This window comes from Gordonia prachuapensis, from assembly GCF_036350515.1.
Taxonomy (GTDB): Bacteria; Actinomycetota; Actinomycetes; order Mycobacteriales; family Mycobacteriaceae; genus Gordonia; species Gordonia prachuapensis.
The window spans coordinates 113,046-170,716 of record NZ_JAZDUE010000001.1 but is presented as its reverse complement, the minus strand read 5'-3'; the positions used below and the strand labels follow the sequence as shown (position 1 = coordinate 170,716).

Annotated in this window: 31 protein-coding genes (2 of these 31 cut by a window edge); 15 read left to right on the top strand and 16 right to left on the bottom strand. The window is 68.8% G+C overall.

Features of this window, described 5'->3' with window-relative positions; translation table 11 throughout:
* Both V1Y59_RS00690 and V1Y59_RS00685 read left to right on the top strand, forming a co-directional pair.
* Positions 1-271 carry the 3' end of an ABC transporter ATP-binding protein gene (locus V1Y59_RS00690; protein WP_330502925.1) on the top strand. It extends 803 nt beyond the left edge of the window, so 271 of the gene's 1,074 nt are visible here — the last part of the coding sequence; the start codon falls outside the window, past its left edge; the stop codon is at positions 269-271.
* Positions 271-1,050, top strand: coding sequence for an ABC transporter permease (locus V1Y59_RS00685; RefSeq protein ID WP_330502924.1), 780 nt, complete (start codon positions 271-273; stop codon positions 1,048-1,050). Before V1Y59_RS00690 ends, V1Y59_RS00685 begins: the two co-directional genes overlap by 1 nt.
* 484 nt (positions 1,051-1,534) lie before the next feature.
* On the opposite strand, the gene V1Y59_RS00680 is transcribed toward V1Y59_RS00685, so the two are convergent.
* Positions 1,535-2,341 (bottom strand): anti-sigma factor, encoded by an 807-nt coding sequence (locus V1Y59_RS00680; RefSeq protein WP_330502923.1) that lies wholly within the window; start codon positions 2,339-2,341, stop codon positions 1,535-1,537.
* A complete protein-coding gene (locus tag V1Y59_RS00675; protein ID WP_330432722.1) occupies positions 2,334-2,912 on the bottom strand; it encodes a sigma-70 family RNA polymerase sigma factor in 579 nt (192 codons plus the stop codon). The genes V1Y59_RS00680 and V1Y59_RS00675 overlap by 8 nt, the downstream gene beginning before the upstream one ends.
* Before the next feature lie 158 nt (positions 2,913-3,070).
* Here V1Y59_RS00675 and V1Y59_RS00670 point away from each other — a divergent pair, with 158 nt between their 5' ends.
* A complete protein-coding gene (locus V1Y59_RS00670) occupies positions 3,071-4,033 on the top strand; it encodes an alpha/beta hydrolase (protein WP_330503222.1) in 963 nt (320 codons plus the stop codon).
* Positions 4,034-4,064: 31 nt separating this feature from the next.
* On the opposite strand, the gene V1Y59_RS00665 is transcribed toward V1Y59_RS00670, so the two are convergent.
* Together V1Y59_RS00665 and V1Y59_RS00660 are read right to left on the bottom strand one after the other, a co-directional pair.
* Positions 4,065-4,448 carry a LuxR C-terminal-related transcriptional regulator gene (locus V1Y59_RS00665; protein WP_330502922.1) on the bottom strand — a complete coding sequence of 128 codons (384 nt, stop codon included), beginning with the start codon at positions 4,446-4,448 and terminating at the stop codon, positions 4,065-4,067.
* A gap of 266 nt (positions 4,449-4,714) precedes the next feature.
* Entirely contained in the window at positions 4,715-5,416 is a 702-nt protein-coding gene (locus V1Y59_RS00660) for a response regulator transcription factor (RefSeq protein WP_330503221.1), read from the bottom strand.
* 251 nt (positions 5,417-5,667) lie between these two features.
* Here V1Y59_RS00660 and V1Y59_RS00655 point away from each other — a divergent pair, with 251 nt between their 5' ends.
* Together V1Y59_RS00655 and V1Y59_RS00650 are read left to right on the top strand one after the other, a co-directional pair.
* On the top strand, positions 5,668-6,429 hold the full coding sequence (locus V1Y59_RS00655; protein WP_330502921.1) for an acetoacetate decarboxylase family protein: 762 nt from the start codon (positions 5,668-5,670) through the stop codon (positions 6,427-6,429).
* 70 nt (positions 6,430-6,499) lie between these two features.
* On the top strand, positions 6,500-7,513 hold the full coding sequence (locus V1Y59_RS00650; RefSeq protein ID WP_330502920.1) for a pirin family protein: 1,014 nt from the start codon (positions 6,500-6,502) through the stop codon (positions 7,511-7,513).
* A 108-nt stretch (positions 7,514-7,621) separates the two neighbouring features.
* On the opposite strand, the gene V1Y59_RS00645 is transcribed toward V1Y59_RS00650, so the two are convergent.
* On the bottom strand, positions 7,622-8,296 hold the full coding sequence (locus tag V1Y59_RS00645) for a CE1759 family FMN reductase (RefSeq protein WP_330502919.1): 675 nt from the start codon (positions 8,294-8,296) through the stop codon (positions 7,622-7,624).
* Positions 8,293-9,414 carry an LLM class flavin-dependent oxidoreductase gene (locus tag V1Y59_RS00640; RefSeq protein WP_330502918.1) on the bottom strand — a complete coding sequence of 374 codons (1,122 nt, stop codon included), beginning with the start codon at positions 9,412-9,414 and terminating at the stop codon, positions 8,293-8,295. The genes V1Y59_RS00645 and V1Y59_RS00640 overlap by 4 nt, the downstream gene beginning before the upstream one ends.
* 163 nt (positions 9,415-9,577) lie before the next feature.
* Here V1Y59_RS00640 and V1Y59_RS00635 point away from each other — a divergent pair, with 163 nt between their 5' ends.
* Entirely contained in the window at positions 9,578-10,090 is a 513-nt protein-coding gene (locus V1Y59_RS00635) for an MTB12 C-terminal domain-containing protein (RefSeq protein ID WP_330502917.1), read from the top strand.
* A 175-nt stretch (positions 10,091-10,265) separates the two neighbouring features.
* Positions 10,266-10,856, top strand: a complete 591-nt coding sequence (locus V1Y59_RS00630) for a DUF4190 domain-containing protein (protein ID WP_330502916.1) — start codon at positions 10,266-10,268, stop codon at positions 10,854-10,856.
* A gap of 15 nt (positions 10,857-10,871) precedes the next feature.
* Here V1Y59_RS00630 and V1Y59_RS00625 read toward each other — a convergent pair whose 3' ends face one another.
* The 4 genes from V1Y59_RS00625 to V1Y59_RS00610 form a co-directional block, all read right to left on the bottom strand.
* Complete coding sequence (locus V1Y59_RS00625) at positions 10,872-11,183, bottom strand: hypothetical protein (protein ID WP_330502915.1); 312 nt, start codon at positions 11,181-11,183, stop codon at positions 10,872-10,874.
* Positions 11,184-11,448: 265 nt separating this feature from the next.
* Entirely contained in the window at positions 11,449-11,679 is a 231-nt protein-coding gene (locus V1Y59_RS00620; RefSeq protein ID WP_330432731.1) for an MbtH family protein, read from the bottom strand.
* A complete protein-coding gene (locus tag V1Y59_RS00615) occupies positions 11,676-36,629 on the bottom strand; it encodes a non-ribosomal peptide synthase/polyketide synthase (protein WP_330502914.1) in 24,954 nt (8,317 codons plus the stop codon). The genes V1Y59_RS00620 and V1Y59_RS00615 overlap by 4 nt, the downstream gene beginning before the upstream one ends.
* On the bottom strand, positions 36,626-44,662 hold the full coding sequence (locus tag V1Y59_RS00610; RefSeq protein ID WP_330502913.1) for an amino acid adenylation domain-containing protein: 8,037 nt from the start codon (positions 44,660-44,662) through the stop codon (positions 36,626-36,628). The genes V1Y59_RS00615 and V1Y59_RS00610 overlap by 4 nt, the downstream gene beginning before the upstream one ends.
* Positions 44,663-45,106: 444 nt before the next feature.
* Between V1Y59_RS00610 and V1Y59_RS00605 the strand changes: the two genes are divergently transcribed.
* From V1Y59_RS00605 to V1Y59_RS00590, 4 genes are all read left to right on the top strand, one after another.
* The gene (locus V1Y59_RS00605) at positions 45,107-46,636 is read left to right on the top strand and encodes an ATP-binding cassette domain-containing protein (protein WP_330502912.1); all 1,530 of its coding nucleotides are present in this window, start codon (positions 45,107-45,109) and stop codon (positions 46,634-46,636) included.
* Positions 46,633-47,442 carry an ABC transporter permease gene (locus V1Y59_RS00600; RefSeq protein WP_330502911.1) on the top strand — a complete coding sequence of 270 codons (810 nt, stop codon included), beginning with the start codon at positions 46,633-46,635 and terminating at the stop codon, positions 47,440-47,442. Before V1Y59_RS00605 ends, V1Y59_RS00600 begins: the two co-directional genes overlap by 4 nt.
* Positions 47,439-48,314, top strand: a complete 876-nt coding sequence (locus V1Y59_RS00595) for an ABC transporter permease (RefSeq protein WP_330502910.1) — start codon at positions 47,439-47,441, stop codon at positions 48,312-48,314. Before V1Y59_RS00600 ends, V1Y59_RS00595 begins: the two co-directional genes overlap by 4 nt.
* Positions 48,315-48,375: 61 nt before the next feature.
* Positions 48,376-48,894: a phosphoribosyltransferase gene (locus V1Y59_RS00590; protein WP_330502909.1), complete on the top strand. Its 519-nt coding sequence runs from the start codon at positions 48,376-48,378 to the stop codon at positions 48,892-48,894.
* 19 nt (positions 48,895-48,913) lie between these two features.
* On the opposite strand, the gene V1Y59_RS00585 is transcribed toward V1Y59_RS00590, so the two are convergent.
* Positions 48,914-49,255, bottom strand: coding sequence for a hypothetical protein (locus V1Y59_RS00585; RefSeq protein ID WP_330502908.1), 342 nt, complete (start codon positions 49,253-49,255; stop codon positions 48,914-48,916).
* Between the two features lie 138 nt (positions 49,256-49,393).
* Complete coding sequence (locus V1Y59_RS00580; protein WP_330502907.1) at positions 49,394-49,627, bottom strand: MbtH family protein; 234 nt, start codon at positions 49,625-49,627, stop codon at positions 49,394-49,396.
* A gap of 151 nt (positions 49,628-49,778) precedes the next feature.
* On the opposite strand from V1Y59_RS00580, the gene V1Y59_RS00575 reads away from it, so the two are divergent.
* On the top strand, positions 49,779-50,150 hold the full coding sequence (locus V1Y59_RS00575) for a GNAT family N-acetyltransferase (RefSeq protein ID WP_330502906.1): 372 nt from the start codon (positions 49,779-49,781) through the stop codon (positions 50,148-50,150).
* A 9-nt stretch (positions 50,151-50,159) separates the two neighbouring features.
* On the opposite strand, the gene V1Y59_RS00570 is transcribed toward V1Y59_RS00575, so the two are convergent.
* The 4 genes from V1Y59_RS00570 to V1Y59_RS00555 form a co-directional block, all read right to left on the bottom strand.
* Entirely contained in the window at positions 50,160-52,613 is a 2,454-nt protein-coding gene (locus V1Y59_RS00570) for a hypothetical protein (RefSeq protein ID WP_330502905.1), read from the bottom strand.
* A gap of 122 nt (positions 52,614-52,735) precedes the next feature.
* On the bottom strand, positions 52,736-54,262 hold the full coding sequence (locus V1Y59_RS00565; RefSeq protein ID WP_330502904.1) for an alpha-amylase family protein: 1,527 nt from the start codon (positions 54,260-54,262) through the stop codon (positions 52,736-52,738).
* Complete coding sequence (locus tag V1Y59_RS00560) at positions 54,259-55,602, bottom strand: cation:proton antiporter (protein WP_330502902.1); 1,344 nt, start codon at positions 55,600-55,602, stop codon at positions 54,259-54,261. The genes V1Y59_RS00565 and V1Y59_RS00560 overlap by 4 nt, the downstream gene beginning before the upstream one ends.
* Positions 55,603-55,709: 107 nt before the next feature.
* The gene (locus V1Y59_RS00555) at positions 55,710-56,300 is read right to left on the bottom strand and encodes a TetR/AcrR family transcriptional regulator (RefSeq protein WP_330502901.1); all 591 of its coding nucleotides are present in this window, start codon (positions 56,298-56,300) and stop codon (positions 55,710-55,712) included.
* 132 nt (positions 56,301-56,432) lie between these two features.
* Here V1Y59_RS00555 and V1Y59_RS00550 point away from each other — a divergent pair, with 132 nt between their 5' ends.
* The 3 genes in view from V1Y59_RS00550 to V1Y59_RS00540 are tightly spaced (each overlapping or abutting the next) and all read left to right on the top strand, a layout consistent with a single transcriptional unit that may run on beyond the window.
* Positions 56,433-57,029, top strand: a complete 597-nt coding sequence (locus tag V1Y59_RS00550; protein ID WP_330502900.1) for a hypothetical protein — start codon at positions 56,433-56,435, stop codon at positions 57,027-57,029.
* Positions 57,026-57,157, top strand: a complete 132-nt coding sequence (locus V1Y59_RS00545) for a hypothetical protein (protein ID WP_330502899.1) — start codon at positions 57,026-57,028, stop codon at positions 57,155-57,157. Before V1Y59_RS00550 ends, V1Y59_RS00545 begins: the two co-directional genes overlap by 4 nt.
* A protein-coding gene (locus V1Y59_RS00540) for a dihydrofolate reductase family protein (RefSeq protein ID WP_330502898.1) crosses the window boundary here: on the top strand, positions 57,157-57,671 show its 5' portion. Its footprint extends 52 nt past the window's final position; 515 of the gene's 567 nt are visible here — the first part of the coding sequence; its start codon is at positions 57,157-57,159; its stop codon lies off the right edge, out of view. The genes V1Y59_RS00545 and V1Y59_RS00540 overlap by 1 nt, the downstream gene beginning before the upstream one ends.

Sequence of the window (57,671 nt, the reverse complement as noted above, 5' to 3'; positions counted from 1 at the left end):
GGTCGGACTCGGTGCGCCGCACCGTGTCGACTCCCGGACCTGGTCGGTGGCGGTCGCCGACGGCTCCCGCAGCGCCGTCGCGGCGGTGCGGGTGTGCGACGGACTCGGCATCGACGTGGTCGACGCGACGGTGAGCACCCCCACGCTCGACGACGTGTTCCTCGAGATCACCGGGCGGACGGAGTCGAGCGCCGCGCCCCGCGAGGACGAGAACACGGCCGACGAGAATCCCACCGCCGATCGCGGGACCGAACGATTGGAGCGCGTCTGATGTTCGCCGACACCGCCGTCATCATCGAACGAAACCTGTTGACCGTCCGCCGGATACCGACGCTGCTCATCAGCGCGACCATCCAACCGCTGATGTTCGTCTTCCTGTTCGCCTACGTGTTCGGGGCGACGTTCGGCGGCGGCTCCTACCGTGAGTTCCTGATGGCCGGCATCTTCGCGCAGACCGTCGTCTTCAACGCCGCGTTCACCACCGTCGGACTCGCGAACGACATGTCCGACGGCATCATCGACCGCCTACGATCGTTGCCGATGTCACGTCTGGCGGTGATCGCCGGCCGGGTGAGCTCCGACATGCTTCTCGGCGTCCTCGGGCTCGCCGTGATGGTGGCGTGCGGACTCGCGATCGGCTGGCGGGTCCGCGGCAGCGCGTTCGACGCGGCGATCGCCTTCGGCATCATCGTCCTGTTCGCCCTCGCCATGGCGTGGGTGGGCGCGGTGACCGGGCTGGCCGCACCGAACGTCAATGTGGCACAGAGCATCGGCTTTCTGTGGATGTTCCCCGTGACATTCCTGTCGAGTGCGTTCATCTCGGCGCAGAGCCTTCCCGGATTCCTACGGCCGATCGCCGAATGGAATCCGGTGACCGCAGTCGCCACGGCCTGCCGACAGAAGTTCGGCAACCCGTCACCCCCGGACTTCCCGGCCCCGTCCGGGTGGGTCGCCGAGCATGCCGTCGGCTATTCGATCGGCACCAGTCTGGCCATCCTCGCCGTGTGTATCCCGTTGTCGCTGATCCTGTATCGGCGGTCGACGAACTGACCTGGGGTCTCGATACGCCACTCACTACGTTCGCGGCTACTCGACCAGCGGGAGGTGACGCCCCACCGCCGGTTGAGTAACAACGTGCTCGCCCCACCGCTGGTTGAGTAGCGACGTGCGAGCCTGCGAGCCCGACGCGTATCGAAACCCGCCGCACCACCACCGGGGTCTCGATACGCCACTCACTCCGTTCGCGGCTACTCGACCATCGGAAGGGGCAACGTTCGCGGCTACTCGACCAACGGAAGGGCGACACTCCCCCGCCGGTTGAGTAGCGACGCGCGAGCCTGCGAGCCCGACGCGTATCGAAACCCCCCGGCCCCACCACCGAGGTCTCGATACGCCACTCACTCCGTTCGCGGCTACTCGACCAACGGAAGGGGCTACGTTCGCGGCTACTCGACCAACGGAAGACCGCCGGTTGAGTAGCGACGTGCGAGCCTGCGAGCCCGACGCGTATCGAAACCCGCCGTAGCCGAACAGATTACAGTGCCACCTGCGCCAGGATCGGTGTCGTCGGTTGCGGTGAGCCACCTGCCGGCTCGACGGTGACGGCGAGAACCGTTGCCGAACCCAGGTTCTCGACGAGGGTCGGCGAGTCGCCACCGCCCGGCGGGATCAGCCCGGCCGATACCGGCTGCTCCTGGTCGGCGACCAGCCAGAGCTGGAACTCGCGGTCCGCCGGGATCGGGTTGTCGAGATCCCTCAGCAGGGCCACCGCCTGGTCGGTCTCCCGCGAGGTCACCACCGAGATGGTGCCCCGATCGTCCTGCAGGTCCTGTGCCGAGAGTTGCGCGTCGGGCGCGGAAAGCACGTCGAGCACCTGCTGTTGGGCCGCGGTCACCGTCGGCGCAGCAGGTTCGGGTGCCGTACCGCGACCGATCAGCACGCCCGCGCCGAGAGCGACCACCACGGCAACCGCGGCGGCGGCGACGATGGCGGCTCGGCGGCGCCGACGTGCCCGGTCGATCGGGATCACCGCGGGCACATCGCCGTCGACGCCTCGCTCGGGCAGGCCGCCACCGTCTGCCTCGGCTCCGTCGCGACCGCCGGGAGCGGTGAAGACATGGTCGAGCACGCGGTCGCGGAGATCGGTCGGGGCGTCGACCGCGTACGAGCTCGCGAGGTCGGTCATCGCCGCGCGGGTCTCGGCGATACGGGCGTCATAGATACGACGTTCGACGTCGGTCAGGTCACGGAGTTCTTGCTCCACGCGTTCGTGTTCCGCGGGCGGCAGCACCGCCACGGCGTACAGTTCGATGTGGTCGTCGAGCCAGTCGGTGTCAGGCATACTCGCGACCCCTCAGACAGTTGCGGAGTTTGCGCAGGCCGTCGCGGATGCGCGTCTTGATGGTCGGCAGCGGCGTCGACATGTGTTCGGCCACCTCGGGATACGTCAGCCCACCGAAGTACGACATCTCGATGCTGTCGCGCTGCAGATCGCTGAGCCGGTTGAGGCACGTCCGGAGTTCCACGCTCTCCTCGCGCTCCACCACGATGTCGAGCGGCACGGAACCCGGTGGCGCCTGGTTGCCGGACTCGTACTCCGTCGCCTTGCGACTGTGCAATTCCTCCGAGCGCACCCGGTCCACCGCGCGACGGTGCGCGATGGTCATCATCCAGCTGATGACGGTTCCACGCCCGGGGTGATACTGGTCGGCCTTCTGCCAGAACTGCAGATACGCCTCCTGTACGACTTCCTCGGCATAATTGCGGTCACGCACGATGCGCAGGGCGAGTCCGTAGATCCGCGCGCTGGTGAGGTCGTACAGACGGGTGAATGCGACCCGATCACCGATCGCCGAATCCGCGAGCAGGGTACGCAGGAGTTCGGGATCGTTGGCCGCCCCCGGGGATGTCATCCCTCCACGGTAGCCAACACCGCCGGGCACGGGCCGCGAGATCGCTTCGGCGGTGCGGTCTCAGGTACGGCCGTTACACTTGGACAGCCGCGCACGGAGTGGGAACGGATTGGGGCATCGTGGGGAGACATCAGCGTCTGATCGCCGGGGTGTTGGCGATGGTCGCCGCCATTGTCGGCACGTGGGTCGCCGGCGCCGGGACGGCGTCATCGGCACCGGCGTCGCGGATCGTGAGTTCCTATGACGACGACCCTCAGCAGGTCACGCTGGTCGTGTACTCCGCGTCGATGAACGAGAACATCCCCGTCACCGTGCTCACACCACGTGACCGTTCCCGGCCGAGTCCCACGCTGTATCTGCTCAACGGAGCCGGTGGCGGCGAGGACTCCGCCACGTGGGAAGCACGCACGGACTACAAGGAGTTCTTCGCCGACGAGGACGTGTACGTGGTGACACCCGTCGGCGGTGCGTTCTCGTATTACACCGACTGGCAGCGCGACGACCCGGTCCTCGGCCGCAACCAGTGGCAGACCTTCCTGACCGAGGAACTGCCACCGCTCATCGACGAACGCTTCAACACGACGGGACGCAACGCCGTGGCCGGGATCTCGATGGCCGGCACCACGGTCTTCAATCTCGCCATCGCGGCGCCGGGCCTCTACCGATCGGTCGCGGGATTCAGCGGCTGCGCCCGCACCAGTGACCCGCTCGGCCAGCAGTACATCCGATTCGTCGTCGCCGACCGTGGCGGGGGCGACCTCGAGAACATGTGGGGCCCGATGAACGGTCCCGGCTGGCGCGCGAACGATCCATATCTGAATGCGGAGAAGCTCCGCGGCACCAAGATCTACATGACGTCGGGCACCGGACTTCCCGGGACACACGAGCGTCTCGAGGACCCGTTCGTCGACGGCGATCCGTTCTTCCTCGCCAATCAGGCCGTGCTCGGTGGGATCATCGAGGTCGCCATGGACCAGTGCTCACGGCAGATGGCGGGCCGGCTGGCCGAACTCCGCATCCCCGCCGACGTCACGTTCCGCAATACGGGCACCCACTCCTGGGGCTACTGGCAGGACGATCTGCACACCACGTGGCCGAAGATCGAAAGCGATCTGCGCTGACCCGACAGGTCCGGGCGACGGGTGGGTCAGGTCACCAGCGATCGAGACTGGTGTAGCCGTCCTGGAGCGCCCGGGCCAACAGGTGGGCCTTGGTCGGGGCCTCGCGTCCGACGCCGGAGTACTTGGCCCGGATACGGGCGAGATGGGTGCTGACGGTCGACGCCGAGATGAACAGGGCGGCGGCCGCTTCCTCTTTCGACTCGGCGGCCAGCCAGGCCAACAGCACCTCGACCTCGCGCGACGACAGTTCCGGACGACGAAGCTCTGGCATCGCACCTTCCGCGTTGCGATAGTCCGACAGTCGTGCCACCCGACGACCCGTTGAGCCAGGGGGCTCACCGGTGACGTCGGCGCCGACCCCCCGTCGAATCGGCGCCGACGACGGCTGCTGTGGAATGTGTGAACGCGCGGTCATCTGTCATCCTTCGGTCGGCACCACTGTCCCCCGCTGCTACGGGCGCTCCAGTCCCCCGACAAGACCGCACCACAGGAACTGCACGCTAGGGCACCGGCGTTCGATCGGTGTAGACCCAGAATTGGGGACACCGCCTGCCCGGCGGGCACCACCCATCGGACATGTACACGCTCTGAGCTGGAGTTTCCGCGACATCCCCCCCGCCATCCGGAGGCGAGACATGAGGTGAGATCCGTCTCAGTCGGGAGGGAGCGCCCGCCCTGGACTCAGGGTCGGGTGTCGCCCGATCGCCCGGATTCACGTCCGATTCCGCCGCGCCGCGACGACCGATCCGGCGCCGACGCCGGTCCGCGTCCCGGGAAGGGCAGCCATCCGTCCTCGACTGCTCGCTTGAAGAGATCGAGTTTGGTGCGGGTGGGCCGGCCGGCTGCCGCGTACTTCTGGCGGATTCGTTTGAGGTACTCGTTGACGGTCTCGGCGGAAACGCCGAGCGCGGCCCCCACCCCTGCGGACGTCTCACCGGACGCGTAGAGCGTGAGAACGCGTTGCAACTGGGGACTCAGGTCGACCGTCGCGAGTTCTGGGTCCCCGTCGATCGCCGCGGCCCATTCGGTGGTCAGCACCTCACACCCGGAGCCGGCGGCCCGGATGGCGTCGACGATCTCCTGCTCCGAGGCGGATTTCAGCACCACCCCGAGCGTCCCCGCCCGGGCGGCGGACCGGAGGAGCGCCGGGTGCTCGCCAGAGGTGTAGACGACGGTGCCGATACCCGATTCGGTGAGGCGGGTGACGTTCTCGCCGGGGGTGGTGCCGTCGTCGAGGCGCAGATCGAGGATCACGATGTCCATCGGGATGCCCTGCTGCAGCAGACCGCTGACCGTGGTTGCCGAGCACACCAGCTCGAGGTCGGGATGTCGGTCGAGAATCCGCTCGACACCCCAGACCGGCGACGGATGGTCGTCGACCATGCCCACACGGACCACGGACCGGACGTCAGGTGTCACCCCTACCTCCGTCCGTTCGACCGCCGCCGGCGTCGGCCGGCATGCCCCGGCATGTCGTTGTACAGCGCACCCCCCAGACTAGTCCGTCCGTGACGCGGGTCATGCAGTCGACCGACTCATCCGTTGCCGTCGGATTCCGCGGAAGTGCTGGCCACACCCTCACCGACCTGGCACGATGAAACAAGAACATGTTCTAGTTTTGAGGAGAGCCGCCGATGACCCACGCCGCGTCCACCCACGAGATCCTGGGCAGCACCGTCACGATGCCGGTCGAGATCCGTCACGCGCGGTGCATCGTCGCCGGATTCACCGCGGACAGCTCTGCGGTCGAGCGAGCGATCCGGTCGGCGGGGCCGACAGAGGGACGGCTGCGCCCACTGCGCATCCGTCCGGGCCGCACGATGTGCATGGTGGTCTTCGTGGACTACGTCGACGGCGACCTCGGGCCGTACAACGAGTTCGGTGTCTGTTTCCTCGTGGAGGATCCGAGTCGGCCGCCGAGCTCGCCGTTGGCAGCGCTGGGTTCGCTGGCCCGGGGCGACGCCCGAGCGCTGATCCACCATCTACCGGTGGACGGCGATTTCACCCTCGCGGCCGGCCGCGGCATCTGGGGCTTCCCCAAGACCCTGGCCACCTTCGACGTCGACCACGACGCGGCGACCAAACACGGTCGGGTCAGCGCCGACGGACAACTCATCGCGGACCTGACCGTCCGACCCGGAATCACGGTGCCCGACAACGCGAAGGACACGGTCCTCAACGCCTACTCCCAGCTCGACGGTGTCCTGCGGGTGACCCCGTGGAGACTCACCTCCACCTCGGGCACCCGCTCCCGGGTGGGCGGGGCGCGCCTGACCCTCGGCGACCATCCGATCGCCGACGAGCTGCGATCGCTGAAACTCGGGCGGCACGCGCTGATGTCGACGTCCGTCGACAAGGTGACCATGACCTTCGAGGACGCCACGGCCGTGTCCTGACCCGATCCCGTTCCGGGGGCGCATCACTAGACTGGCCGGACAGCCCGAACGACGTGCGGATGGTGCGGCGATGAGCAATCTGGAGACCCGACCCGACGAGATCGACTGCCGCCCGAGCGTCGAACGAACCGCGCCCCGCACCGACGGTGCCGTGGCCGTCGAGGTGCTCACGGCGCGTGACGTCCCCCTGGGCGGGCCACGTGCGATGACCGTGCACCGCACCCTCCCCCAGCGCCGCCGCTCGCTCATCGGCGCGTGGTGCTTCGCCGATCACTACGGGCCCGACGACGTCTCGGCGACCGGCGGGATGGACGTACCACCCCACCCGCACACCGGTCTCCAGACGGTCAGCTGGCTGTTCTCCGGGGAGATCGAGCACCGCGACACGATGGGCAACCACGCGATGGTCCGGCCGGGCGAACTCAACCTGATGACCGCCGGACACGGAATCGCCCACACCGAGGTGTCGACGCCGGACACGACGATCCTGCACGGCGTGCAGTTGTGGGTGGCACTGCCGGAGTCGGCGGCCGACACGAAACGCGACTTCGCCCACCACATCCCGCCGGTCGTCGAGCGCGCGGGCGTCGAGGTCCGCGTCTTCCTGGGTGAACTGCTCGGCGAACGATCACCGGTGCACACCTTCACCCCGCTGCTCGGTGCCGAGTTGCGGTTGCGGCCGGGCGCACAGATCGACCTCCCGATCCGGCCCGAACACGAGCACGGTTTGCTCGTCGACGCCGGCGTCATCCGGATCGTCAACTCCGTCGCGGAGCCGCTGGCGCCGACCGAGCTCGGCTATGTCGGAATCGGTGCCGCGACGCTGCGGCTGCGCAACGACTCCGAGGTCGATGCCCGCGCCGTGCTTCTGGGCGGAGAGCCGCTCGACGAAGAGATCATCATGTGGTGGAACTTCATCGGCCGCAGCCACGACGACATCGTGGCCTTCCGCCGGCAATGGTCCGATCACAGCGACCGGTTCGGCCAGGTGGAGGGCTACACCGGCGACATCCAGCATCTGCCCGCGCCGGCGTTGCCGACATCGCGCCTGAGCCCGCGACACAACGTCCCGGGTCAGGCGTGATCTGGCGGCCCACCCCGATCCCTGAGGAGCCCGCGAACGAAGTGAGCGTGCGTCACCCGATCCCTGAGGAGCCCGCGAACGAAGTGAGCGTGCGTCACGAAGGGTCGATCAGGCCTGGTGGCCGAGAAGCTTCGCGAAGTTGTCGATCCCGGCCTGTTCGGCCGACCGGTGCGAGTCGTTCTGCCGGTCGGGCCCGGTCGCGCCCGAGACCACCGGGTCCCGCGGCCGATCGGATCCGGAACCCCGGATCGCGGTGACGAGTTCGCCTGCCGCACGCCGGATGCGATCGGTCAGCAATGCGGTGTCACCCGTCGTGCCGGCCCAGTCCTCCGCCGCCGCGTAGACACCCGTCGGGAGAACGACGGCACGGAGATAGCTGAACAACGGACGCATCGCGTGATCGAGGACCATCGAGTGGCGCGGGCTCCCGCCGGTCGCGGCGATGAGGACGGGGATGTCACGCATCCGGTCCACCTCGACGAGGTCGAAGAACGACTTGAACAGGCCGCTGTACGAGGCGTTGAAGACGGGTGTGGCCGCGATCAGGCCGTCCGCACGGTAAATGGCCTCGAGTGCATCACGCACCCCGGCGACAGCGAATCCCGTCGTCATCGACCGGGCCACGTCCACCGCCAGATCGCGCAAGTTGACGATGTCCACGTCGACCGCGCCTGCCGGGAACGCGGTCGTCACAGCATCCACCAGTCGGCGCACGAGCAACCCGGTCGACGACGGGTCGCCGAGTCCGGCGTTGACTGCGACGATCCGCACCGGTGCGGTCATGCTTCCACCTTCCGTTCGGCGTGGTCTGCGGGACGTTCGAGGAGCGCGGTATCGCGGGCGGCGACGAGCGAGGCGTGCGTCGGGGCATCGGGCACCTGCGTCGGGCGGCCCGCCGCGAACCCGGCGCGCAGATCCGGCAACACCTCGCCGAGTTCGTCGAGCTGGGAGAGAACCGTCTTGAGCGGCAGCCCGGCATGATCGACGAGGAACAACTGGCGCTGGTAGTCGCCGAAGCTCTCCCGGAACGACAACGTCTTGTCCAGGAACTCCTGCGGGCTACCGACGGTCAGCGGGGTCTGATCGGTGAACTCCTCCAGCGACGGGCCGTGCCCGTACACGGGCGCCTTGTCGAAGTACGGCCGGAACTCACGGACGGCATCCTGCGAGTTCTTCCTGATGTAGAACTGTCCGCCGAGGCCGACGATCGCCTGCTCCGCCGAGCCGTGCCCGTAGTGCTCGAAGCGTTCGCGGTAGAAGCCGATCAGCTGCTGGAAGTGTTCCTTCGGCCAGAAGATGTTGTTGGCGAAGAACCCGTCGCCGTAGTACGCGGCCTGCTCGGCGATCTCCGGACTGCGGATCGAGCCGTGCCACACGAACGGCGCGACCCCGTCGAGCGGGCGCGGTGTCGAGGTGAACGACGTCAGGGGCGTACGGAAACTGCCCTCCCAGTCGACGACGTCCTCGGTCCACAGGCGGTGCAGCAGATGGTAGTTCTCGATCGCGAGCGGGATGCCCTGCCGGATGTCCTTGCCGAACCACGGATAGACCGGGCCGGTGTTTCCGCGGCCGAGCATGAGGTCGACGCGGCCGTCGGCGAGATGCTGCAGCATCGCGAAGTCCTCGGCGATCTTCACCGGGTCGTTCGTGGTGATCAGGGTGGTCGCGGTGGAGAGTTGCAGCCGTTCGGTCTGCGCGGCGATGTAGGCCAGCGTCGTGGTCGGCGACGACGAGAAGAACGGCGGGTTGTGATGCTCACCAAGGGCGAAGACGTCGAGACCGATGTCCTCGGCCTTCTTCGCGATCTCCACGATGGCCTTGATCCGCTCGTTCTCCGTGGGCTCGACGCCGTTCGTCGGGTCCACCGTGATGTCACTGACGCTGAAGATTCCGAACTGCATGTCGCGCCTCCCTGGCACTCTGCGGATTGTCACCCAGTCTAACCGGACCGTGGTCCGATTAATTCCCTCGCGCCTCGCCGCACCTCACGCGGCCCGTTCGGTGTCCGGATCTCGACAATCGGTCCATGGGTTAGTGTGGGCTTACTCAAGAGGAGGAGACGATATGAACGTTCGGAAGTCCCTGGCCGCGGCCGTGCTGTCGGGTGCAGCGGTGTTCGCGATCGCCGGCTGTTCCGAGGACGCCACGGACACCGCGAGCAGCGCCGTCAACGACGCCTCCGCGGCCGTGGCCTCCGCAGCGAGCGACGCGACGCAGGCGATCGTCGGGCTGAGCAATGACGACGCACAGGTCATCCTGCGCAAGTCGGTCGATCCCGACACCTCGTCGGAGGAGCTCGAGGCCGTCGTCGACACGACGAACCCGGCCACCAAGGCAGCACTGCAGGGCTACGCCCGGGCGTCGAACGCGGCCGGCTACACCCCGGACGTCTACACCGTGACAAATGTACGTGAGGACGGCGAGAACAACGCCGTCGCCACCGTGTCGATCGCGAGTCCGCACGCACCGCAGCCGGTCGACATCGAACTCGCGTTCGTCGAGGTCGACGGGGAATGGAAGCTGGCCGGCAGTGCCATCACCCAGCTGACGACGATGGGCGGACAGCACGGCGGCTGACCCGTCTCCAGCTGAACGATTTCTGGCCGCAACCGGATGCCCGGTTGCGGCCGGATTCGCCTCGAGGGCCGTTATGCGTTCGTGATCTTGTTCCGGTGCAGTGGAATCAGACAGAACCGACGATCGGCTGCGCGGGGTGGTACCGGGCATAGGCCGAACGGCCAGGAGGTACGCCATGCGGGGGACCGATCATCCGACCGACTCGATACCACCGGCGGTGACCGACCAGATCGCGACCTGGCCGGTCGACAACCACGACACCGGGTATCACGAGATCGGGTATCACGACACCGCTGGGTACGACCGAGATGCGTTCACCCCGGATGATCACGTCGTCCGAAGCGACGACCACGACAGGCTCCCGCCGGTGACACCGCCTTCGGTGTTCGCGCCGATTCACCCGACCGCCGACCGCCCACTGCCGACGCCCGCGGACATCTGGGTCCCGTCGGTTCCCGATGCGACGTCGCCTCCCGCCCGACGCCATCGGCAAACCAGTTCGGCAATGGCGACCACAGCCCTGGTGACATCGATCGTGTCGTTGCCACTGGCGCTGATCGGAGTCGGCGCGATCATCGGCTTCGTCGGAACCGTGCTGGGTGTCGTCGCAGTCATCCAGATCGCGGCGGGCCGTCGGCCTGCACCCGAACCCAACCGCTATCGGGGTGCCGGCCGCGCCATCACCGCGGCGGCCCTCGGGATCGTCAGCATGGCGATCGGGGCGCCGATTCTCCTGGTGATCTTGATGTTCATGGCCGTCGTCTGATCGACGTCAGCATGCTCAGCTGACGGCGCGCAGGCGTCGGCTGTCGCCGCCGCCGAGTTCGCGGCCGAGCCATGCGACGACCTCGCTCATCACCTGATTGCGTTCGGTCGCACTCTCGATCCGTGCCAGCCCGGGCATGCAGTTGATCAGGCCGGCGTGGAAGGCCGCGTCCTGCGACATGCCGTGACGGTCCATCACATCGCCGTAGGCGGCGATGGCGTCGTTCAGCTCGGCGTAGGTGACCGCGTCGTCTCCGAAGCGCACAGCGGCCAGGCGCGGGGTGATCTCGGCCCGTCGCCGGATATCGTCAAGCAGTTCATTCATCATGACAGTCGTTCCCCCGAGCTCGATACGTCAACCCTGGCCACGCTGCCTCCCAGTCAGACTGGCACCGGGTCCTTCTCTCTAGCTTGCCTTGCTAACGGACCTTTGGGAACCATTGGTGCCACTTTGTGTGTGAATCCACAAGATGTTGTGGATGCTCTGTACGACCTCCATGTTACTGTTGTGACTCTCGTTATTGGAGTGACAGATGCGCTTGATGTGCAAGCGTTATCGCGGCGTCACGGCATCGCGACGTGGACAACGACCGTCAGCCATCGGAGGTCGCCCGGTCGGCCGCCATCGCGTCGATCAGACTCTGCGGCCGCAGGTCCGTCCAGTTCCGCTCCACATAATCCAGACATGCCGCCCGGGTGTCCTCACCGAACACCGTGGTCCAGCCGGCCGGGATCTCGGCGAAGGTCGGCCACAGCGAATGCTGGTTCTCGTCGTTCACCAGGACGTAGAAACGTCCGTTCTCGTCGTCGAACGGGTTGGTCATCGTGATTCCTCTCGGTTGAAGGTCGGGATCGGGGATGGATCATCTGTCGCGGCCGGCAACCTCCGCCGGAGCTCGGGGCCGATGACCTCGAGCGCCGGGGCGTTCGCGAGACCGAGATGGTCGGATTCGACGTCGACGTTCGTGATGCCGCCGCGCACGTAGGGTTCCCAGCCGCGGGCGACGGCACTCGGGTCGGCCTTGTCGCGGGTCGCGGTGAACACGAGCAGAGAACCGTCGAACGGCTCCGGACGGAAGTCGGCCACCAGGGTCTCCCCGATCGCGAAACTGTCCATCACGCCCTGCACCTGACCCGCGTCGAGCAGACCCATCGACGCGATCTGTTCACGGACGATGGCGGCGACCTCGTCGGCCGAGTCGGCGTGGACGTCGTCGTCGAGGTCGAACAGGTCGCGCCACCCGCCGAGGAAGTCTCCGACGTAGTCGCCGCCGAGCGCGACACCCGGCGGTGCGGCGCCATCGGATCCGTCCACCTGCTGCGGCGGGATCGGCGACGAATCCATGACGCCGAGGAAGGCGACCTCCTCGCCGTCGGCGCGAAGAGCGGTCGCGATCGCGTAGGCGATGTACCCGCCCAGCGACCAGCCGAGCAGGTGATACGGACCGTGCGGGGAGACCTGACGGATCTCGTCCAGATAGCGGGCGGCCATCTCCTCGACCGACCGGGCGCTCGGCTCGCCGGCCACCACGTGCGGGTCCTGCAGGCCGTAGACCGGACGGTCGCCCAGATAGGGCACGAACCCGCCGTAGAACCAGGCGAGCCCGCCCGCCGGATGGATGCAGAACAACGGGGGCTGCGACGCGGCTGCGTTCAGCGTGATCAGCACCCGACCGCCGGTGGTGGCGCCCGCGTCGATCCGCGTGGCCAACCCGCGAGGGGTGGGATCGTCGAACAACCAGCCGAGTTCGACCTCGTAGCCGTGTTCGCGCAGTCCCGCGAGCACCCGCGTCGCCGACAGTGAATTGCCGCCGAGGTCGAAGAAGCTCTGGGTGGCGCCGACCCGTTCGGTGTCGAGCACGTCGGCGAAGACCGCCGTCACCGCCACCTCTGTCTCGGTCTCCGGGTCGACGTGGTCGGCGCCCGCGTCGATGACCGGTTCGGGCAGCGCCCGCTTGTCGAGCTTGCCGACCGGCGTGAGCGGCAACGCGTCGAGGACGGTGAGGCTCGCGGGCACCATGTGCGACGGGAGGCTGCGCGCGACATGGTCGCGGACGTCGCCGAGATCGATTGCCGCATCGGCCACGATGTAGCCGGCCAGGGCGGTCGCGACCGACCCACCGACCCCGATGACCACTGCCGACTCGACGGCGGGATGAGCGGCGAGAACGGCTTCGATCTCGCCGAGTTCGATCCGCAGACCACGCAACTTCACCTGGTCGTCGGTGCGGCCCGAGTATTCGAGCACCAGCTCGCCGAGCGTGCCGCGTCGCCACCGGACCACGTCGCCCGTGCGGTACATCCGTTGTCCGGCAACGCCGTACGGATTCGCGACGAATCGGTCCGAGGTCAGACCCGGGCGGTCCAGGTAGCCGCGCGACTGCGCACCACCGGTCACATACAACTCGCCCGGCACACCCTGGGGAACGGGCCGCAGCCGGTCGTCGAGCACCTGCAGACCCACCCCGGCCAACGGCGCCCCCAACCGCACCGGCTCCCCCGCTGTCATCGGTTCGCTGATCGTGATGCCGATGGTCGTCTCGGTCGGCCCGTACAGGTTGTGGATGCGGGTGTACGGCGACCACTCGTCGACGAGCAGGCCGGGCACCGCCTCGCCACCCGCCGCAAGCGCTTCCAGATCGGGCAGCTCCGCCGGGTCGAGGGTGGTCAGCACCGTCGGCGTCAGGAACGTGTGGGTCACCCGGTGGGTTCGCATGAAGTCCTGCAATGCGGTGCCACCCACCGCATCCGACGGCCGATATGCCAGGGTTCCGCCGTTTCTGGTGGCGAGCAGATACTCCAGGACGGAGGCGTCAAAGCTCGGGGACGCAAAGCCGAGGACAACCGGCGCGTCGCCGACCCGCAACCGCCGCGTCTCCTGTTCGGCGAAGTTGGCCAGTCCGGTGTGGGTGACCGACACGCCCTTGGGTCGACCGGTCGATCCCGAGGTGTAGATCACGTAGGCCACGTTCTCGGGCCGGACCACACCGTGTCGCTCGTCGGCGGTTACGGCGTCGCGCGGCAACGAGTTCACCGCGTCGGCGACCGTGTCGTCATCGAGGCGAACCCACTCGAACCGTTCGGCCGGGAGGTCGACGTCTCCGACGGTGAGACCCAGGATTGCCCCGGAGTCCGCCACCATGTTGCGGACCCGCTCCGCGGGATAGTCCGGATCGATGGGCACGTACCCGGCGCCGGTCTTGGCCACCGCCCAGATCGCGGTCAGCAACTCCACCGACCGGCCGATCGCCAACGCCACCAACGATTCCACGCCGAGATCTCGCGAGATCAACCAGCGCGCAAGGCGATTGGACCGTTCGTCGAGTTCGGCATAGGTCAGCGACGCCCCCGTGCCGTCGACGACCGCCACCCGATCACCGCATCGTGCCGCCACGTCGACGAACATGTCGGCCAGGAGCCGCGGCGCCACGCCGTCACCACCGGACACCGGCGTCAGCTCGGCGGCCAGATCCGACGACGACAACGCGATGTCGGCGGTCACGGTGCCCGGCCGTTCGGCGACGGTCCGCAGGATCTGCACCAGAGCAGACCCGAACACCGCCACCTGTTCGGCATCGAACGCGTCCGGAAGGTACTTGAGCGTCACCGACAGTCGACCACCGTTCATGGGCGCGGTGGCCATGTTCAGCGGATAGTGGGTCGCGTCGGCCCCGTCGTAGTCGAGGATCTCCAGCCCGCCGGTGAGTGCGGCATCGGTGGTCGACAGTGATTCGGTGTCCACCGGATAGGACTCATGCACCGTCAGGGTGTCGAACAGCGGGCCGGAGCCGCCGCTGTCGGCGAGGGTCATCAGCTCGGGAAGCGACATGTGCTGGTGGTCGAGCACCGACACCTTGGACTGCTGCACCCGGGCCAGCACATCGGCGATCGGCGCATCGGGGTCGACGTCGATCACAGCCGGCAGGGTGTTGATGAACAGGCCCACCATCGATTCGACACCGTCGAGGTCGGCCGGGCGACCCGAGACCGTCTCGGCGAAGGTCACCACGCGGGTGCCCGTCAGGCGCGACAACAGCACCGCCCAGGCGAACTGCAGGACGGTGGCCACCGTGGCGCCCGTGGTGCGGCCGACGGCCTCGATCGCCGCGGTGAGGTCCGCGTCGAGTTCGAGGGTGAGGTCGCGGGGCATCGCTCCGGTCGTCGCGGTGACGCCGGGCGCCACCAGTGTCGGACCTTCCACCGGCGCGAGGACTTCTCGCCACGCCTGCACGCCGGCAGCGTGGTCGGCGATCGCGACCCTTCGCACGTGATCGGCGAAATCCGCTGTACTGCTGCCGATCTGACCGGTGTAGGTGGTCCCGGATGCATACAGCGCCAGCAGGTCGGCCAGCACCAGCGGTCCCGACCATCCATCGAGCAGGATGTGGTGGTTGGTCACCACGAGGTGGGCGGTGTCGCCGTGCCGGATCACCGCGAACCTGATGAGGGGCGGCCGGGCCAGATCGAACGGGATCCGCCGCTGCTCGTCGGCGACCGCGCGGACGCCGGCGTCCACCGACTCGCCGTCGACGATCTCGATGACCTGCCACGGTACGTCGACCGATTCCGGCACGACGCCGACCACGGCGCCGCCGGCGGTGCGTTCGAACCCGGATCGCAGTGCCCGGTGGTGGCCGAACAGTGCCTGCGCCGCGGTCCGGAGCCGTTCGAGGTCGATGACCCCGCCGAGTTCGAGAACCGCCTGCACGACATAGACGTCCACCGACGTGCCGCCGGACGCCGATGCCCGTTCGTACTCGAAGTGCAGGCCCTGCTGCAGCGGGGTGAGCGGCCAGACGTCGGCTCCCGGTGCGCGGCCGGCGATCTCGTCCAGCTCCTGCTGGGTGATGCCGGTGCCGGGCACATCCGACGGGGAGAGCCCGAGGTCGGTGCCCGAGGTCACGAGCCCGACGACCGCGGCGAGTTCGTCCTGCCACCGGCGCCCGATGTCGGCCACGTCCGCCTCGTCCAGAACCCCCTGCGCGTACAGGAGATCCGCGGTGAGGGCACGACCGTCGCCGGACGGGACGGTGCCCGCGTTGAGGGTCAGCACGTTCATGGCGGTCATCGAGCCCGACACCGTCGCCGGCAACGAGGGTGCGGTGGGGTCGACCATGAACGGAAGCACCAGTGCGTCACCGGCGCTGCGGCCGCCAGCGCCGAAGAAGTTGAAACCGATGGACGGCAACGGGCACCCGGTCAGCCGTGACTCCGCGCCCACCCGTTCCCCACCGAACCGCAGCAGACCGAAACCGATCCCCCGCTCCGGTGTGCCGAGACGTTCCTCCTTCACGGCCTTGAGGGTGTGGACGGTGTCGCCGGACGGATCGACCAGCGTCGGCGCGATCGTGGTGAACCAGCCGACGGTGCGGGAGAGGTCTGCCGACCGTGGTTCGGAACCCCGGCCGAGCAGCTCGTCGTACCGACCGTGACCTTCCACCAGCACCGAGACCGGCTCGGCGTCGGTGATGCCGCGCGAACGCTGCCAACCGCGCACTGCCCGGCCCAGGGCGGCGAGGAGGGCGTCGTTGACGTGGCCGCCGAATGCCTCCGGCACCACCGTCAGCAACGCTTCGGTGATGTGCGGGCCGATCTCGACGCGCAGGGAGGCGACATCGGAGAACCGGTCCCGATTCCGGTCGAACGGCGTTCCGAAGTCGGCGGGAGGTCGGCCCACGCGTGCAAGCCAGTGGTCGACCTCGTCGAGATGGGCCTCCGCGCGGGCGGCCATCGCCCGATGCCATGCACGTGCGCTCGTGACCTCGGGACGCACCGCCACCGGCTGACCGGAACCGAGTTGCCCCCACACGGTCACCATGTCCTCGACCAGGATCGGCCACGACACCGCATCGACCGCGAGGTGGTGGATCGCGAGAACCACTCGCGCCCTGCGCAGCCCGTTCATCCCGGCCCCGTTAACGAGCACCGCGGACACCAACGCCCCGACTGCCGGGTCGAGCTGTGCGAGTGCCGCGGCGTGCGCGTCGACGAGTGCGTCGTCGAACTCCACCGAACCGACCTCGGCATCGGTGGCCATCTCGGCCACGACGGCACCTGTTCCGACCCCGGCGACATGGCTCCAGGCACCATCGGTGAACTCGAGTCGCGCCGCGAGCATCGGATGGGCGTCGACGACCGCCGTCAGCACCTGGGTCAGATCCGCCGGCGTGAGCCCGTCCGGTGCGATCAGCACGGTGGACTGCGAGAAGTCGGCGAAGTCAGCCGGCCCGTCGGACAATTCCAGCATCCAGCCGGCCACCGGCGGGATCGCCACGGCCCCGACGCCGCCACCCGAGGCCTCGGCGAGCAACTCCGGCGACCCGTCGCCGGATGCGACGGCACGGGCCATCGCCCGAACCGTCTTGTGCTCGAACACCTCTCGCGGGGACACGGCCAGACCGGCCGCGCGGGCCGCCGACGACAACTGGATGGAGAGGATGGAATCGCCGCCCAGCGCGAAGAACGAGTCGACCACGCTGACGCGATCGACGCCGAGCACGCCGGCCACCACGGCTGCGAGCAGTTCTTCGGTCGACGAGGCGGGTGCGACGTAGTCGTCGCCCGGACCCTCGACCTCCGGTACGGGTAGCGCCTTACGATCCAGTTTCCCGTTCGCCGTCAACGGGAGCCGGTCCACACCGACGATGACGCTCGGCACCATGTAGCCCGGCACCGCCCGCGCGACGGCGTCCCTGATCTGTTGCGCATCCATTCCGGCGGCGGCATCGGAGACCACGTAGCCGACGAGTTGCTCACCGCGTCCGGCGATCTCGGTGACGTTCGCCGCGGCTGCGGTCACTCCGTCGACGGCGAGCAGCGCCGCCTCGATCTCGCCGTACTCGATGCGGAAGCCGCGCAGCTGCACCTGCGCGTCACCACGGCCGAGGTATTCGATGTCGTCGCCGACCCGCCGTGCCAGGTCGCCGGTGCGATACATCCGCGTGCCGACGGGTCCGAACGGATTGGCGACGAAACGCGTCGCGGAGAGGTCCGGCCGGCCCAGATAGCCCTGGGCCAGTTGGCCGCCGACCACATACATCTCACCGATGACGCCGGGCGGGACCGGATGCAGCCGCTCGTCGAGGATGTGGATCGCGAGGGAGTGCAGCGGCCGCCCGATCAACGATGCGTCGCCTGCGGCGACCAGCGCCGGGTCGAGCGGGCGGAAGCTGACGTGCACCGTCGTCTCGGTGATGCCGTACATGTTCACCAGTTGAGGTGTGCCGCCTGGATCGTCACCGCCGGGGTGATCGTCGTACCAGCGACGGACCTGGTCGAAGCTCAGTGCCTCGCCACCGAACACGATGTAGCGCAGCGGCAACGGCGCAGGGTTGCGCCGACGCGCGTCGATCAGCTGATAGAACGCCGACGGGGTCTGACTCAGAACGGTGACCCCCTCGTCGGCGAGCAGCTCGACGAAGGCGTCGGGGTCGCGGGCCATCGACCGGTCGACGATGACCAGCCGCGCACCGGACAGCAACGGTCCCCACATCTCCCACACGGAGAAGTCGAAGGCATACGAGTGGAACATGGTCCACACGTCGGTGTCGAGGAAGTCGAAATCGCCGGCGGCGGTGTCCATCAACGTCACGACGTCGCGGTGGGTGATCTCCACCCCCTTGGGACGGCCGGTGGAGCCGGAGGTGTAGATCACGTAGGCCCGGGAATCCGGACGCGGTGTCCGGCCCGGCGCTGAGCCGCCCTCGGCGATCAGGTCGACGACCCGCACGGCGGCCACGCCGGACGGCAGCACGCCGAACAGTTCGTGATCCTCAGTGTCCGCGTCGGTGACGACGACACCGACCGCGGCGTCGGTGACGATGTACCTCAGGCGATCGACCGGGTTGGTCGTGTCCAGCGGAAGGTAACCGGCTCCGGACTTGAGCACCCCGAGAATCGCGACCATCAGATCCGTCGACCGGGCGGTGGCCACACCGACGAGGTCCCCGACTCCGACACCACGGGTCGCGAGTGCCGCGGCGACGGCATCGGAGCGATCGTCGAGGTCACCGTAGGTCAGCGTCACACCGGCGGCGCTCACCGCTGCCGCGTCCCGGTGCGTCCGGGCGGATTCGGCGAACAGGTCGACGAGGGTGCGATCGGTGTGCGCGGCGGGCACGATCGGGGCCGGCAGGGACTCGAGGGTGGCCTGTTCGTCATCGGAGATGAGGTCCAGGTCGCCGACCGGACACGTCATGTCGTCGACGGCGCCGCCGAGGACCCGCAGGAACCGGTCGGCAAGCGCCACGATGGACGATTCATCGAACAGATCGGTGGCGTAGACGATCTGCGCGGACCATCCGGACCCGGCGTCGGCGGTGGCCACGCCGAACATCAGGTCGACCTTCGCCGGGGTCTCGGGAACCTCCACCGGCGAGATCGTCAGTCCGTCGACGGCGACCGGACCGATGCCGGTCGACAGCTCGGCCACGGCCGACTGGTTGAACGTCAACGTCACCTGGGCAAGCGGCGAGAACGCTTCGGAGCGAACCGGATCGAGGTCGTCGACGACTGTTTCGAACGGGACGTCGGCGTTCGCGAACGCAGCCAGATCGTCGGCGCGGACCCGGTCGAGCAGCTGCTCGAAGCTGTCCGACCCGTCGACCCGGGTGCGCAGCACGAGGGTGTTGACGAACATGCCGACGAGGGGATCGAGGTCGCGGTGGCCGCGACCGGCGATCGGTGTGCCGATGGCGATGTCGTCGGTCGATGACAGGCGCGCGAGCAACACCGCGAGCGCGGTGTGCACGACGATGAACGGGGTGACTCGCCGTTCGCGTGCGACGTCGATGATCCGGTCGGCGAGTTCGGCGGGGATCTCGTAGGAGACCTGGGCACCCCGGTTGCTGGCCACCGCGGGACGGGCCCGGTCGGATGGCACCTCGAGGACGTCGGGCAGTCCGGCCAGTCGGTCCCGCCAGTAGGCGAGCTGCCGGCCGACCACCGAGTCGGTGTCGCCGGTGGACCCGAGTACGTCGTGCTGCCACATCGCGAAATCGGCGAACTGCACTGCGAGCGGCGCAAAGTGCGGTGCGTCGCCCGCTGCCCGGGCCTCGTACGCGGCGACGAGGTCGGTCACCAACGGCAGCATCGACTCGCCGTCGGCGGCGATGTGGTGGGCGACGACCGCGAGAAGCGTGTCGTCGTCGGCGATCTGATGAACCCGCACGCGAAGCGGTCGCTGCCGGGTCACGTCGAATCCGGCGACGACCGCCGCCGCCATCTCCGCCTCCGAATCGACCACCGCCCAATCCAGTTCATCGTCGATCGTCTCCGGCGGACCGATCACCTGCCGGGGTGTGCCGTCGACCGCCGGGAAGGTGGTGCGCAGCACCTCGTGTCGCGCGACGACGTCGACGACCGCGGCCCGCAACGCCGCCACGTCGAGGCCACCGGACAGACGCAGCAGCACGGGCACGTTGTAGGTCGACGACGACGGGTCGAACTGGTTGATGAACCACATCCGGTTCTGCGCGAACGACAGTGGGATGTGCTCGGGCCGTGGTTGTACCGCCTGCAGTCGCGCCAGTCCCGCACCGCGCCCGCCGGCCCGCTCGGCCAGCATCCGGACCGTCGGTGCGTCGAACACGTCGCGCACCGACACGTCGACGTCGAGCAGCTCACCGACCCGGGCCGCCACCCGGATCGCCGACAACGAGTTGCCGCCGACGTCGAAGAAGCTGTCGACCACGCTGACCTGTTCTGCGCCCAGCACATCGGCGAAGACGGCGGCGATCAATTCCTCTGCCCCGCTGGCCGGCGCCACGTACTCTGCGCCGACGTCGATCACCGGCTCCGGCAACGCACGCCGGTCGAGCTTCCCGACCGGGCTGCGCGGCATCTCCTCGAGCACCGTGATGCTCGACGGCACCATGTGTGTCGGCAACCGGTGGGCGACGAAATCGCGGAGATCTGCGACCGCGACCGGCGTACTCGTCACGACATATCCGGCGAGCGCCGTGGCGACCGATCCGCCCACGCCGACCACCACGGCGGATTCGACGTCCGGATGACCGGCCAGCACTGCCTCGATCTCGCCGAGTTCGATGCGTAGGCCACGCAGCTTCACCTGATCGTCACTGCGGCCCTCGTACTCGAGGACCAGGTGCCCGTCGACGTCCCGGCGCCACCGTACGACGTCACCGGTCCGGTACATCCTCCCACCGTGGTCGAAGGGGTTCGCCACGAATCGGCCGGCGGTCAGTGCCGAACGGCCGATGTAGCCACGGCCGAGCGCGTCGCCGACGACGTAGAGCTCCCCGGGCACCCCGACCGGGACCACCCGCAGCCGCGCGTCCAGCACGACCATGCCGACACCGGGGATCACACCTCCCAGGGTCACCGGCACCCCGGGTCGCAACGGGGTGCGGCTCATCGACACGACGACGGTTGTCTCCGTCGGCCCGTACGCGTTGAAGAACGCCACCCGGTCACCCCACCGGTCGACGAGCCGCTGCGGTACGGCCTCTCCGCCCGCCGCGAGGGTGGTCAGACCCGGAACCGCGTCGGGGTCCAGGGTGGCCAACACGGTCGGGGTCAGGAAGGTATGTGTGATCTGTTGTGCACGGATGAACTCGGCGAGCTCGTCGCCGCCGAGTGCGGTGTCCGGACGGTACACGAGGGTGGCGCCCGACCCCATGGCCATCAGCCACTCGAGCACCGAGGCGTCGAAACTCGGCGACGCGAACGCCAGGACCCTCGACTCCGCGGTCACACCGAATCGGTCGATCTCGGCCACCGCGAAGTTGACCAGACCGCGGCCGGTGACGGCGACACCCTTGGGTGTGCCGGTGGAACCGGAGGTGTAGATGACATACGCCAGGGCATCGACCGACAGGCCACTGCGGAGCTCGGCGTCTCGCAGCGGCGTGGCCGACAGCGCGTCCAGTTGGCCGGCGACCTCGGGGTCGTCGAGAACCGACCACGTCACACCGTCCGGCAGCGTTCCGCGGTGGCGCGACGTGGTGAGGCCGATCGCGGCCCCGGAGTCGGTCACCATGTGGGCGATCCGATCGACCGGATATCCCGGGTCGATCGGGAGGTGCGCGGCACCGACCTTCGCGGCCGCCCAGATCGCGGTGAGCAGATCCGCCGACCGGCCGATCGCCAGGGCGATCAGCGAGTCGGTACCCACGCCCCGCGCGATGAGCCATCGTGCGAGGCGATTGGATCGTGCATCGAGTTCGCCGTAGGTCAGGGTGGTGCCGGCCGCGTCGACGACGGCCGTGCGGTCGGCGAATCGCGTCGCCGCGTCGGCGAACAGGTCGGCGAGCAACTGCGGTCGGGTACCCGGACCGCCGGTGACCGGTGACAGCCCTGCGGCCTCGTCGGCGGGCAACAGGTCCAGGTCGCCGACGAGGCGGTCGGGATGGACCGTCATCTCGTCGAGGAGCCGCAGCATCGAGTCGGCGAACCCGGTGACCGTCGACTCCTCGAACAACGAACGGGCGTAGGTGAACTCGAGTGTCATCGGCGCCTGCGCAGTTCGGTCGACCAGACTCACGGTCAGGTCGAACTTGGCCGCCTGATCCGGTAGCTCCAGGGGTCGCGCCCGCAGACCGGCCAGTTCGACGGCGCCGGCGTCCGGCGCCCCCGCGACATGCGCGAACGCGATCTGGACGAGCGGCGCGAATGCGGTGGACCGTTCCGGCGAGAGTTCCTCGATCAGATCCTCGAAAGCGACGTCGGCGTTGGCGAAGGCGTCGAGATCGCCGGTGCGCACATCCGACACGAGATCGGCGACGGTGGCATCCGGGTCGACATGGGTGCGCAGCACCAGCGTGTTGACGAACATGCCGACCAGGTCGGCGGTGGCCGCCTCGGTGCGTCCGGCGATGGGCGTGCCGATCACCACATCGTCGGTGGCGCCGAGACGGGCGATCAGCATCGCCAGCGCGGCATGCGATGTCATGAACACGGTCACGCCCTGGGTGGTGGCGAAGTGTTCGATCTGTCGGGTCAGCTCGGCACCGACCGGGATCGACACCGTGCCGGCGGTGGTGTCGAGCACGGCCGGTCGCGGACGGTCCATCGGGAGGTCTGTCACCGACGGAAGCGCCCGCAGATGTGTCCGCCAGTGCTCCATCTGCCGACCGAGCGGACTGGCCGGGTCATCGATGGTGCCGAGCGTGCGGCGTTGCCACAGGGCGTAGTCCGCGTACTGGACCACGAGGTCCGTGTCGAAAGCGGTCGTTCCGTCCACCCGCGCGCGATAGGCGGCCAGCAGATCGGCGACGAAGACCGGCGTCGACGCGCCGTCGAAGGCGATGTGGTGCACGGTCAGCACCAGATCGTGCCGGGTGGCCCCACGCGGTCGGATCCGGCCGCGGATCGGCATGTCGGTGGTGAGGTCGAAACCGGCGGTCGCCGACGCGGAGAGCGCGTCGTCGGTGTCGGCGACGGCCCAGTCGAGTTGTGCGCGTGCTCGCTCGGCACCGAGGATCACCTGGTGTGGCCCATCGGCGTCGGCCGGATAGACGGTGCGGAGCACCTCGTGACGTTCGATCACGTCATCGAGCGCCCCGGTGAGGGCGGTGATGTCCAGAGAACCGCTGAGCTCCAACGCCATCGGGATGTTGTACGCCGACGAGTCGGGATCGAAGCGGTTGATGAACCACATGCGGGACTGTGCGGTCGACAAGGGGATCCGGGACGGCCGGGGTGTCGCCGTCAACGGAACCACGGTGCGGTCCCGATCGGCCAGGGCGACAACGAGTTCACGCACCGATGGGCTGTCGAACAGATCGCGCACGGTCACGTCGACCCCGATCAGGTCGGACACCCGGGCGGCGACGCGCATCGCCGACAGCGAGTTGCCGCCGAGATCGAAGAACCCGTCGGTGACGCCGATCCGGTCGACGCCGAGCACGTCGGCGTAGATCGCGGCGACGATCTCCTCGTTCTCCGTTGACGGTGCGACGTACTCGTCGGCCTCGAACACCGGCTCCGGCAACGCCTTACGATCCAACTTCCCCGAACTGTTCAACGCGATGTCATCCAACGCCACCCACACCGACGGACGCATGTACTCCGGCAACGCCGCAGCCACCACACCACGCGCCACCGACACATCCACCGACCCCGGCGACACATACGCCACCAAATGCTGCGCCCCCGTCGGCGCCACCACCACCGCACACGCCGCATGCACCACACCCGGCACCGACGCCACCACCGTCTCGATCTCACCCAACTCGATCCGCTGCCCCCGCAACTTCACCTGAAAATCCGTACGCCCCAAATACTCGATCTCACCCGCGGCACCCCACCGCACCAAATCCCCCGTCCGATACAACCGCGACCCCGCCGCCCCGAACGGATCCGCCACAAACCGCTCCGCAGTCAACCCCGACCGCGTCGCATACCCCCGCGCCACCTGCACACCACCGACGTAGAGCTCACCCGGAACCCCCGGCGGCACCAACCGCAACCGCCCATCCAACACATACGTCCCCGTATTCCACACCGGCACACCGATCGACACCTCACCGTCGACGGTGGTCACGTCGACGTGGGTCATCTCGACGGTGGTCTCGGTCGGTCCGTAGGTGTTGAGAATCGTTGCGCTGGGCAGTAGTTCGTGGGCCCGCCGGACCAGTGCCGGCGGGAATGTCTCCCCGGAGGAGAACAACCAGCGCAGGGAGTTCAGTGCAGCCAGCCGTTCGGGCGGGACGATGTCGAGGAACACCGACAGCATGGACGGCACGAAATGCGCGGACGTGACGCCGGCCTCGGCGATCACATCGGCCAGATAGACGGGATCGGCGTGCCCGCCGGGCCGCGCGATCACGACGGTCGCGCCGGACATCAACGGTCCGAACAACTCGGGCACGGACACGTCGAAGGTGAACGGTGTCTTGAGGATCACCCGGTCGCCGATGTTCCACGGGTAGTCCGCGAGTCCCCAGCGCAGTCGGTTGAGCACCGCGCTGTGTGGCAGTACGACGCCCTTGGGTCGTCCGGTCGAGCCGGAGGTGAACAGTGTGTAGATCGCGTCATCGGGCCGCAGCGCGACCACACGTTCGGTGCCGCTGATCGGCGCCGTGTCCGGGTCGACATCGGCAGCGGTGTCCACCCGAACCACCTGCAGGTCGACGTCGTCGCACCATCGGGGTGGTTCGGTCGGGCCGAGGACCACCATGTCGACCCCAGCGGTGTCGACCATGTAGCGCACCCGATCACTCGGCGCTGCCGGATCGATCGGCACATACTGCGCACCGGCGGCGACGATCGCGTGGATCGCCACCACCATGTCCACCGACCGTTCCAGCGAGACCCCCACGGCCCCACCGGGGCCCACGCCCAGCGCGATGAGTCGGCGGGCGGTCTCGGCGACGCGGGCACCGAACTCGGCGTAGGTGACCGATCGCGTGCCGTCGATCAGTGCCACCCCGTCGGGGGTCGCCGCCACCTGGGCCGCGACCGCGTCGGCGACCGACCGATCGGCCACGTGCACGTCCGGACCGGTGGAGAAGGTCAGGACCTTCCCGCGCGTCTCGTCGGTCAGCAGATCGACGTCGCCGACGGCGGTGGCCGGGACATCGGTGAGTTCGGTCAGGATGCGGACGAACAGTTCCGTCATCCACGCGACGGTCGGCTCGTCGAACAGGTCGGTCGCATAGGTGATCGATCCGGACCATGCATGTCCGGGCGTCGCCGAACCGACCGTGATCGACAGGTCCAGCTGTGCGGGGATGTCGGCCGGTGGCAGTGCGGTCACCTCGAGCCCCGACACCGCGATGTCCGCGTCGGTGACCGACGCGCTCGGATCGAACGAGAGCATCACCTGGGCGAGCGGGGCGAACGCCTCCGACCGGACCGGATCGAGCTTCTCGACCAGCGCCTCGAACGGGACGTCGGCGTGGGCGAAGGCATCGAGATCGGTCCGTCGGACACGACCGAGCAACGAGGAGAACGCCTCTCCGGGCTCGACCCGGGTGCGCAGGACCAGCGTGTTGACGAACATGCCGACGAGCGGATCGAGGGCCGCTTGTCCGCGGCCGGCGATCGGGGTCGCGACCGCGATGTCGTCACCGGCCGACAGGCGGGCGAGCAGTGCGGCCACCGCGCCGTGTACCACCATGAACGGTGTCACGCCGTGGTCGGCGGCCACCGCGGCGACCCGTTCGCCGACATCGGCCGGGATATCGAATGTGTGTCGGGCACCTCGATGGGACGCGACGGGTGGCCGCGGCCGGTCGGCGGGCAGGACGATCGCATCCGGAAGGCCGGCGAGTTCCTCGGTCCAATAGGCCAATTGGCGGCCGACCAGGGAATCCGGATCGTCCGGGGAGCCGAGGACGCGGTGCTGCCAGATCGCGTAGTCGGCGAACTGCACATCCAACGGCCGGAACCCCGGTTGGGTGCCGGTGCTGTGTGCGACGTAGGCGGTGACCAGATCCGAGACCAGCGGCAGCATCGACTCACCGTCGGCCGCGATGTGGTGGGCGATGAGACCGAGGACGTGCTCACGCTCGTCCGTGCGCCACAACCGGACGCGCAGCGGCTGATTCGTCGTCACGTCGAACCCGGTGGCGACCGCGTCCTGCAGGTCGCCCGGAGTCTCCACGACAGCCCAGTCGAGCCCGTCGGCCACGGAGTCCGCGGATGCGATCACCTGCATCGGGACGCCGTCGACGGCCGGGAAGGTGCTGCGCAGCACTTCGTGCCGGATCACCACGTCGGTGACCGCGGCTCGCAATGCCGCGACGTCGAGCTCGCCGTGCAGTCGGAGCAACGCCGGAACGTTGTATGTCGGTGCGTCGGTGTCCATCTGGTTGATGAACCACATCCGTGCCTGCGCGAACGACAACGGGATTCGCTCGGGCCGCGGGGTCACCGCGACGACCCGGTCGAGGCCGGCGCCGCGGCCGCCGACGGCGGCGGCCAGTTCACGCACGGTCGGTGCGTCGAAGACGTCGCGCACCGACACCGCCACGCCGAGCGCGTCGGCGGTCCGCGCGGCCACCCGCGTCGCCGACAACGAGTTGCCACCCAGGTCGAAGAAGCCCCCGGTGGCTCCGACCCGATCGAGATCGAGAACCTCGGCGAAGACCGCCGCCACCATCTGCTCCGCGAAGCCCTCGGGTGCCACGTACTCCCCCGCCGACTCGATCACCGGTTCGGGCAGGGCACGCTTGTCGAGTTTGCCTACCGGTGTCAGCGGCAGCGCGTCGAGCACGGTGACGCTCCCGGGCACCATGTGCGCGGGCAGCCGGCGGGCGACGAAGGCCCGCAGGTCGGCGAGATCGATGTCGGCGCCCGCCGCGGCGGGCACCACATAGCCGGCGAGTGCGGTGGCCACCGCCCCGCCGACACCGACGACCACCGCGGTGCCGACCGAGTCATGCGCCGCCAGTGCGTCTTCGATCTCACCGAGTTCGATCCGCAGGCCCCGCAGTTTGACCTGATCGTCGCGACGGCCCACGTAGTCGAGCACCAGTTCCCCGGTCTCGGGTTCACGCCGCCACGCCACCACGTCGCCGGTCCGGTACATCCGTGCGCCGGGCGCCCCGTAGGGCCCGGCGACGAACCGCTCCGCGGTGAGCGCCGGACGGGCGAGGTATCCGCGAGCCAACGCATCGCCGATCACGTACAGGTCGCCGGGCATGCCCACCGGGACCACCCGCAGGCGGTCGTCGAGTACCACGAGGTCGACACCGGGTAGTGGTCCGCCCATGTGCACGCGCGCACCCGCGTGGAGCGGTCGGCTCATCGTCACCGCCACCGAGGCCTCGGACGGGCCGTAGGCGTTGATGAATCGCAGACGGGGCCCCCACCGATCGACGAGCGTCTGCGACACCGCCTCACCACCGCTGCCCAGCACCGAGACGTCCAGGATGTCCGCGGGATCGACGGTCGCCAACACCGTCGGCGTCAGGAACACGTGGCTGATGCGGTGTTCTCGGATGAAAGCGGCCAACATCTCGCCGCCCGGGGTGTCGTCGGGCCGGTAGACCAGTGCGGCGCCCGACGCGGACGCCATCAGCCACTCCAGGACGGAGGCGTCGAAGCTCGGCGATGCGAAGCCGAGGACCCGCGACTGCGGATGCACGTCGAATCGGGCGATCTCGGCCGAACCGAAGTTGTAGGCGCCGCGGTAGGTGACCGGCACACCTTTCGGGGTTCCGGTCGAACCCGACGTGTAGATCACATACGCGATCGCGTCGAGGTGCGGGGTGCCGATCCGTTCGTCGGGCGCCACCGCGGCGGTGTCCAGCCCGGAGGACTCCGCAGTGAAGGCCGGGCCGTCCAGGACGGTCCAGGCGACGTCGTCGGCGAGCCGGGACAGATACCGATCGATGGTGAGCCCCAGTGCCACGCCGGAATCGGTGAGGATGTGCGCGATCCGCTCCGGCGGGTAGTCGGGGTCCACCGGCACGTAGCCCGCACCGGTCTTGGCCACGGCCCAGATCGCGGTGAGCAGGTCGGTCGACCGACCCAGAGCCAGCGCCACGAGCGACTCGACACCCACCCCGCGGGAGATCAGCCATCGCGCCAGCCGGTTCGACCGTGCGTCGAGATCGGCGTAGGACAGTTGCGTTCCGCCGGCGTCGAGCACCGCCGGTCGATCGGGATGGCGCGCGACGACCTCGGCGAACACCTCCCCGAGCAGTCGGGGGGCCGCGCCGACGCCACCCGTGACGGGGCTCAGCTCCGCTGATCGCGCGGCGGGTAGCAGCGCGAGGTCGGCGGTGCGGATGTCGGGATCGGCCACCGCGCAGCGAATGATCTCGACCAGTGCGGTGGCGAACACCTCGATCTGGTCGTCGCCGAACGCACCGGGGAGGTACTTGAGTTTCAGGGCGAAGCCGTCGGCCACCGGCGAGGTCGCCAGGTTGAGCGGGTAGTGGGTGGCGTCGAGCAACTCGACGTTCCGTACGTCGAGCCCCAGAGTCTCTGCGGCGGAGAAGGAGTCGGTGTCCACCGGATACGACTCGTGCACGGTCAACGTGTCGAAGAGCGGCCCCTGCCCGGCGTGCGCGAGGCTGGTGAGCCGCGGCAATCCCAGGTGCTGGTGATCGAGAACGGCGACCTTGCCGGCCTGGATACGACGCAGCACATCCCGCACGCCGGCGTCGGGGTCGACGTCGCACACCGCGGGCACGGTGTTGATGAACAGACCCACCATGGATTCGACACCGTCGAGATCGGCCGGGCGTCCCGACACCGTCTCGCCGAAGGTCACCACGCGTTCACCCGTCAACCGGGACAGCAGCACCGCCCAGGCGAAACCGAACACGGTCGCCACGGTGGTGTCGCTGGATCGGGCCAGCGCTTCGGCACCTGCGGACAGGTCGTCGCCCAACGTGACGATGTGGTCGCGGGGCAGCAACCCGGGGGTCGCGCTCGCCCCGGGCGCGACCAGCGTCGGCGCCGTGACCGGGGACAAGATCTCCGCCCAGGCCGCCTCGCCCGCCGCGACGTCGGACGATCCGAGTCGCCGGAGGTGGGCGGCGAAGTCCGGTGTGCCCGGCCCGGCCGCGCCGGTGTAGGTGACCCCGGAAGCGTAGAGCGACAGCAGATCCGCGAGCACCAGCGGGCCGGACCAGCCGTCGAAGAGGATGTGGTGGTTGGTCACCACGAGGCTCGTGGACGCGCCGCGGCGGACCAGGACGAAGCGGACCAGCGGTGGTGCCGCGAGGTCGAAGGGCGTGACACGTTCGTGTTCGCAGATCTCGGTGATACGCGCGTCGGCGGCGTCGTCGTCGAGGTCGCGGAGGTCGACCGTCTCCCATGGCGCGGTGACCGACGGTGGAACGACGGCGACCACCGACCCGCTGTCGGTCTCGGTGAAACCGGAGCGCAGCACCCGATGGTGCGCGAACAACTCGTCCGTGGCGCGGCGTAGTCGAGCCTCGTCGACGTCCTCGCCGAGCTCCAGAACTGCTTGGGTCACATACACATCGACCGCGGAGTGATCGGCGGTGGCGAGCGCGGACTCCAGTCGAAGGCCGAGCTGCAGCGGTGTCAGCGGCCACACGTCGGCACCGGGATACCGGGCCGCGAGCAGGTCCAGGTCGGATTGGGACACATCGGTTCCGGGGACATCGGACGGCGACAGCCCGACCTCGCCCGTCCGGACCGCGCTCACGATCTCCGCGAGTTCGGCAGACCAGCGAGAGGCCAGGTCCTCGACGTCGTCGGCGGACAGGATCTCACCGGCATACAGGAAGTCCGCGGACAGTTCCCGGCCGCTTTCGCCGGCCCGGGTCCCGACATTCACGGTGATCACGTTCATCGCCGTCATCGCCCCCGACACCGTGGCCGGCAACGTCGTAGCATCGGTGTCCGGTGTGAACGGCAACCCGGCCGGCGCAGAAGCGGTGCCGCCGGCTCCGAAGAAGTTGAACCCGATCGACGGCAGCGGTCGCCCCGCCAGGTGGTCGTCGCCACCGAATCGCAGCAGCCCGAAGCCGATTCCGCTGTCCGGGCGGGCCAGCCGCTCCTCCTTGGCGGCCTTCACCGCATGCACGCCGTCCGCACCCGGGTCGAGCAGCATCGGTGCGATCGTGGTGAACCACCCGACCGTGCGTGACAGGTCTGCCGACCTCGGCTCGGGCCCGGTCGCGACGACCTCGTCGTAGCGGCCGTGGCCTTCCACCAGGATGCCGACCGGCGCTGCGTCGACGATGCCGCGAGCCGCCTGCCACGACCGGACGGCACGTGCGAGCGCGGCCAGCAGCGCATCGTCCAGATTGGCCCGGAAAGCCTCGGGTACCTCGGTCAGCAGCGCCTCGGTGACGTCAGCGTCCACGCGGTGGCGCAGCGAACCCACCGTCGCATAGTTGTCACGCGACGCGTCCAGCGGCGCACCGAGATTCGTGGGCGCCGGGAGGCGGTCCGACCAGTAGTCCACTTCGCCACGGCGACGTTCGGCCTGGGCGGCCACCGCCGTGGCCCATGCGCGCGCGGTCGTCGCCTCGGGCCGGATTGCCGGGGGCCTCCCGTGGTGTAGATCGGCCCACACGGTGACCACGTCCTCACCGAGGACCGGCCATGACACCGCGTCGACACCGAGGTGGTGGATGGCGAGCACCACGCGCGCTCCGTCGGCACCGGATACCAGCACCGCCGACACCAGCGCGCCGGTGGACGGATCGAGACGGCCCACGGCATCGGCGTGTGCACGTGTGATGAGGTCCGCGAACTCCGCCGATCCGGTCCGCACCCGCGCGTCGACGCTGGCCACCCGGGCCCCGCTCTGGGTACCCGCGGTGAGCGTCCACCCGGTCGGAGACGCCTCGAGTCGGGCCGACAGCATCGGGTGCGCGGCGATCACCACATCCAGCACCTCACGGAGGCGGTCGGCGTCGAGATCATCCGGCGCAACCAGCACGAGGGCCTGCGAGAAGTCGGCGAAATCGTCTGCAGAGGTGGACAATTCGAGCATCCACGAGACGACCGGCGGTAGTGGGAGGTCACCGGAACCGCCGCCGGGTGCCTCGTCGAGCAACGGCAAACGGCTGTCCGAACCGTGAACCGCCCGCGCGATCGCCCGGACGGTCTTGTGCTCGAACACCTCTCGTGGAGAAAGCGTGATCCCGGCCTTGCGGGCCGCCGACGCCAGCTGGATGGACAGGATCGAGTCGCCGCCGAGGGCGAAGAACGATTCGACCACACTGACCCGGTCGACGCCGAGGACCCCGGCAACGACTCCGGCCAGTGTCTCCTCCGTCGAGTTCGCCGGTGCGACGTACTCCTCGGCCTCGAACACCGGCTCCGGCAACGCCTTACGATCCAACTTCCCCGAACTGTTCAACGCGATGTCATCCAACGCCACCCACACCGACGGACGCATGTACTCCGGCAACGCCGCAGCCACCACACCACGCGCCACCGACACATCCACCGACCCCGGCGACACATACGCCACCAAATGCTGCGCCCCCGTCGGCGCCACCACCACCGCACACGCCGCATGCACCACACCCGGCACCGACGCCACCACCGTCTCGATCTCACCCAACTCGATCCGCTGCCCCCGCAACTTCACCTGAAAATCCGTACGCCCCAAATACTCGATCTCACCCGCGGCACCCCACCGCACCAAATCCCCCGTCCGATACAACCGCGACCCCGCCACCCCGAACGGATCCGCCACAAACCGCTCCGCAGTCAACCCCGACCGCGTCGCATACCCCCGCGCCACCTGCACACCACCGAGGTACAGCTCACCCGGAACCCCCGGCGGCACCAACCGCAACCGCCCATCCAACACATACGTCCCCGTATTCCACACCGGCACACCGATCGGAACCATGTCCGTGGCGTGGGTGACGTCGACGTAGGCGACCTCCACGGCGGCCTCGGTGGGGCCGAAGAGGTTGACGATCTGCACGTGCGGCAGCATCTCGTGCGCTGCGGCGACCACGGTCGGCGGCAGCGCCTCCCCCGACGCGAACATCCATCGCAGGGTGGTGAGCGTGCGAATGCGGTGGTGCGGGACCACATCCAGGAACACCGACAGCATGGACGGCACGAAATGCACCGAGGTGGCGCCGGTATCCGCGATGAGCTCGGCGATGTAGAGCGGATCGGCGTGGCCACCCGGTCGTGCGATGACCATGGTGGCGCCGGATGCCGTGGTGGCGAACAACTCCGGGACCGACACGTCGAAGGTGATCGGGGTCTTGAGGATCACCCGATCCCCCGCGGTCCATGGATACTCGTGCAGTCCCCACCGGAGCCGGTTGAGTACCGAGCGGTGCGACACGGTCACGCCCTTCGGGCGGCCGGTGGAACCCGAGGTGAACAGCGTGTAGATCGCGTCGTCACCGCGTAGGGGGCGCAACCGCTCCGCGTCGGTGACGGGCTCGACGTCGGTCGGGATGTCCGTCGACGCCGATACGGTCCGCACCCTCACCGTGGCGGACACGTCATCGAGCCACCCGGGCCGGGCGTCGTCGCCGACGAGGATCGTACCGACGCCGGCCGTTTCGAGCATGTACCGCACCCGCTCGGCGGGTGCGGCGGTGTCGATCGGCACGTACTGCCCGCCGGCCGCGACGACCGCGTGGATGGCGACCACGAGTTCCACCGAACGCTCGAGCGAGACGCCGACGGCGACCTCGGGACCGATGCCCGCACTGATCAGCTCGCGCGCCAGGATCGCCACCCGCGCACCGAATTCGGCGTAGGTGACGGTCCGCTCGTCGACCAGGAGAGCGGGAGCGTCGGGAGTTGCCGAGACCTGGTCGGCCACCGCCTGGGCCACCGAGGTGTCCCGGATGTCCACGACCTCGCCCACCGACCACTCGGTGAGTTCGCGGTGCTCCGCAACGGTCAGCAGGGCGGCATCGGACACGACCGAATCCGGTTGCGTCACGAGCAGATCCAGCAGTCCTACGAATCTCCCGACGAATCGCTCGATCGTGGCGGCGTCGAACAGGTCCGTGGCGTACACGATCTCACCCGTCCACGGGTGGTGCTCGGCTGCGGTGGCGAGACTCAGCAGCAGGTCGACCTTCGCCGGGGGGCGGCTCACCTCGGTCGGCGAGATGGCCATCCCGGCGACCGACACGGGTTCCATCCCGGCGGCCAGTTCCGCCATCGACGATTGATTGAAGGTCAGCATCACCTGCGCGAGCGGCGCGAACGCCTCCGACCGCACCGGGTCGAGACGTTCGACGACCGTCTCGAACGGAACGTCGGCGTTCGCGAAGGCCTCCAGGTCGGTGCTGCGCACCTGGTCGAGCAGTTCTGCGAAGGTCATGGAGTCGTCGGTTCGCGTCCGCAGCACGAGGGTGTTGACGAACATGCCGATCAGCGGGTCGAGCACGCCCTGACCGCGTCCGGCGATCGGTGTGCCCACCGCGATGTCGTCGGTGGCCGACAGCCTGGCGAGCAGCACCGCGAGCGCGGCGTGGATCACCATGAAGGGTGTCGCACCGACCGCGCGCGCCAGATCGCCGACATGATCGGCGGTGGCCGAGGGGACCTCGAAGGTGACCCGGTCACCGCGGTAGGACGCGACCACCGGCCGGGGTCGGTCGGCGGGCAGTTCGAGGACGTCGGGCAATCCGGCGAGCTGACGCGCCCAGTAGGAGAGTTGGCCGCCGACCACCGATTCCGGATCGTCGACGGCGCCGAGGACCTCGTGCTGCCAGATGGCGAAGTCGGCGAACTGGACTGCCAGCGGCTCGTAGGTCGGCGCGTCGCCGGCGACCCGGGCCTCGTAGGCGGCCGCGAAGTCGTCGACCAGCGGTACCAGCGACTCGCCGTCGGCGGCGATGTGGTGCACCACGAGGGCGAACAGCCACCCGCCCGAGTGGTCGCGCAACAACCGCGCGCGTACCGGCCAGTCCGTCGTGACGTCGAATCCGGTGCCCAGCGCCGTCTCGATGTCGGCGGCGGAGTCGGCGATCTCCCAGTCGATGGCGCCGTCGATCTCGGCGACCGGACGGACGTCCTGTACCGGCACACCGTCCACCGCGGGGAAGACCGTCCGCAGCACTTCGTGCCGCGCGACGACGTCGAGTAGCGCCTCGCGCAGCGCCGCCGCGTCGACGTCCCCGGACAGCTGCAGCAGCATCGGCACGTTGTAGGTCGGCAGGGACGGATCGAACTGGTTGATGAACCACATCCGGGCCTGCGCGAAAGACAACGGCACCCGATCGGGTCGGCGCGGAACCGCGAGCACCGGCGCGAGGCCCGCCCCGCGACCCTCGATGATGGCGGCGAGGCCGCGGACCGACGGTGCGTCGAACACGTCGCGGACAGAGAGGTCGACTTTCAGCACCTCGCCGGCACGTCCGACGATGCGTGCCGCGGCGAGCGAGTTCCCGCCGAGATCGAAGACCGAGTCGGCGACGCTGACCTCCTCGAGGCCCAGCACGTCGGCGACGATCTCGACGAGCGCCTCCTCGGTGTCGCCTGCCGCGGCGACGAACTCGGTGTCGACGCTGATCTTGGGTTCGGGTAGTGCCCGCCGGTCGAGCTTGCCGTTGACGGTGAGCGGCAACTGGTCGAGGACCATCACCACGTCGGGCACCATGTAGCTGGGGACGGCGGTGCCGGCGGCGCTTCTCAGTTCCGCCGGTGTGACCGCGGAGGTCCCGGTGAGCACCACGTAGCCGACGAGCAGTTCGTCGCCGCCGTCACGCCGTTTGACCGCCACCGCGGCCGCGTCCACGCCCGGGGCGGCCAGGAGTGCCGACTCCACTTCGCCGAGTTCGATACGGAAACCACGCAATTGGACCTGCGCGTCGGACCGTCCCAGATACTCGATGGTGTCGCCGCGGCGGATGGCCATGTCACCGCTGCGGTACATCCGATCGCCGGGCCCACCGAACGGGTTGGCCACGAATCGGCCCGAGGTGAGACCGGGCCGGTCCAGATACCCGCGGGTGACCTGGGTGCCACTGACATAGATCTCGCCGGGTACGCCGTCCGGGGCGGGACGCAGTCGGTCGTCGAGCACCGCCATGGTGAGGTTCGGCAGCCCGTCCCCGATGTCGGATCCCTTGGCCGACACCACGAAGTCCGGGTCGAGAGCGCGGAAGGTGGAGTGCACGGTGGTCTCGGTGATGCCGTACATGTTCACCAGGACGGGGCCCACCGACCCCTCGGCCTCGACGCGATCGGCGTACCAGCGTCGCACTTGTTCGAAATCCAGTGCCTCTCCGGCGAACACCATGTAGCGAACGGTGCCCGACAGGCGGGTGCGCGACGTGGGGCGGACCGCTGCGGCGAGCTGATAGTACGCCGACGGGGTCTGCGACACCACGGTCGCACCCTCCGCGATCAGCAGCTCCGCGAACTCGTCCGGGCTACGGGTGGTGAGGAAGTCGACCACCACGAGGCGTCCGCCGAACAGCAGGGGCCCCCACATCTCGAACACCGAGACGTCGAAGGCGTACGAGTGGAACATCGTCCAGACGTCGTTCTCGGTGAAGTGGTAGTGCTCCTGCGCCGCCGACATCAGCGCCAGAACGCTGCGATGTTCCACCACAACACCTTTGGGCCGCCCGGTCGAGCCCGACGTGAAGATCATGTATGCGGCGAGCCGCGGATCGACGGCGTCAGGCAACGCCACGGCGGAACCGGCGCCCTGTGCGATCAGCTCGGTTGTGGTCTGCCGACCGACGTCGAGGTACGCGAGCGCCTCGACGCCGTCGGGGTCGGTGATGACGAGGGTCGGCGCGGCATCGGCGACGACGAAGGACAGGCGTTCGGCGGGGTGGGAGATGTCGAGCGGCAGGTATGCCGCACCGGTCTTGAGGATGCCGAGAATGGCCACCATCACCTCGGCGGTCCGTGGGGTCGCCAAACCGACGACGCACCCGGCACGCACACCGGCGACGATCAGACCGGCCGCGAGCGCATCCGACTTCTCGTCGAGTTCCCGGTAGGTCAGCGCGTTTCCGGCCACGTCGGTGACCGCGACGCGGTCGCCGAAGCGGTGCACGGCGGAGCGGAAGATGCCCGGCAGCGACCCCCAGTCTGTGGTTCCGGCGATCGCGCAGGCGCGGTCGCGGATCTCGGTGATGGCGGCCTGGGCAGCCGCCGCGATCTCGCCGGGTGCGAGACCGTCCTTCGGAATCAGGCCGGTGACGACGGCGCTCACGGCGGCATCGGTGTCCATGCCGCGGGCGGCGAACACGGCCGCGGTCGGGGCGACGCGTTCGTCGAGTTCGGCGAACGTCAACGACCCGTCGGACGACGCGGGTGTCCGTGGTTCGATCCGGGCTGCGACCGCGATCAGGTCCCGCGTCGGCGGACGCCGCCCCCATGCTGTGGAAATGTCCGCCGAGTCCACACCGATCCCGGTCACCTGCGATCGCTACCTTCCGTTTCGGTGGACTCCGTCGTCGCCTGTTCGCCCTGCGCCACAATGGCGTTCGCGCGGTTTCGCAGATCGGAGAGAAGAGTGTCGAATCCCTCGGGGCCGGACTCGGCCAGCCCCGGGACGAGTGTCATCGCCGCCATGGTCAGTGCCGAATCCGCATCGGGTGCAGTCGGACTCATCGCAGCCATCATCACGTCGAGATCACCGAAGCTGACCACCGACGGGGTGATGACGGCCGGTGCCGTCGGGTCGGCGGCCGCCGCACGCATGATCAACGTCGAGAGCGCGACATCCGGAGCCGCGTCCTCCGCCGCTGCGGCGAGGAGCTCGTCGTCGAGCCTCAGCCGCACGTCACCGACCGTGGTCTCGGGGTCGGCGGTGATCGCTTCGAGCACCTGCACATATCGGGCGGCCAACCGCTCGATCGTCGCATGCTCGAACAGATCGGTGGCATAGAGGAACTGGGCGCGCATCGCTCCGCCCAGCTCGTCGCGGTCCGGGTCGTTCGGGAACAGGGTGAGCTGCAGATCGACCTTCGCGGAGGTGAGTTCCTCGTGGATCGGCTCGACGGTGAGCCGATCGAACTGCAGACTCGGGAAGTCGACGTCCTGGAACGCGAGCATCACCTGGTAGATCGGGTTGTAGGAGGTCGGCGGCTTCGGCAGGGTCCGCGCGACGATCTCGTCGAAGGCCACGTCGGTGTGCGACATGTCGGCGAGATCCTCGTTGCGCACCCGCGCCAGCAGGTCGACGAATCGCTCGCCGGGGTCGACCCGGGTGCGCAGCGCCAGGGTGTTGACGAACATGCCGACCACGTCGTCGAGACTCTGCTCCCCGCGACCGGCGAACGGTGTGCCGATCACCAGGTCGGTACTCCCCGACATGCGGTTGAGCAGTACGGCGAACGCGGCGTGGATGACCATGAAGGTAGTCGTATGATGCCGGCGCGCGATCATCTCCAGCCCCGCCACGATTTCGGCCGGGATCTCGAGGGCCACCGACTCACCCTGGAAGCTCGGCGATTTCGGCCGCTGGTGGTCGTGCGGGAGATCGAGCCGCTCGGGCACCCCGGCGAGCCGGGTGTCCCAGTAGGCCAACTGCCGTTCCTCCTCGGTCATGCCGTCGGCGTCGGCGACGGCGAGACGTTCGGAGAGCCAGAGGCTGAAGTCGGCGTACTGCACGGGCAGCGGTTTCCAGGCCGGTTCGGCCCCGGTGCTGCGCGCGGCGTAGGCGGTCATCAGATCACGTGCCAGGGGGGACATCGATGCGCCGTCCGCACTGATGTGGTGAATCACGAACACGAGCACGTGCTCGGTGGTCGAGGCACGGAGCAGCACCGCCCGCACCGGCGGCCGGGTGGTGATGTCGAACCCCTCTCCGGTGACCTCGCCGATGGCGGTCTCCAGCGACCCGCCGGCTTCCCGTACCTCGACGGTCAGTTCGCTCTCGACGACGTCGGCCGGCATGATCACCTGGACCGGTTCGTCATTGATCATCGGGTACGTGGTGCGCAGCGATTCGTGCCGGCGGACGAGGTCGGCGGTCGCCATCTGCAGCGCCGCCACGTCGAGGTCACCGGTGAGGCGTAGCGCCATGGCCACGTTGTAGGCCGCCGATCCCGGGTCCGCGCGATTGACCAACCAGAGGCCACGCTGCATACCCGACACGCGGACGAGCTCGGCGCGGCTGCGGGCGAGCAGTGGTGGGGCACCGTGCCCGGTCGGACCGCCGGACAGCGACTGCGCGAGCATCGACACCGTCGGGCGCTCGAACAGCACCTTGACCGGCACCGGCCGATCGAGGAGCGCCGAGAGCCGCGAGGTCACCTTGGTCGCCGACAGCGAGCTCCCGCCGAGGTCGAAGAAATCCGCGTCGGCGCTGATCCGGTCCAGGCCGAGCACCTGGCCGAAGATACCCGCGACCACCGCCTCCATCTGCGAGCTCGGGGCACGGTAGCGCACCGACGAGGAGAAGTCCACCGGCGGAAGGGATTTGCGGTCGATCTTCCCGGAGGTGGTGAGCCGGAACTCGGGGACCACGACGAGCGAGTGCGGCACCATGTACGCGGGCAGGTGAGCCGCGGCCTGCTCGAGAATCCGCTTGGGCTCCACCGACGCGCCGTCGGTCAGACGGGCGTAGGCGACGAGGACGTCGTCGCCACCGGGGCCTGGAACACCGAGGCTGACGACCTCGCTGACCAGAGGATGACGGGCGATGGCCGCATCGACCTCGCCCGGCTCGATGCGCAGGCCGCGGATCTTCAGCTGGAAGTCGGTGCGTCCCACATATCTCAGCGCGCCCGACGGTGTGCGCACCACGCGATCGCCGGTGCGGTACATGCGCTCCCCCGCGCCGAACGGGCTCGCGACGAAACGCGTCGAGGTCAGGTCGGGCCGCGAGTGGTACGCCTGTGCCAACTGGATGCCGGTCAGGTAGAGCTCGCCGGGGACGCCGGTCGGGACCGGGCGCAGGGCCGGGTCGAGCACGAGTGCTCCGACGCCGGGAACCGCGCGACCGATGGTGACCTCATCACCCTCGTGCAACGGCCCGGCGGCGGTCGCCCAGATGGTTACCTCCGTCGGCCCGTACAGATTGAAGAACGCGCGCCCCGCACGCGCCCAGCGCCGCATGAGATCCGGCGGGCAGGCCTCGCCGACGCTGATGACCCGGCTCAGGGTCGGCACCGCCGCAGGCTCCAGCGTCGCCAGCGCGGACGGCGTCATCACGGCATGCGTGACCTGGTGCCGGTCGATGAGAGCCGCGAGTTCGTCGCCCCCGTACACCCCGCTCGGGCTCACCACGAGTTCGGCCCCGCTGCACAGGGCCATCAGGATCTCGAAGATCGACGCGTCGAAGCTCGGTGACGCGACGTGCAGGACGCGGGAACGCTGGTCGAGGCGCAGAATCTTCTTCTGATTCGTCGCCACCGTGGCGAGACCGCGGTGACTCAGGGCAGCCGCCTTGGGCTTGCCGGTGGAGCCGGACGTGTAGATCAGATAGGCGAGGTCGTCGATCACGGGTACCCGCACCAACTCGTCGGCGCGCAGTCGAGCGCCACTGTGACCGGCCAGCTGCCATTCCACCGACTCGTCGTCGATCGGCAGCCACTCGACCCCGTCGGGCGCCCGGTCCGCGACCTCGACGGCCGTCAGGCCCAGGCATGCCCCGCTGTCGGCGAGGATCTCCGCCAACCGGCCTGCCGGGTGAGCCGGGTCGACGCTGACGAACGCCGCCCCCGACTTCGCCACCCCGAGCATCGCGATCACCGACAGATGCGATCGCGGGACACAGATCGCCACCACATCGCCCGGACCGACGCCGCGCGCGATCAGTTCGCGCGCGAGCTGATTCGTGCCGGCCTCGAGCGTCGACCAGGTGACCGTGTGGGACCCGCTGATCGCGACCGCCGACGGGTTGGCCTGGACCAGGCCGTTGAACAGCAGATCGCGCAGCGTCTCGGGAACGGCCGGGGACTTCGGGTGCCGGGTCAGTGCGGCGATCTCGGCCGGGTCGACCAGGTCGATGGTGCCCACCCGGCGGGTCGGCGCGGCGATCATCGTCCGCAGCACCAGCTCGAGCTGCTGCGCCAGACGCTCAATGGTCCGCTGGTCGAAAAGGTCGGCAGCATAAGCGAGTTCGACGTCGAATCCGCTCGAACCGACGTGATCGGTGACGGTGATGGAGAGGTCGAACTTGGCCGCGGGTACGCGCGCGTCGAGCATCTCGGCGGCCTCGGTCCACTCCTCGAGTGCCCGCGCCTGTCCGGGGTGCATGGTCAGCGACACCTGGAACAGCGGCGTGTGCGCGGCCGACCGCTCCGGCGCCACGGCCTCCACCACCCGTTCGAACGGGATCGTCGCGTGTCGCATCGCACGGGTGCGGGTGGTGTGCGCGCGATCCAGCAGTTCGGCGGTGGTGTCGGCCGGGCCGACCGCCGTCCGCAGCACCACGGTGTTGACGAACATCCCGACCAGCTCGGCGGTCTCGGGTTCGTCCCGGCCGGCGACGGCGGTACCGATCGCGACCTCGTCCACCTCCGCCCAGCGCGCGAGCAGAATCGCGAAAGCGGTGTGCAACACCGAGAACGGGGTGACGTTGTGGTCCCGTGCCAGCGTGCGGATCCCGGCGACCAGGTCCGGGTCGAAGGTGGTGTCGACGTATCCGCCGCTGCCGGAGGCCACATGCGGGCGGGGATGGTCGGTGGGCAGCGGCAGGAAACCGGGCAGACCGGCGAGTTCGTCCTGCCAGAACGCAATGCCGTCGGTCGCGATCGTGGTCGGCTCGTCGGGAGCGCCGAGGAGCCGATGCTGCCACATCGCGAAGTCGGCGTACTGCACGTCCAGCGGCGGGAGCGGGCTGTCGGCCCCCTGGCGACGGGCGGTGTAGGCGACGAACAGATCACGGATCAGCGGCACCAGTGAGAACCCGTCGCCTGCGATGTGATGCAGCACCACGACCACGACGTAACCCGCCGGGTCCTGCAGAATCCGCGCACGGAAGGGGATCTCGTTCGCGAGGTCGAACCCGCGTGCGGCCTCGGCGGCGATCACCTCGTCGATCCGGCCGTCGACGACGGCGACTCCGGTGTCGATGGTGGCCAGTGCCTCGGTGGAATCGAGGATTTCCTGGACGGGTTCACCACCATGCGAACCGAACCTGGTGCGCAGGGTTTCGTGGCGCTGTACGAGGTCGCCGATCGCGTGCGCCAGGGCCTCGATGTCGACGTCGTCGCCGAGGCGGACGGCGCCGGGCATGTTGTACGTTCCCGCGCCGGGGTCCATCCGGTTGACGAACCAGAGCCGGGTCTGGGCGTGCGACAACGGGATGATCTCCGGCCGCGGCTCGACCCGCGTGAGTGTCGGACGTCCGTCGGCGCCTGCCGACCGGGACCGCTCGGCGATCTCGCCGACGTCGACCGAGGTGAACACGTCCGTGAGGTCGATCCGCACGTTGTGTTCGACCCGGGCCCGGGACACCAGGCGGGCCGCCATGAGGGAATCCCCACCGAGCGCGAAGATGTTGTCCCGCAGTCCGATCCGTTCCACTCCCAGCAACTCGCCGATCAGGGCGGCCAGGGTCATCTCGACGGGGGTGCGGGGGGCTTCGTAACCCACCACCGGTGTGAGGTCGGGCGCGGGCAGACGCTTGCGGTCGAGCTTGCCGGTCGCCCCGATCGGGAACTGGTCGAGCAGCACGGCCGCCGACGGCACCATGTGCGACGGCAGGTGACGACGACACCACGACAGCGCGGCCGCCTCGCTCACCGACTCGTCCTCGCAGCGCAGATACGCCACCAGCACCGGGCCCGGACCGAGGTCCGTGCGGGGAACCACCGCGCTGGCGTCGATGCCGGGCATCGCGTCGAGGACCGCCTCGATCTCTCCCGGCTCGATCCGCTGGCCACGGATCTTGACCTGGAAGTCGGTGCGGCCCAGGTACTGCAGCTCGCCGTGCGCGTCCCACCGGACCAGGTCGCCGGTGCGGTACATCCGGTCACCCGGGGCCTGGAACGGGTCGGCGACGAAGCGATCCGCGGTCAGGTCGGCGCGCCCGACATAGCCGTCGGCCAATTGGCGGCCGGCGAGGTACAGCTCGCCCGCCACGCCGGCGGGCACGGGCTGCAGGCGGGTGTCCAGAACATACGTGTCCGCGTTGGCGACCGGCCGGCCGATCGGGACCGGCCCGTCCTCGGCGACCACGCGGTGCTCGGTGATGTCGACCGCCGCCTCCGTCGGTCCGTACAGATTCACCAGCTCCGCGGTCGAACCGTCGAGGACCCGGTCGGCGAGCAGGCGGGGCAACGCCTCGCCGGAGGTGAACACCCGACGCATCGCCTGCGGGAACAGCGTCTCGTGTCCCTCGTTCTGCAGTACCTCGGTGTACACGTCGAGCATCGAGGGCACGAAGTGCGCGACGTTGACGTCGCGTCGGGTGATCAGGTCGAGCAGGTACTCGGGATCGCGGTGTCCACCCGGTCGTGCGATGACCATCCGCGCACCCTGCGCCAGCGGCCACAACAGTTCCCACACGGAGACGTCGAAGGTGAAGGGGGTCTTGTAGAGCACGCGATCGTCGACCGACAGCGGATAGTTGGTCTGCATCCACGCCAGCCGGTTCACGACGGCCTCATGTCCGACCTGCACGCCCTTCGGCGTGCCGGTCGAACCGGACGTGAAGATCACGTAGGCGGCCTCGCGCGCACCGCCGACGGCGCGGACCGCCGCCGACTCGCCGGCCGCCACGGCTCCACGGGCGATCGCGTCGAACCCGATGTCGGTCAGGCGTGAGGCATCGATGACCACCGGCGCCGACACCGTCTTGGCGATCATCTGCCGCCGCTCGTCGGGCGCAGCGGGGTCGACGGGCACATACGCGGCACCGACGGTGAGGACCGCATAGATGGCCGCGACCTGGCCGATGCCGCGATCGAGCGCCACGACGACGTGATCGCCGCGACGCACACCCGACGACACGAGGTGGGCGGAGAGCACTCGTCGGAGGCGATCGAATTCGGTGTAGGACCACTGGCGGTCGTCGAACTCGACGGCGACCCGGTCGCCGTGGTCGGCGACGTTGCGTTCGAACGGTTCCAGCAGGTGGGTGTCCTGCTCGGGTTCACCGAGAGCCGGCCCGTGGCCGAGGTCGATCAGCTCCTGCCGCTCCCCGGGCATCAGGAGATCCACATCCCCGATCAGGGTGTCGAGGTGATCGAAGAGGCGCCCGAGGAAGACCAGGAAGCGCTCGAGGTGACCCCGCAGTTCGTCGACGGCGTAGAGATGCGGGTTGCCGTGCAGGTCGACGACGAGTCGGGCACCGGGGCTGGCCTGGTACACGTTGAGGCGTAGATCCTCGAGGATCCCGGACGTCAGGATCTGGTATTCGACCTGGGCACCGACCATCTCGATCGGCTTGTCGAAGAACATCAGGTTGACGATCGGGCCGAAGGACGCCGTGTTGGCGTCGGCCAGGCCGGCGTCGATCCGGATGTCCTCGAACCGATAGCGCTGATGGCGCAGGGCGCCGGTCAGTTCGAGCTGGCTCTGCTCGATGAGATCGCGCATCGACAGCTGCGAGACGTCGCGTGCCCGGATCGGCAGCATGTTCGCGAGCATGCCGCTGGCGTTCTTGATCTTGGCGGTCGCACGGCCGGTCACCGGCAGGCTGAGCACCACGTCGTCGGTGCCGGCCATGCGGGCGAGATAGGCCGAGAAGCCTGCGGTCATCAGCACCGCGGCCGAGGTGTTGAGCTCTGCGGCGATCACGTCGAGCCGGGCTTGCGCGTCGGCGCTCATCTCGTCGCCGGCCACCAGGTTGCGCGGCGAGAGCGGAGCGGCCGCCGATTGTTGCGCCAGGGTCACCCGCTCCGGCAGATCGCTGACCCGCTCCACCCAGTGGTCCCGATCGGTCAGGCGACGCGATCCCTCGCGGTACTTGATGTCGTCGGCGACCAGTTCGGCGAGGGTCGCACGCGGCTTCGGTGTGTACTCGACCCCCTCGATCGCGGCGTTGTACCGGCTGACGATGTCCAGAACGGAGGTCAGGCCGGCATATCCGTCGAGTGCGATGTGATGAGCCCGCACGTACCAGAAAGATCGATCGTCGGCGACGCGGATCAGCGAGGTATTGACCAGGCGATCGGTTCGCAGATCCATTTGTCGCTGATAATCGTCGTTCATCCATTGGTGAGCGGCGGCGACCGGATCCGGGCGATCACGAAAATCGAGAAAATCGACATCGTTGTCCAACTGCTGATCGACGATCTGCATCGGGACGCCGTTGACCTCGACGATGCGGCTGAACGCCGACTCGCGCGCGCGGCCGCTCTCGACGGTCACCCGACGGAACAGTTCACGATCGAGTTCGCGCCCGTCGTCACGGATGTCGAGATACTGAGCAACGGTAACGGAATAGTCGGCAGAGAGGTTCTCCGCGAACCACATACCGCGCTGCGCGGCGGTCAGTTCGAGGGGTGTCGGTTGGGTCTCGGTGGCATCATGGGTGCGTTCTGCTGACCCCATCGCCTCTCTCTTCCAGTCGGTCGGCCAGCCTGATCCAACGACTCAATCGGCCGGCCCGATCCGGCGACGAACGCATTCGACCGACGCATGGATCGCTGCGGGCTGTCTGTTCCGTGGGAACAACACTGTTCCCGGGGAACAGTCTGCGTCATTATCCACCTTTCAAATCGGACTACGCCATGATTCGGTTGAATGGATGAGCGCGGACGAAACCACCGGAAACAGGGAGCAAACGCCTAGCTCACAGAAGGAATTCGGTTCTGGGCGGCGATTCGTTACTTATTCTCGGGTGGGGTCGTCCAAACGTACGAAGGCCGCGGCGGGACAAGTAATGATTGAGCCTCTCCGAACGACAATGTCGGGAGGGCGATGCCGGATTTGGGTAGCATCGCCTCCAGCGACCGGCCGTGCTCCGGCACCCGAGGTGGCCGAGAGGAGTAATCGATGGCCGAGCCATCCCACAGGTCCACCACTGCCGAGACGGCCCCAGCGGCCACCGAGGTCGACATGGACACGCTCACGTCCGGCGATCTCGACCTCGCCCGTGCCATGACGAACAACCACCCCACACCGCCGAAGTCGGCGCCCCGACATCGTCGTGCGCGCCACGCGAAGGTCGTCGGCGACGAGTCGCCGACCGTGCCTCTCTCCCCGGTCTCCGAGCCGGTCCCCGACCTGCCCAGACCTGATACGACCGGGCCTGACACGACCGGGCCCGACGCCGCAAGTCCCGACGCCACCGAACCCGCCGTCACCGAATCCGCCGCTGTCGCCGAGGGCTGGCGCATCGTCGATCCCCCCGACGCCGACGCCGTCGGGGGCACCGAGGCCACCGCCCTGCCGGAGACACAACTGCCCATCGAGACACAGGTGCCTCCGGAGTCCACCGCGCCGGCCGGGTCGACGCTCGATGGGGACCGGAGCGCGAGCCTCGTCCGCGAGCCGCACGACGGCACCGACTCGCCCCCACCCGCCATCGAGGTGGTCGGCCTGCACAAGCGTTTCGGCGAGAACGTGGCGGTCGAATCGGTGAGCTTCTCCGTCGCGAAGGGCTCGATCCTCGCCTTGCTGGGCCCCAACGGGGCGGGCAAGACGACGACCGTCAACATGCTGTGCACGCTGCTCAAACCGGATGGCGGCTCCGCGACGGTGGCCGGACACGACGTGGCATCCGACGCCCCGGGGGTGCGCCGCTCGATCATGCTCACCGGACAGTTCGCCGCCCTCGACGAAGCCCTCAGCGGCCGCGACAACCTCATCCTCTTCGGACGATTGATGGGCCTGTCGAAATCTGCCGCCCGCGCGCGCGCCGACGAACTGTTGACGTCCTTCGACCTCACCGCCGCAGCCGGACGACGCGTCGGCGAGTACTCCGGCGGGATGCGTCGCCGAATCGACATCGCCTGTGGCCTCGTGACACAGCCCGAGGTCGTCTTCCTCGACGAACCCACCACCGGACTCGACCCGCGCAGTCGGCAGGAGGTGTGGAAGCTCGTCGAGTCGTTGCGCGACCAGGGTGTGACCACGCTGCTCACCACGCAGTACCTCGAAGAGGCCGACACCCTGTCCGATCACATCGTCGTGATCGATCGCGGACGGGTGATCGCCTCGGGGACCGCCGACGAACTGAAGTCCGCCACCGGCGCATCGCATTACGAGGTCACCCCCACCGATCCGGCCGATCTCGACCGGCTTCTCGAGTGTCTCGGCGACCTGGTGGGCGACACCACGGGCGCCGTCGCCGCAGACCGGACAAGCCTCGCGGTGCCCGCCCCGGACGGTGCGGACACCCTGGTCGAGATCGTGCAGCGCACGACCGGCGCGGGTATCCGGCTCTCGGACGTGGCCCTGCGCCGCCCCAGTCTCGACGAGGTGTTCCTCGCCCTGACCGATCCCGCCCCGGCCGATCCTGCGCTGACCGATCCTGCTGCCGCGCAAACCGTTTCATCGGACACCGCGGACGAGACCGCATGACGTCGAGCGGGGTGGCCGCCGGAAGCCTCGCGATGGGGCGCCCCGCAACCAATGGGGTCGTCCAGTGGTGGACGCTCACCGCCCGCGGGCTGCGCGCCATGGTGCGCAACGGTGAGATCGTGTTCGCGTTCGTGGCACCGGTGCTGCTGGCGATCTGCTTCTATCTCCCGCTGCGCACGATCATGGACGCGGACCCGTCGATGGACTACGCCGCATTCCTGATGCCGATCATCTCGTTGCAGTCGGTGAGCTTCGTCGCCTCGTCGGCCGCGATGCGCGCATCGGTGGACACCACCAAGGGCATCAACACACGGTTCCGGACGATGCCGATGCCGATCGCGATCCCCACCCTGGCCCGGCTGGGCACCAACGCCGTACTCCTGATCATCTCAGTGGCCTGTGCGGCGGCCACCAGTCTGGTGATGGGATGGCGACCGCAGGGCTCGGTACTCGAGACCATCGGCCTGTTCGCCGTGGTGCTCGCCGTCGGGGTGCTGATCGCGGTGCTGGCCGACGCGTTGGGGCTGCTGTCCAACAGCCCGGAGGCGACGAGTCAGGCGCTGTCGCTGCCGATCCTGGTACTCGGCCTGCTCTCGACCGGCTTCGTGCCCGAGGACCAGTTCCCCGAATGGATTCAGCCGTTCGTCCGCAATCAGCCGATCTCGCAGTTCGCGACATCGATGCGGGCGCTCAGCGACGGGACCGTCACCCTCGAGATCCTGACACCGACCATCTGGTGGTGCGTCGGTCTCGCGATCGTGGGCGTGGTGCTGACCGGGATCGGCATCCGGAGGTCGGTGCGATGACCGCGGCAGATACTCCGACCACCAGCCCGGCGACAGCCGCACCGGCGAGCCCCGCCCCGGCTGCGTCCGCGCCGGCCACGACCGCCCCGCGGGAGAGCACGGTGCGCGCCTGGGCAACCCAGAGCGTGGTGCTCGCCTGGCGTCAGGTGTCGGTGATGGTGCGGGACAAGGCGACGTTCCTCCAGCTGGTCCTCGTGCCGATCCTGACGCTGTTGATGTTCAAGGTGGTCCTCGGTGATGCGATCGGGAGCGCGACGGGTCAGGACAGCACGTACGGGACCGTGCCGCTGGTCATCCTGGTCAGCGCCATGTTCGGATCGGTCGCCGCGGGTATCCGGCTCAACCAGGAACGCGGTACCGGGTTGTTGTCACGGCTCTACGTACTCCCGATCAACCGGGCCGCCGACCTCACGTCCCGACTGATGAGCGAGATGGTCCGCATCGTGGTGGTCACCGCTCTCCTGATCGCGGTGGGCACCACCATCGGATTCGACATCACCGGCGGGGTGATCGCGGTCGCCGGGATCTTCGGCGTCGCGCTGATGTACGGCGTCGCCTACGCGACGCTCGTCCTCGCCCTGGCGGTCAGCGCCCGCCCGTCGGCTCCCCTCGTCCCACTGCTGTCACTGGTGTCGAGCGTGCTCATGTTCTTCAACTCCGGTTTCTCACCTGTCGACGCGTATCCGGGCTGGCTGCAACCCATCGTCGAGAACCAGCCGATGACCCCGACGATCGAGGTGATGCGGTCACTGGCGGCGGGAGGACCCATCGCGGAGAACATGGTCAAGGTGACGATCTGGACGGTCGTCATCATCGGCGTGTGCCTGTACCCGGCGCTGCACGGCTACCGGAAGGCCGCCACGGCCCGCTGATCGGCAGCACTCACCCGGGGTTTGTCTCGCACGGCGCGACAACAGTTGGCAGAGTTGTCCCATGGACATCGAACAGGCCGACACCCCACGGCCGGATCGGGAGATCCTCACCTGGGCACTCAACGGCGACGCCTGCCGGTCGCTCGCACAGATGGTCGCCGACGACGGATTCGTCCCGGACATCATTCTCGGGATCGCGCGCGGCGGACTCATCCCGGCCGGTGCGCTGGCCTACGCCCTCGAGTGCAAGATCCTGATCTCACTCAACGTGGAGTTCTACACCGGCATCGGCGAGACCCTGGCCGAGCCGGTCCTGCTGCCGTCGTTGCTGGAGAGCAGCGGTCTCGTCGACCAGCGCGTACTGGTCGTCGATGATGTCGCCGACTCCGGCAAGACATTGAAACTGGTCAACGACTACTGCGAGAACCAGGGACGTGTCGCCGAGGTCCGTAACGCGGTGATCTATCAGAAGCCGCACACCATCACCCGGCCCGACTACAGCTGGCGAACCACCGACAAGTGGATCGACTTCCCGTGGTCGGCGGACGGGCCGGTGGCAGGTATCGAGGTGTCCCGCTGAGCCGTGTGGAGACGGCCGGTCACCCGATGGCGCGTAGGCCCGTCTCGCCGTGACCGATGTCGCGCGCGAGCCAATCGATCACCTGATTGACCGTGAACGCCACCGCCGCCGGCTCGCCGAGACGGCCGATCCGCGGCAGGCAATGGACGATCGCCGCGCAGATGGTGGAACCGATGCCGAGGCCGTTGAGGTCGGACACCATCCCGTAGCGCACGAGAGCTCGGGACAGATCGCGATAGGTGGCGCTCTGCCCACTGAACCGCACCGCGGTCAACGTCGGGGTGATCTCGGCACGGCGGGCGACCTCGTCCCGGGTCGCACGTAGTCGTGCAACCTGCCCGGATTCTGGTTCTCTGGCCATGCTGACCCGCTTTCCACCACTGAGAACCTTCACGATGCTCCGGGGAAAGTTCTCCGTGAGGAAATGATGACAGTTCGATGCGCGTCTGTCAGGCAGGCGCGACGGATTCGCAGCGGATCGCGGCGCGCCCGCGGCGTGTCATTCCGCGGCGCGCTCGGCGCGATCTGCCTCCATGGCGTCGATCAGACTCTTCGGCCGCAGATCGGTCCAGTTCTGCTCCACGTACTCGAGGCAGGCGGCACGGCTGTCCTCGCCGAACACCTTGGTCCAGCCGGCCGGGATCTCGGCGAAGGTCGGCCAGAGCGAATGCTGGTTCTCGTCGTTCACCAGGACGTAGAAACGTCCGTTCTCGTCGTCGAACGGATTGGTCATCGCGGGTGTCGTTCCTCTCGGGTCGAGTGATGCCTTCGGGTCCGCCAGGTTTTTCTGATCGTACCGGTCGCTCACCTGGGCCGGAACGGACGGACCACGTCTGGTTGCGTGGTCCGGACGACGGCTCCTCCCGGGCCGTAGGCTCTCGGACATGGCCACCGACAAGACCGGAGCCGCCACCACGGTCTCCCAGAACCCACCGGCACAGCGATTCGAGATCGCGGTCGCCGACGCCACCGGCGATCCGGTCACCGCGGGATTCGCCGCCTATCGGGATCGCGACGCGGACGGGACACCGCAACGCGTGTTCTTCCACACCGAGGTCGCCGACGAGTTCGGCGGCCGCGGTCTCGGCACGATTCTCATCCACGAGGCGCTCGATGCCACCCGCGACCAGGGGCGGGTGATCGTCGGTGTGTGCCCGATGGTGGCGGCGTTCCTGCGCAAGCACCCCGAGTACTCCGATTCCTCCCGAACCCCGACCCCGGAGATCCTGCGATGGTTGGACGCCGAACTCCGGTGACCGACCGGCTCAGGTGAGCGCGCCGGAGCCGCTGGTGACGGTGCCGTCCGCGGCACAGTCGTGACGTCGCACGCCGCTCTCGTCGGTGGCGACGATGGTGGCGCGGGTCGCACGTCCGGGCGGCATCACGCGGGCGGTGACGCGACCCGATCGCATCTGCGCGAGCTCGGCAACGACCAGGTCGTCGAGCCGGGCCTGTAGTCCCCGGGCATCCCCCATGCCGCCGTCGTCGAGCAGTATCACCGCAACCCCCCGCCGCCGGGCCTGCCACACGGCCGTCCTGACCTGACCGGACTGCCATGCGGGGGCCCGGATGCCATCGCGCAGTTGGGCTTCGACGAGTCTGGCATGGGCCACCTCGTCGGCGCGGAAAACGTGTCCCGCGGCGACTTTCTGCAGCATCGGGCGGGCCTCGCGGTCGAGCAGCGCCAATTGCCGGTCGCGCTCCTCGGTGGCCGCGGCGACGGCGGCATCGTCGGCGGCGAACCGCACCGCGCGGGCGCGCAGGGTGCGGATGCCCGCGGCGATGGGTCGCAGCATCACCGCGAACAGCGACGCGAACAACATCACCGGGTAGACCCACGACGTGAAGGCGAGGCCGTCGACGAAGCCGATGTCCCGGGCCCATCCCCATATCCCTGCCGACAAGCTCATCGCGACCGCGCCGATCCAGGCGATGCCGACCCGTCCGCGGATTGCCAGCAATGCCAGCACGACGATCCCGCCGATCGCCGCGGGCACACACTGCACCGGTTGGAAGGTGTCCATCGGCACGGACCACCACGCGGTTGCGGTGCCCGCGACCATGAGCGCGAGCGCGCCACAGCCGACGCGGAGCGGCAGTGGGTCGCCGCGGCGACGCGTCAGCAGGGCGAGGTCGCCGGCAAGGACCGCGAACGCGACGCTCAGACCAACCCAGTTCCACACCGACCGGATCTCCAGACCGGACCCGATCGTCACGATCACATACGTCGCGCCGAGCGCCAGCAAGGCGCGCACCACCTGCGGAGAACGCAGGCCGAAGAGGTCGACGGCCTCGCCGGACATCGGTTCGCCGGTCGGGGCGACCGATGTGTCGTGCTCGGCGATCGTGGACCGGCCGACGGCGAACCGGCGCCAGGGTGTCGCGGTCGGTGTCGTCCCGGTCGCACCGTGGCGCCGGTCCGATTCGTGGTCGGGGCAGTCGCGCAGCCAACTGAGGATCACGGTCGTGCCGCGCCCGGGCGCGCTCTGCACGCGCGCCGAACCACCGGGGATCGTCTCCATTCGCCGTCGGATGCCGACGGCGACGCCGAAACGCTCCGGTCGGACCGCGGTGGGCTCGAAGCCGCATCCGTCGTCGACGACGGCGACGGAGACCTCGTCCGCGCGCAGATTTCCGATCACCAGGCACGATGCGTCACCACCTGCGTGGCGCCGGACATTGCGGATCGCCTCGCACATGGCATCGACAATCGCGGTGACGGCGTCCGTGGGATAGGTGGGCCGGCGGTCGACGGTTCCGACGTCCGGGTGCGGTTCGGTCGAGTCGCGTTCGATCGTGAACTGGCGATCGATGTCGTCACCCATCGACGCCAGGGCCGACCGGATGCGGTGGACGAGTTCGTCGGCCCCGATCGTGGTGGGCTGTTCGTCGTCGTCGCGGCGGTCGAGTTCGTCCAGGGCCGACGCCGCCTGAGCGAGCAGACCGGGCGACGGCCGGCCCGCGTCGATCGCGAGCAGGATCGCGATCACCTTGTCGTGGATCAATGCGGCGAAGCGGGACCGCTCGGCGTCCTGGGCGACCGACGCGGCCGACGCCGCCGCCTGCTCGATGGCGGCGGCCCGCGAGTCGTCGAGGAACCGTGCCGTCCGGACCGTGACGACGGCGACCGCGAGGAACACCACGGTCAGGGCGATCTGCAGCAGCGAGCCGAGGTAGAGCTCGAACCGGAGGTGGCCGTAGAGGCCGAACAGATTCGCGGTCTGCGCCAGCAGGGTGATCGCGACGATGTGAACCACACCGAGTCGCGGATGTCCGGTCATCCCGAACAGCAGGCCCGCGACCCCCGGGAACTGCACCAGCCAGACACTCCACGACGAACCGTCCGGAGCGAGATCACCGGTCCAGGCGACGAACCACAGCGCGACGGCGACGGCGACACCGAGGTTGCAGCCGAAGGCGAGCGCGGTGAGATGGGGCAGGCGCGGGCGGTAGCTCGCGACGATGACGAGCAGGGCCGGCACCGCCACGAGCATCATGCTGACCGGCGGCCACCAGGCTGCGGTCACCTCGGCCTGCGCGACGATCAGCGGCGTCAGTCCGGCGATGAACACGAGCAGTCCGCAGCCCAGGAATCGCGAGCCGAATCGGCGGATACGCGCGAGATCCGTCGTGTCGGCGGGCCCGATAAGGTGTCGACGCCACGGCCGCATCGGCGCCGACGTGCGCGGCACCGGACCTGTGATCGTCGGCGCGGCCACCTACTCCCCGATCCTCGTCGTACTGGCTCTCCCGGACATGATGACCCCGCCGACATCCCGGCGCCAACGTGGCTTGCCGCGCCCACCGTGCGGATCTCGGGTTCCGTGCGGCCGACGGCCCCTCACCACACGTCGGGCCCGCCGGTACCGCACCGCAGCACGGACCAGCCCCAGGGCGACAGCGACAGACCGATGCCGCCGTCGGCGTCGGCCTGCAGCCGCTGCCCGGTGAACACGTCGACGACCCGGGCGCGCGGCGCGAGGAACGAGACGTCGTCGCCGGTGTCCCACGCCGGGACCACATGGGCGGCGGCGGCCGTCCCGGACACGTTGAGCGCGATCGTCCATCGGTGTCGGCCGCTGCGCGTCCAGCAGATCACGCCGTCAGGTCCGGCGACCTCACACAACCGATATGCGCCGGAGCCGAATGCGTCGTCGCGCAGGACGTCGAGCAACGCGCGGTAGAACAGGGCACGGTCGGGGTCCACCGGTTCGTCGGGCATCCGGCCGAGCTGGACCGGGAGGCGCGTCCGTCGACCGGTGACCTGGCCCTGATGGATCAGCCGAGCACCGGGCAGCGTGAGGAACGCGACCGCGGCTTGGCGGTCACGTCCGTCGAACGCGACCGGTGCCCGCGGTTCGTCGTGGTTCTCGATGAAACGCAACATGGTTGGTCGCGCATCGTCGGTGCCCGGATGGTCGTCTGGGCCCGGATGGTCGTCTGGGCCCAGATGTCGGTGCAGCGAGCCCGGGTCATCGCGGAGCGTGTCGTAGAACGACTTGTCGTAGCAGAGGTCGAAGCCCTGGTCGATCAGTGCCGCCTCGGTGCCCCAGTACGCCTCGGCGATGAACGTGAAACCGGGGTGTTCGGCCCGGACAGCGTTGATCACCGCCGGCCAGAAGTCCGTGTCCGGCGCCGGCCCGGCCCGCTCACCCCAGGTGCCGGCGAAGACGTCGGTCATCATCAGCATCGCCATGTCGCAGCGGACCCCGTCGCACTGCTGCGCGATCGATCGCAGCGTCGCGATCTGGGCGGCCCGCAGGTCCGGATGAAAGGAGTTGAGCTGCAGCACATCCGTCCATGCCGGAAAGTACGGGTCGCGGCCGTGCGCGATGATATGGCCGGCGATCTCGGTGAACGACCCCGCCTGTTCCGTCAGATCGGCGTGGTCGCCGCCGACGAACCACGTCCGGTGCGCGGTTGCCCACGCATGGTCGGTGGCGACGTGGTTGGGCACGAAATCGAGGATGAGTGCCAGCCCGCGATCGGCGAGCGCACGCCGCGCCTGCGCCAGGCCCTCGGGTCCGCCGAGGTGCTCGTCGACGACGTACTCGCGCACCGCATATGGCGACCCGACGACGTCGTCGTCGCGCAGATCGGGCAGTGCCCCGGTGAACCACTCCATCAGTGGGTCGTCGGCGCGCGCGATGGCGGCCCCGGCCGGGCTACGCCGCCACACGCCCATCAGCCAGACGGCGTCGAACCCGCCGGCGGCGATGCCGTCCCAGGTCTCGTCGTCGACGTCGCCGAGGGTCATCGCGACGCCGGCTTCATCCGAGCCGAGACGCGCGGTGAGTTCGGCGAGCCACGGCCACGTGTTGATCTCGTAGATGAGTGGCGAAGCCGGCAGCGGCCGGTGCGCGGTCATCGACGCCACCGGTGGACACCACTGGGCCGCAAGCGGACGTGCCCGTCATCTGGCGTGGCGGGTTGGCCGTCCTGGGGATAGCGACGGGCCACGGGTCCGGCGGTCGCGCCGTGCAGGACGACGCTGGCCAGCACGGTGACACCGATGGCCGCCACCGCCGCCTGCGCGTTGGGGTCGGACCCCAGTTGTTCGGCGCCCAGTAGGGCGAACACAACGGAAGCGAGGCCGCGCGGCCCGAACCACCCGAGTATCAGCACGTCTCGGCCGGGCAGCCCGGCGCCCAGCAGGGACACCGCGACCGGCAGCATCCGGAAAACCGTCAGGCTGAGCACCGCATAGCCCGCCATCAGAGCCAGATCGCCCGCCTCGACGACGTGGAACGCCAGCGGGATGAGTATCGAACCGAACAGGAACCACACGACCAGGGCGAGCAGTTCACCGCCGAGCTCGGGCAGTACCTCCAGGACAGTTGTGTCGTCGTCGCCTCGCCTACGTGTCGTGTCACCGTTCGCCGGTCCGGTTCGTCTGTCCTCCACGCGCTCTCGGTCGAGGACGTATCCGAAGGTCATGCCGGCGACGAAGGCGGCGATGAAGCCGTTGCCCTCGACTGCGGTGGCGAGCGCGAACACACCGACCGCGGTGGCCAGCGCGGCGATCTGCCGGGTCTTGGGCGACGAGAGGTCGCGGGTGGCCGACTGATTGATGGCCCACGCGGCGAGCCCGCCGACGGCGACACCGATCCCGATACCGAGGCCGAGTTCGCCGGCCGCCTCGCCCACCGTGATCGCGTCGGCGCCGGCGACGCCCAGAGCGCTCGCCGCGATGGCGATCGCCAGTGTCACAACGGGAGTCGCGATACCGTCGTTCAGGCCGCTTTCCACGTTGAGGGACAACCGGAGTCTGCGCGGGATACGTTCGTCGTCGATCACCTGCACGCTCAGCGCGGCGTCGGTCGGGGCCAACGCCGCACCGACGAACAGTGCCAGCCCCCAGCCGAATTCGCCGAACATCACCTCGGCGCCCACGGTCCCCAGGCCGATGGTCAGCGGCAGGCCCACCAACAGCAGGCGGGCCGGCAATCGCACGGCGCGGCGCAACCGTCCCACGTCGACGCGGGATGCGTCGGTGAACAGCACGAGTCCGAGGGTCAGTTCGGCGAGGGTGTGGACGATCGACGTGTCGACATCGATCGTCAACAGTCCCCAGTCCGGGTTGCCGAGGAGGTACCCGGCGAGGACGAACAGCAGCGGTCCGGTGACGTCGTGGCGGGTCAGCATGCGCGACAGCACCGCCCAGACAAGCACGAGCAGACAGACGACGGCGACCGCTGACTCGGTCATCTCGAACCCGCGCCCAGGCCGATCGGCATGTTCGGATTATGCAGCACAGAGTGCGTCGACGTGGACCCGATACGCGCCCAGCACGCGGCGGCGCAGGCCCCGGTGTCCTACTCCCCCGTCGGCGGCGCCAGGACGGCGAGCACTGTTGCCTCGATGAGTTCACCGGCCACGTCGGGTGTGTGCTCACCGCGATACACCGCGCGGGAGGCGCCGTGCAGGATGTCCTGGATCGTGGTGATCTGCCAGGCCAACGGCATGTCGTCGCGGAATCGACCGGCGCTCCGCCCTCGCTCGAGCAGCGTCCGCATCCGAGCGATCGGTTCGAGGTGCGCCTCGTGCAGGTCCTCCGAACTCAGAGATTTCTCGGCAGCCTGCACGAGTGCCCCGTGGCGATGGGTGAGCCGCCAGGAAGCCGCGAGAAGCCGGCGCATCACCTCGACGGGCTCGCCGTCGAGGTCGACGTCGGACAGCTCGGACTCGGCGCGCGCCATGGCGGCGTCGACCACTGCGGCGATCAACGTCGCACGGGAATCGAAGTGCCCGTACAGGGTCACCCGGCCCACCCCGGCCTCTCGGGCGATGTCGGCGAGGCTGGCATCGGGGTCGCGCGCCAACAGTCGGGTCGCGGCATCGACGATCGCGGCGGCGTTCATCCGGGCGTCTGCACGCTTCGTCGTGTTGGGTTCCGGCGTCGCCACGCACACATGATGCCTCACCCAACCGACACTTCTCAAACATGAGTGTTCGAGTTACCCTGATTGCAACTTGAACATCAATGTTTGAGTTATCGATGTCGGCGAGCACCGACGACTCTCTTCGACAGGAGCGCCATGTCACGTCCTGCCCCCGCCGACGAGCGGCATGTCTCGGGCCTTCGCCGGTCTGGCCGTTCGCCGCTGCAATGGTGGCCGGTCGCGACCGGCCTCGCCCTCGGACTGTTCTCGATCGCCACCGACGACCCGAACACGATCGATGGGATTCTGCCGGTCCTGGTGATCGCAACCACGTGCTACGCACTGATCGCCTTCACCGGGCGCACGACGTGGTCATGGCCAATCACCGGACTGTTCGCAGTTGTCTACCTGGCCGCCGACGCCGCATCTCTGCCGGCGGCGGTCATCCTCGTCGGCGTCACCGTCGTGGCCGTCGGCGTGGGTATCGCGTCCGGTCGCTGGCGGCCGCCGCCACCCGAGATGGGGTGGCAGCCGTGGGGTGCGACGGTTTTCCACGCCGCGGCGATCGGCGCCCTGTTCCTCGACGTGACGGTTGCCAAAGTGGTCATCGCGGTCGGACTCCTTCTCCACGGCGCGTGGGACATCGCTCATTGGCGCCGCCAGGCGGTGGTGTCGCGGTCACTCGCGGAATGGTGTGCCGCGCTGGACATCAGCTTGGGCATCGGGGTTCTCGCATTGGTGGCATTCACATGACCGGCGGGCCACAGGCCGAAACGCTCTTCACGCCGTCCGACGCGACGCCGATGAGCACGAAGCGCCTTCGGCTACGGCGCGGCCGGCCTGACCGCGACGCGCTGGCGATTCATCTGAAGGAGCACTGATGCGCAGAATCGTGGTGTCGATGTGGACCACACTGGACGGGTACGTCGCCGGCCTCGACGACGAGATGGACTGGCTCGCGCCCGACGACGACATGGCGGCCTATGAGACGTCGCTGGTCATGAGCGCCGACGCGTTGCTCCTCGGGCGCGTGACGCACACCGACTTCGCCGGCGCATGGCCCCCGATCGCGCACGACGCGGACCAACCGCCCGAGACCCGCGCCTACGCCCGGCGGGTGGACGAGATGCCGAAGTTCGTCGTCTCGCGGTCCGGCGCGATCGCCGAGTGGGACAACACGTCCCGTCTCGACACACTCGACCGAGACACCGTCGCCGATCTCAAGGCCTCAGGCGACGGCACCGTCGTGATCTACGGGAGCCTGGCCGTCATCGCCGCCCTGCAGCAGTTCGGCGCCGTCGACCAGTACGACCTGCTCGTCCATCCCACGGCGTTGGGCACGGGCAAGGCTCTGTTCACGTCAGGCACCCGCCTGCAGCTCGTCTCGGCGGAGGC

What these genes read in the sequence shown, in the direction of transcription:
- V1Y59_RS00585 (WP_330502908.1), bottom strand. Translation starts at nt 49,255, where the DNA reads ATGGCCAGAGAACCAGAATCCGGGCAGGTTGCACGACTACGTGCGACC.
- V1Y59_RS00640 (WP_330502918.1), bottom strand. Translation starts at nt 9,414, where the DNA reads ATGCAGTTCGGAATCTTCAGCGTCAGTGACATCACGGTGGACCCGACG.
- V1Y59_RS00595 (WP_330502910.1), top strand. Translation starts at nt 47,439, where the DNA reads ATGACCGCGGCAGATACTCCGACCACCAGCCCGGCGACAGCCGCACCG.
- V1Y59_RS00565 (WP_330502904.1), bottom strand. Translation starts at nt 54,262, where the DNA reads ATGACCGCGCACCGGCCGCTGCCGGCTTCGCCACTCATCTACGAGATC.
- V1Y59_RS00665 (WP_330502922.1), bottom strand. Translation starts at nt 4,448, where the DNA reads ATGACCGCGCGTTCACACATTCCACAGCAGCCGTCGTCGGCGCCGATT.
- V1Y59_RS00680 (WP_330502923.1), bottom strand. Translation starts at nt 2,341, where the DNA reads ATGCCTGACACCGACTGGCTCGACGACCACATCGAACTGTACGCCGTG.
- V1Y59_RS00670 (WP_330503222.1), top strand. Translation starts at nt 3,071, where the DNA reads ATGGTCGCCGCCATTGTCGGCACGTGGGTCGCCGGCGCCGGGACGGCG.
- V1Y59_RS00545 (WP_330502899.1), top strand. Translation starts at nt 57,026, where the DNA reads ATGACCGGCGGGCCACAGGCCGAAACGCTCTTCACGCCGTCCGACGCG.
- V1Y59_RS00625 (WP_330502915.1), bottom strand. Translation starts at nt 11,183, where the DNA reads ATGATGAATGAACTGCTTGACGATATCCGGCGACGGGCCGAGATCACC.
- V1Y59_RS00575 (WP_330502906.1), top strand. Translation starts at nt 49,779, where the DNA reads ATGGCCACCGACAAGACCGGAGCCGCCACCACGGTCTCCCAGAACCCA.
- V1Y59_RS00650 (WP_330502920.1), top strand. Translation starts at nt 6,500, where the DNA reads ATGAGCAATCTGGAGACCCGACCCGACGAGATCGACTGCCGCCCGAGC.
- V1Y59_RS00645 (WP_330502919.1), bottom strand. Translation starts at nt 8,296, where the DNA reads ATGACCGCACCGGTGCGGATCGTCGCAGTCAACGCCGGACTCGGCGAC.
- V1Y59_RS00590 (WP_330502909.1), top strand. Translation starts at nt 48,376, where the DNA reads ATGGACATCGAACAGGCCGACACCCCACGGCCGGATCGGGAGATCCTC.
- V1Y59_RS00550 (WP_330502900.1), top strand. Translation starts at nt 56,433, where the DNA reads ATGTCACGTCCTGCCCCCGCCGACGAGCGGCATGTCTCGGGCCTTCGC.
- V1Y59_RS00580 (WP_330502907.1), bottom strand. Translation starts at nt 49,627, where the DNA reads ATGACCAATCCGTTCGACGACGAGAACGGACGTTTCTACGTCCTGGTG.
- V1Y59_RS00605 (WP_330502912.1), top strand. Translation starts at nt 45,107, where the DNA reads ATGGCCGAGCCATCCCACAGGTCCACCACTGCCGAGACGGCCCCAGCG.
- V1Y59_RS00675 (WP_330432722.1), bottom strand. Translation starts at nt 2,912, where the DNA reads ATGACATCCCCGGGGGCGGCCAACGATCCCGAACTCCTGCGTACCCTG.
- V1Y59_RS00560 (WP_330502902.1), bottom strand. Translation starts at nt 55,602, where the DNA reads ATGACCGAGTCAGCGGTCGCCGTCGTCTGTCTGCTCGTGCTTGTCTGG.
- V1Y59_RS00635 (WP_330502917.1), top strand. Translation starts at nt 9,578, where the DNA reads ATGAACGTTCGGAAGTCCCTGGCCGCGGCCGTGCTGTCGGGTGCAGCG.
- V1Y59_RS00610 (WP_330502913.1), bottom strand. Translation starts at nt 44,662, where the DNA reads ATGGGGTCAGCAGAACGCACCCATGATGCCACCGAGACCCAACCGACA.
- V1Y59_RS00655 (WP_330502921.1), top strand. Translation starts at nt 5,668, where the DNA reads ATGACCCACGCCGCGTCCACCCACGAGATCCTGGGCAGCACCGTCACG.
- V1Y59_RS00600 (WP_330502911.1), top strand. Translation starts at nt 46,633, where the DNA reads ATGACGTCGAGCGGGGTGGCCGCCGGAAGCCTCGCGATGGGGCGCCCC.
- V1Y59_RS00660 (WP_330503221.1), bottom strand. Translation starts at nt 5,416, where the DNA reads ATGGTCGACGACCATCCGTCGCCGGTCTGGGGTGTCGAGCGGATTCTC.
- V1Y59_RS00620 (WP_330432731.1), bottom strand. Translation starts at nt 11,679, where the DNA reads ATGACCAACCCGTTCGACGACGAGAACGGACGTTTCTACGTCCTGGTG.
- V1Y59_RS00685 (WP_330502924.1), top strand. Translation starts at nt 271, where the DNA reads ATGTTCGCCGACACCGCCGTCATCATCGAACGAAACCTGTTGACCGTC.
- V1Y59_RS00630 (WP_330502916.1), top strand. Translation starts at nt 10,266, where the DNA reads ATGCGGGGGACCGATCATCCGACCGACTCGATACCACCGGCGGTGACC.